Raw genomic sequence first — 51,185 nt, 5'->3', positions numbered from 1 at the left:
AGGAAACGATGGTCTTCTCGTAGCGGGTGGCCAAGCGGCGATACTGCTTCATGCGTCCGAAAAAGCGTTCGATTTTGTTGCGGTCGCGGTAGGCATTCTCGTCCAGGGGCAGCGGTTGGGTGCGGTTGGGGTGGCTGGGGATGACGGCTTGAATACCGCGTTGAGCGCAATAGGCGCGGGTTTGGTCGCTGTCGTAGGCCGTGTCGGCCACTACCTGGCCCACGTCGAGGCCGTCGAGCAGGGGCAGCGCCTGCGGGCTGTCGCCGGCCTGGCCGGGGGTGGCGAGCAGGCGCACCGCGTTGCCCAGCGACTCGACGCAGGCGTGAATTTTGGTGCTCATCCCGCCCCGGCTGCGGCCGAGGCACTCGGTCTGAGCGTCGCTTTTTTTTGGCCCGCCGCGTGCTGGTGCGCCCGCACGATGGTCGAGTCGAGCAGCACCCAGTCCAGCTCCGGCGCTTGGACGACCTGGAAAAGGCGGCGCCAGACGCCTTTTTCGGCCAGCCGGCGGAAGCGTTTGCGGGCCGTGTCGGACTTGCCGAAGCGTTCGGGCAGGTCGGCCCACGGGCAGCCGGTGCGCATTATCCACACCACAGCGTTGAAAAACAGCCGGTTATCGACGGCCGTCGCCCCGCCATCGGCGGCCTTGCCGGAGAGGTGCGGGGCAACCAGGGCCCAGGTAGCATCAGAAATTTCGTGACGGCGCATGCTGAAAAGTAAATAAGCAGTAAACATATAGCTGATTTCTTATTGTCCTCACGCCCTAGTGTTGGACTACCGCAACCGCTGCATTTCGGACGCTCCCCTCAAAACGTATACGCGGCTCTCGGAATAAGCCCGCAGCTACAACCCCGGCCCGAGATGCTCCACGCCGTCCACTTGGGGCCGGCCATTCAGCACTTCAGTTTGTTTGCGGATGCTTTCCAGATGAATGAGCTTGTAGAGCTCGGCCACGAATTTCTGGTTCACGTTGAGCTTGCCTGCCCACTCGGTACGGGTGTTGAAAATCTCCTGCCAGCGGTCGATTTGCAGGATTTTCACGTTATTTTCCTTCTTGTATTCGGCCAGCTCTTCTACTAAGGCCATGCGGCGGGCCAGGGCTTCCACAATTTCGCGGTCGGCCTCGTCCATCTTCTGGCGCAGCTCCTCGGCTTTGTTGAGGTACTCGGCGTTGTTGGAGGAGCGGTAGCGGTACTGCAGCTCGTTGAGGATTTCGCCCAGGCGCGCGGGCGTCACCTGCTGCTCGGCGTCGCTCAGGGCGTGGTCCGGGTCGGGGTGCGACTCGATGATGAGGCCATCGTAATCCAAATCCAGGGCTTTCTGGGCGATGGGCAGCAGCAAGTCGCGCCGGCCACCAATGTGGCTGGGGTCGCAGATGAGCGGAATGTGCGGGAAGCGCGTTTTCAGCTCAATGGGCAAAATCCAGGTTGGCGCGTTGCGGTAGCGGCTCGGCGCAAATGTGCTGAACCCGCGATGAATGGCCGCCAAATCGGTAATACCGGCCCGCTCCATGCGCTCCAGCGCGCCGGCCCACAGGGCCACATCGGGGTTTACGGGGTTTTTCACCATCACGGGCACGCCGGTACCGGCCAGGGCATCAGCCAGCTCCTGCACCGCAAACGGGTTCACGGTGGTGCGGGCGCCCACCCACAGCACGTCGATGCCGTGGCGCAGGGCTTCTTCTACGTGGCGCGGCGTGGCCACCTCAATGGCGGTGGGCAGGCCGGTTTCGGCCTTCACGCGCTGCAGCCAGGGCAGCGCAATGGCGCCCATACCCTCAAAAGAACCGGGCCGGGTACGGGGCTTCCAGATGCCAGCCCGAAATAAATCGATTTTCCCCAGCGCTTTCAGGCCGTGCGCGGTGGCCAGCACCTGTTCTTCGGTTTCGGCCGAGCACGGGCCGGCAATAAGCAGCGGCTGACCTTTTTTGGCCAACATTCTGGTAAAGAACGTATCAGTAGCTGGAAGCATTATATACTAAGCATCAAATGAGGGCGCCTTCCCGGCCCACGCCGAAAAGCTCGGCAAACGTAACTCGTTTCCCCGAAACGTTGTTTACCGGTTACCTTCGCCCGCTTTCCCGGCTTAGCACCATTCCCACCCTCCAGCTGCTCCTTATGTCGCCCGCTTCCCCCACTCAGGCTCCGCCCATTTCCTTCGAGGATACCCGCGTGGCCTTCGCCTCCAAGTCCGACGCCCAGCTGCGCAAAGTGTACGCGCTGTTCGCCGCCATGAACAACGGCACCCTGGTAAAAACCGGTAGCGGCCTCATGAAGGCGGCCCTAAAATGGAGCCTGCCCGGCACCAAATTCCTCATCAAGCATTCCATCTTCGAGCAGTTTTGCGGTGGCGAAACCATCGCCGAATGCCGCCCCGTCACCAATGAGCTGGGCAAATACAACATCGGCACCATCCTCGACTATTCGGTGGAAGGCGAAGGCAGCGACCGCAGCTACGACCACACCCGCGACGAAATCCTGGCCACCATCGACGAGGCGCACCGCTCTAAGCATATCCCTTTTTCGGTATTTAAGGTAACGGGTGTGGCCAACGTGGCCATTCTCGAAAAAATCCAGGCCGGAAAGGCCCTCACCCCCACCGAAGAAGCCGCCCACGCCCGCGCCGTGGCCCGCGTGGAGGCCCTGTGTGCCCGCGCCCACCAGCACGGCGTACGCCTCTTTGTAGATGCCGAAGAAAGCTGGTTCCAGCACACCATCGACCTGTTAGCCTACGACATGATGGCCAAATACAACCGCGAGACGGCCATTGTCTGGAATACCTATCAGCTCTACCGCCACGACCGCCTTGATGCCCTCAAAGCCGCCCACGATGCCGCAACCGAAGCCGGCTACTACATCGGCGCGAAGCTGGTGCGCGGGGCCTACATGGAAAAGGAAGCCCGCGTAGCCAAGCAGCGCGGCCAGGAAAACCCCATCAACCCCACCAAAAACGCCACCGACGCGCTCTACGATGAGTCGCTGCACTATTGCATCGACCATATTGACCGCATCAGCCTCTGTGCCGGCACGCACAACGAAGCCAGCTCGCTGCTGCTCACCCAGCTTATGCAGCAGGCCGGCCTAGCCTCCGGCGACCCCCGCGTGTGGTTTGCCCAGCTCTATGGCATGAGTGATAACCTTACCTACAACCTCGCCAATGGCGGCTACAACACCGCCAAATACCTGCCTTACGGCCCGGTAGCCGCCGTGATGCCCTACCTGCTGCGCCGGGCCGACGAAAACACCGCCATCGCCGGCCAAAGCAGTCGCGAATTCCTGCTCATTCAAAAGGAAATCCGGCGCCGTCAGAAGCGTTAGGCTTCAAGTAATTTATGGTTTGGCCAGAGCCTATAAAGGGTCAGAACGGCTATGCTGGACAACTACCTGGTGTGGTCGTTCATGATTTTACACTTGTCCTGAAAAAATAAATTATGCCGATTTGATGGCTATTAGCCAGGATTATCAGCCCGCCATCCAACGAGTGAAACCCAACGGAAGACTATTTCGGAACGATTCTGGCAAGGGGATTGCCAACGGGGCTTAAATTATCTGGCTAAGGCAGCGGTCACTTGCGGTACCTTCCCATTTAATTTCGCTAATTTTCAGCCCCTAAACTGGTTTTTGCTCACTTTTTACCCCGCCATGATTGCTCGCATCCGTACTTATTTGATTCGTTATTCCCGCCTGCAATCCGGCACAGTAAGCTACCTCACGCTGGTGCAGGAAGCCGAACTGGGATTGAATCTGGAAATTTCGCATGAAAAGTCCCGTTTGAATGAGATGCTTGCCGAAATCTCCGTCGCGGAGCACGAAGCGGGCCGCCCGCCCCTTAGCTGCTTGGTTAAAGTGCCGGGCTCGAAAGGCCAGGGCGACAATTTCTATAAGCTCTGTGAGAAGATGGGAATGGGCGAATGGCGCCCGCTGAAGCAGGATGAAGACTTTTTGAAGGACTTAATCAGTACGTGCCGGGAATTCTGGCGCGATGAAGCTAATTTCCAGAAATTCGCTTAAGCTTAAGTCAGTCAATCGCTGATTCTGGCCCTGCTAATGGGTTTTCACCCTTGGGCTTAGTACAGAAGTGAAAAGAAGTGGGATAACCGATGTGTAACCTCTGCCGCAGTGGTTCCGTTAAGGACACTAACCAGCCGCTAGGTTGGCTTATCCTTCCCACATTTCCACTTCTTTCCACATGAATACCAACGACCCAAACAACCCGCAGAATACTGGTACCGGCGCAGGCTCTAACTATGGCACCCAAAACACGGGTACCGGCATGGGCAACAGCACCGGTATGAGCAATGAAAGCACCAGCTACAACGCTGGTACGGGTGTTACCAATGCTGCTGATGGCGACGACTTCAGCGCAACTGCCAAAGGTGCCGCAATGGCTGGCACCGCTGGTGCCGTAGTAGGCCGCGCCATCGACGGTGTGCAAAACACTGCCGACCACGCGGCTCACGCCGTAACCGGTGACTCTTACGACTCGACGCCGAGCACTAACATGAGCGGCATGTTCCGCGACCGCGACAGCGCTGAACGCGCCTATGAGTCGCTCTCGTCGCGTGGCTATGGCAAAGACGATGTGAACTTGCTCATGTCGGACGAAACCCGCAAAACCCACTTTGGTGATAACACGCCTGATTCTGAACTTGGCGACAAAGCCATGGAAGGCGCTGGCGTAGGTTCGGCCATTGGTGGCACCGCCGGTGCTATTATTGGTGCCATTGCTGCCATTGGTACTTCGGTGGCACTGCCCGGCCTGGGCCTGATTATCGCTGGTCCTCTGGCTGCGGCGCTGGCCGGTGCCGGTGCCGGTGGCCTCACAGGCGGTCTGGTAGGTGCATTGGTAGGCTCGGGCATTCCCGAGGAGCATGCTGCTGAGTACGAAACCGGTATCAAAGATGGCGGTATCGTAATGGGCGTGAAACCCCGCAATGCAGAAGATGCCAAGTATTTTGAAGAGGAGTTCCGCCGCCACAACGGCGACAAGATTTACAAGTACTAATCTTACTCCCAGGCTTCGGTCTGATAATTTTGAGAAAGCCTTCCTCATTTGGGGAAGGCTTTTTTGTTGCAACTTCTAATCGCCCAAACTGGTCTGTATATAGTAATGATACCAGCGGCGGCCAAATTTGGGCACTTATTTCACCCGTCAAGGCGTTTTTGACGTAGGCAGATAGCCCTCGACAATTGCCTGCTGGTCTTTGTATATTTGATTTTCATACCTGCTTTATAATTCTTGCCAATGTCTTTTCCCCGCTTGAAAGTCGGGCTGTATGCCTTTTTGGTGGCAGCCGTATTTGTTCTGGCATCTTACCGCCTCATCCGTCGGGCCGACACGGCCGTGCCGAGCAAGGACCAGGTTCTGATAGGCACCATGCTGCAGGGCCTTACCCAGGCGCACTACCAGCCCGAGAAAATCGACGACAACTTCTCCAAGCGTGTTTTCGACCTTTACCTGAAAAACCTCGACTACCGCAAGCAGTTTCTGCTGGCCAGCGACGTGGCACAGCTGCGCCGCTACCAAACCGAGATTGATGACCAGGTAAGAAAGGGCTCCAGCGAATTCCTGGACCTTAGCACCAAGCTGATATTGGAACGGACCAAAGAAATGCAGGGCCTCTACCGCGAGATTCTGGCTCAGCCTTTCGACTTCACGGTTGAAGAGACATTCCAAACTGATTTTGAGAAGGCGGCTTTTCCAGCCAGCAAAGCGGCACAGCGCGAGATGTGGCGCAAGCTGCTGAAATACGAAACCCTCAGCCGGGTTTCGGAAATGATGGAAGCGCAGGAAAAGGCCAAGGAAACCAAGCCCAGCGCCGCCACAACCGCCCCCAGCGCCGCCAATCCCGAGGCCCCTACGGCAGCCGAGCCCGTGCGCACGCCCAGCCAGATGGAGGCCGAAGCCCGCAAGCGTGTTCTCAAGTACTACGACGACCAGTTTGCCGATATGAGCGAGAGCGAGTCTAACGAACGGCTGGCCATGTATGCCAACAGCATTGCGAACTCTTACGACCCCCACACCGAGTACTTTGCACCCAAAGCCAAGGAAGATTTCGATTACGAAATGACCGGGCGCTTTGAAGGCATTGGCGCTACACTGCGCGAAAAGGACGGCCTGATTTACGTGGACGACATCATGCCGGGCTCGGCTTCTTCCCGGCAGGGCGACCTAAAAAAGGGCGATGCCATCATTCGCGTGGCCCAGGGTTTGGCCGAGCCGGTGAGCATCGAGGGCTGGCGCTCGGCCAAAGCCGTGACGCTGATTCGGGGCAAAAAGGGCTCCGAAGTTCGCCTTACGGTGAAGCGGGCCGACGGAAGCACCAAGGTAATTCCCATCATCCGCGACGTAGTGGTAGTTGATGAGAAGTACGCGCAGTCCTCCATTATCACTGATAACGGGCAGAAAATCGGTTACCTGCGCTTACCCGGATTCTATGCTGACTTCAATGACAATGGCGGCCGCAGCTCATCGGACGATGTGAAGAAGGAATTAGCCAAGCTTAATGCCGAGGGCGTGAAGGGTGTGATAATGGACTTGCGCTTCAATGGCGGCGGCTCGCTCACGGATGCGGTATCTATGGCGGGGCTATTTATGGAAAGTGGCCCCATGGTGCAGGTGCGCGACGGCCAGGGCCGCACGCAGGTGTTAACCGACAACGACCCGCGCGTGCAGTACAGTGGCCCGCTGGTGGTGCTGGTGAATAAATACAGTGCTTCGGCTTCTGAGATTTTGGCCGCCGCCGTGCAGGACTACCGCCGCGGCATCGTGATGGGTTCGACCAGTACGTATGGCAAAGGCACAGTGCAGCTCATCTTCGACCTGGACGAGGCCCTGCCGGCCGAGCTGAACAGTGTGAAGCCCATCGGCTCGCTCAAACTCACCACCCAAAAGTTCTACCGGGTGAATGGGGGTTCGACGCAGTTTAAAGGTGTGGTATCAGACATTGTTGTTCCGGACTTATACTCGTACCTCGACCAGGGCGAAAAAGAGATGGATTACCCGCTCAAGTGGGACGAGATTCAGCCGGCTCGCTACCGCGCCTGGAATAACCCTCCGGCCATCGATATGCTCCGGGCAAAAAGCAAAGCCCGGGTAGCCAGCAATCCCAGCTTCAAGGTGATGGATGAGATGGTGAAGAGCATGCGGAAGCGCAAGGATGAAACTACGGTTTCGTTAAAGCTCAGCGCCTACCGCGCCGAACAGAAGGAAGCCAAAGTTATCTCGGACCGCTACGAAGCGGCCCAAAAAACGGCAACGGCCCTCTTGTTCTCGCCCCTGGCTGCCGACGTGCGGGCCGTGGGCGGCGACACCGTGAAGGTGAATCGCGCCTCGCGCTACACCAATAGCCTCAAAAAAGACGTCACTATCGGCGAAGCCGTGGCCGTGATTCAGGATGAGATGAAATAAGCTACTTGGCGCTTCCGGTTGGTTGCCAACTGGTTTGCCTCTTTGCTTAAGAGTGCTTTCTATTAGCCCCCGTTCCTCTTGGTGCGGGGGCTTTTTTTGGCATATTTTTAGTATGTTAACCTGATTAGCAAACAACCTCTTTCAATTTAAGGATAAAAACATCATTTACAGTGTCATAATCAACTGATTATCAACAATAAAATTATTAGCATTAATTGACAATAAATTTAGCAAACGGGCAACTAATTCACTGCCTTAAGCTGTTTAACTAGCATGACGACTACAGCCGAAACCCGCATCATCCCGCTCATTCCGCTGGTGGAAGCCACCGGGGAGGAGCAGCAGCAGAAACTAGCCGATGAAACCTGGCGCAAATCCATTCCGGCGCAGGTTTTCCTCAACTATTTCTTTGCCATCAACTACCATATTCAGGAGAACGACGACGTGCTCGGCGGCCTTCAGAACCTGCCGTTTTTCCGCAGCCACAACGCGGAGCTGAACGACGCCGATGTGGCGGCGCTCACCAAGCTGCTGCACACCAGTTGGAGCACGGAGTACGCGTTGCGCGCCACCGCCGAGCTGGGCGACGACAACTTTTTGCGCAATGCCCTACATTGGACGTTCCCGCAGGCTTTCCACGCCATTCACTCAAGTTTGCAGGCGTTTCTGTATACCACGGGGGTGCGTAGCAACAACAATCAGCTAATTCGCCGTGAGGTGGGACGGCTGGTGGTGAAGAATGCCTACCCGCGCCCGGTGTCGTTCTACGCCGCCGGGGCCTACGGCGACTTCAGCATTCACCGCCTGCCGCTGGCCGGCTACAAGGCCGGGCTGCACATTGCCAGCAAGGAGATTGATGCCCAGGCCCAGGTGGGCCAGTTCCTGCGCACCACGCGCAAGATGAAGGCGCAGTGGACCCGCGCGCAGGTGCAAACCAACCCCAACACGGCCATTCGCAGCCAGAAAACCGGCCGCCCGCTGGACAAGTGGACGGCCAGCCACTGGCAGCAAATTACCTGGCGCCTGGGTTACACCACCATCTTCGACCTGCTGGGCCGCCTGCGCATCTCGCAGACCAGCCGCGAGATTGAGCGCTACGTGGAGGCCGACATCGACTTCCGCCTGTTCCACACCTCCTTGCTCAATATTGTGAGCTACCTCAACGGGGTGCACGAGACTTACGTGGCCAAGGCCCTCGGCCTGGAGCGCTACCGCCAGTTGGTGGCCGAGCTGCCCGCGCACCTGCAAGCCGGCTTTGTGGAGGACCGCCTGCGCACCCGCGTGGAGCCGGTGCTGGCGCCCACGCCGCCGAGCGCCCCGGCCATCGCTACCGAGGCCCCGCAGTACCGCATGGCCGCCTAGAACCACAGGATTTGACCACAGATTTAACGGATTCGGATTGAACGGATTATTTGTGGTTGTGAGCTAGGTCGAAATCCGGTAAGTTTTTATGGAAAGCCGCTCCGATTTCGGAGCGGCTTTTTCGTGCCGTACTTTTGCGCACCGCCTCGCACAAGTGGCGCCCCACCCGTTGCGACCCGCCAGTTAGCATCATCACTGACAGGAAGATGGCCCGGCAACCACAAAAATCTGTTTCATCCGTTAAAATCCGTTAAATCTGTGGTCCATTTAAGCGAACAGGAGATACTCCGCCGCAACAAGCTCGAAGAACTGGAAAAACTGGGCATTGAAGCCTATCCGTCGGAACTGTACGACGTGACGTTTTACGCCAAGGAAATTCACGACAACTACCACGTTGAGCTTAATAATTTCCAGGAGGTATGCCTGGCCGGGCGGCTAATGTCGTCGCGGGTGATGGGCAAGGCCTCGTTTGCCGAACTGATGGATACTTCGGGCCGTATTCAGCTGTATGTGAACCGCGACGAAATTTGCCCCGGCGAGGACAAGACGCTGTACAACGTGGTGTTCAAGAAGCTGCTGGATTTAGGCGACTTCATTGGTGTGAAAGGCCGCGTGTTTAAAACGCAGGTGGGCGAAACGTCCATTCACGTAACGGAACTGAAACTGCTGGCCAAGGCCCTGCGCCCCCTGCCCGTGGTGAAAACCCAGAAAGACGAAGCCACCGGCGAAGTAGTGACCTACGACGCTTTCACCGACCCCGAGCAGCGCTACCGCCAGCGCTACGTGGACCTGGTGGTGAACCCCAGCGTGCGCGATACCTTCATCAAGCGCACCCAGCTGGTGCAGTCGATGCGGAATTTCCTCAATGAGAAAGGCTACCTGGAGGTGGAAACGCCCATTCTGCAGCCGCTGTACGGCGGCGCGGCGGCGCGCCCCTTTACCACGCACCACAACACGCTGGACATGACGCTGTACCTGCGCATTGCCAACGAGCTGTACCTGAAGCGCCTCATTGTGGGCGGCTTCGACGGCGTGTACGAATTCAGCAAGGACTTCCGCAACGAGGGCATGTCGCGCTTTCACAACCCGGAATTCACCCAGATGGAGCTTTACGTAGCTTACAAGGACTACGCCTGGATGATGGACCTGGTGGAAGAAATGGTGGAACGCGTGGCGTTGGCCCTGCACGGCCAAACCGAAGTGCAGGTAGGCGACAACCTCATCAACTTCCAACGCCCGTGGCAGCGCTACACCATGTTCGAGGCCATTGAAAAGTACACCGGCAAGGCCATTGGCGAGATGGACGAGGCGCAGCTGCGCGAAACCGCGCACGAGCTGCACGTGCACCTGGACCCCAGCATGGGCAAGGCCAAAATCATCGACGAAATATTCGGCGAGCATGTCGAAGGCAAGCTCATTCAGCCCACCTTCATCACCGATTACCCGGTAGAAATGTCGCCGCTGGCCAAGAAGCACCGCGACCGTCCGGGCATGGTAGAGCGGTTCGAAGCCATCTGCAACGGCAAGGAAATCTGCAACGCTTTCTCGGAGCTCAACGACCCCATCGACCAGCGCAAGCGTTTTGAGGACCAACTGGAGCTGGGCAAGCGCGGCGACACCGAGGCAATGGTACTTGACGAGGACTTCCTGCGCGCGCTGGAATACGGCATGCCGCCCACTGCCGGCCTGGGCATCGGCATCGACCGCCTGAGCATGATTATGACCAACTCCCACTCCATTCAGGACGTGCTGTTTTTCCCGCAGATGAAGCCGGAAAACGTGCAGAAGGAAAAGCAGGATAAGGCGTAATTTTCTACCAGTACGCCGGCAGTTCCTAAAATCGAAAAGCCCCACACGAAATATCGTGCGGGGCTTTTCTTTTACAACCGTCTTACCCTTCAAACCGCTGTTTTTACCAGAAGCTTGCGATGGACACGTCTGATTTTACTACTGAGTTGTTTGACCAATTTCAATAGAGGCTCCTACGGTCGGCAATTTTACTAATAATACGTTTCGGCCTTCTTTCAAGGCGGTTATGTCAGTTTTTACGGGGCCGACAGCTTCAGGTTGCGCGACGGGCAAAAATGCCAAAATTATGTTTCGCTTCGGCTTGGTGCTAAGGGCGGGGCTGGTGGCGGGTTTCGTCGCCGAAACCGTCATAGTCGTGGTCGGCATTGACGTCGTGAGCGGTGGAAATACTGCCTCCCAACCCTTGTAGGAGGCGGTCGGCGGCTTGTTTTTCTTCGCTCACCGCATCTTCTGCATTGGCCTGGCTGGCGGCTTCGCCCTGCACTTTGGCCAACGTATCTTTCAGAAGCTTACTAAGGTCGCCACCCCATTTGGTAGCGGAGTCCCGCAGTTGGGAGCGGGTTTGGTCGCCGGTTTCGGGAGCCAGCAGCAGGCCGGCTACAATGCCAGCGGTAGCGCCGGCCAGGAGGGAGAGAATGACTTTGCCTTTATCGTCTTTCATGGCACATAGAAAAATGTGGTTGTTTGCAGTTGAGTAGCTAACGGAATATACTGGAAGTTGTTAGCCTCCGATGAATAAACCAGAATTTTCAAACCGCTAATCGTCGGTTTTAGCACGGCTGAGTTCCAACAAAAAAGCCCCACACCTTGCGGCATGGAGCTTTTTGGTAATCAGCAGAAGGCCGATTTACATGTCGTTCAGCATTTTCGTTACTTCCGACTTGCCTTTGCCCAGCTTGCCCTGCAAGCGGCCCACCAACTCGTCGCCCTGGCCTTCAGCGTAGGTCAGGTCGTCATCGGTGAGCTGCGCGTACTGCTGCTTCAGCTTGCCTTTGATGTCGTTCCATTCGCCTTTCAGGTTAAGCGTGCTGCCAGCACCGGTCAGGCCGAGGTCTTCGAGCTTGCCGGCGTATTCTTTGAATTTGGCTTCGAGGTCCGTACCGAGCTTCGAGGCTTGCTCGCCAAGCTGGCCGCTGTATTTGGTGGCAGCGCCTTTCCAATTTTCGCGGGTGGCCGAACCTTTATCGGGGGCCAAAAGCATACCGGCAATGATGCCAGCGCCGGCACCGGCGATAGCAGCTAGGAGAATTTTACCGGCGTTGTTGTCTTCGTTGTATGACATGATAATAGGTAATGAAGGGTGAATGAGGGTGAAAGAGTTGCTAGAGGAAGCGCTGGGCTAAATTCAAAATTCAAGAATAGAATTTGTGGATTCGTTCCGCGTTTGGTCTGGCTGACTATACGAAGGGCAGGGTCAGGGGTTGAGCTTAGCGGTAAATTTTCCGGTGCGGGCCGGAATGCCGCGCCGGCTGCCGGGGTGCCGGGCCACTAATTGGGGCGGGTGGCGTAGCTTCGTCGCTTTGCTGTTGAGGCCATGAAACCGTTCCCCATCTTGTTTGCGGCCTTAGTGCTGATTTCGGCATGCCAGCGCCAGGCACCGGCCATCACTGCGGTGCCGGCAGTGGCCGATTGCATCGATGCCAGCAAAGTGCGCGCCGACGCCATGTGCACCATGCAGTACGACCCGGTGTGCGGCTGCGACGGCAAGACCTACTCTAACGACTGCGTGGCCACCAACTCTGGCGTGCGCACCTTCACTAAAGGTCCCTGCCCCGAGGTCAGTCCCAAATAAACCAGTTCTACATGAGCGCCAAAGCCCGTTACCGCGAATTTTGCCGTACCGCGCCCGACGTGCCGGTGTTTGCGCAGGCGTGGTATCTGGATGCCTGCGCCAGCGGCGGCAACTGGGATGTGGTGCTGGCTATTGAAGAAGACCAGATAGCCGCCGCACTGCCCTACTTTTTCAGGCACAAAGGGCCGTTTCGGTACGTAACCATGCCGCCGTTTGTGAAGATGCTGGGGCCGTATGTGCTACCCGAATTCCGTGGGGTGTTGAAGAAGGAACACATACTGTTGGAAGCGCTGATTAAGCAGCTGCCGCCTTTTGCCGCGTTCAAGCAAAATTTCTACCCCACCGCAACCAACTGGCTGCCCTTTTACTGGCAGCACTACCGCCAAACCACTTACTATACTTACCGCCTGCACGGCCTGCAGCAACTGGCGCGGGTGGAAGCAGGCCTCAACCGCAACATTCGCCGCAACATTCAGAAGGCGCAGCAGCAGGTACGGGTAGTGGCTGATTTTCCGGCCGAGCAGTTTTACAAGCTCAACAAACTGAGTTTTGACCGTCAGGGAATACCCATGCCCTACTCCTGGGCGCAGTTTGAGCGGCACGACGCGGCACTGACCGCCAATGGCGCCCGCCAGATGTTTTTCGCGGTAGATGCGCAGAACCAGATTCATTCGGCCGCCTACCTGATTTGGGACCGTCAAGCCGCCTATTATCACCTCTCGGGCGACGACCCGGCCCTGCGCGAGAGCGGGGCGGGCATTTTGCTTGTTTGGGAGGCCATTCGCTACGCCAGCGAGGTTTTGGGGCTCGATTGCTTCGACTTTGAAGGCAGTATGCTGCCGGCCGTGGAGCGCATCCGGGTGCAGTTTGGCGCGGTGCAGACGCCTTATTTCTTTGTATGGAAATACAATTCGCGCGCTTTTGAGTTCCTGGAAAAGCTGAAGCCCTAGCCGAGCAACTCCCCTCCTTACTAAGGAGGGGACGCTGGCGCGAAGCGGCAGCTGGGGTGGTTGGGGCGTTGGACAGTGTTGGGTTAGCGCATGGCAGTCAGAAAACAAACCAACAATTAATCCTTACTATTTACGCACCTCTTGTTTTGGCCTCTTTCAACGCCACAACCACCCCCGTTCGAGCCGTTGGCTCGAACATCCCCTCCTTAGCTTCGCTGACCTTCGGTTGGCAAGGAGGGGAGTTTTTTCCTCACCACATTTAAGTCCTGATTCCCATGCCTGAAAAACGCTACGTCCTCAATCCCTCCCCTTTCATTGTGCCCACTACCGATGGCAAGCTCATTGAAGAGCATGTGGGCGGGGCCAGCACCGGTACCTCGGCCTACAGCCTGGCCCACATGGTGGCGCCGCCCCACTGGAGCGAGCCGCACCAGACGCCCAGCTTCGACGAATTCACTATTGTGGTGCGGGGCCGCAAGCAGTTTGAGATTGATGGGGACGTGGTGGAGCTGCAGGCCGGGCAGGCGCTGCTGATAAAAGGCGGGGCGCGGGTGCGGTACTCCAACCCGTTTGAGGAAGAATGCGAGTATTGGTCGATTTGCGTGCCCGCTTTCAGCCCCGATACTGTGAACAGGGAAGACGACTAACAACCACTTGCCGCACGCATTCCCCACTTAATCAACACTTTTAGCTTCATGGACCAGCGCATCATCAACCTCTTCGACGAGTACACCCACGCCCCGCTCACCCGCAAGGAGTTTCTGGACCGGCTGGGCAAGCTGGCCGGCGGCACCGCCCTGGCCTTGGCGGCGCTGGCGGTGCTAGAACCGGGCTACGCCCAGGCGGCTACCATTGTGCCCGAAAACGACGAGCTGGCGGCCGAAGAAGTGAACTGGATTGGCGACGGTGCGGCCATGCGCGGCTACCTGGTGCATCCCAAGGGCCGCAAAAAGCGCGGGGCCGTGGTAGTTATTCACGAAAACCGGGGCCTCACGCCGCACATCAAGGACGTGACGCGGCGCGTGGCGCAGGCCGGCTACCTGGCCCTGGGCGTGGATGCGCTCTCGCCCTTCGGCGGCACGCCGGCCGACGAGGACAAGGGCCGCGAGCTTATCGGCCAACTCGACAAAGCCAAAAACCTGAACAACTACCTCCGGGCGCTGGACTACCTGCGCGCCCGGCCCGACTGCAACGGCCGCACCGGCGCCGTGGGCTTTTGCTGGGGCGGGGCCATGGCCAACCAGCTGGCCGTGCACGCCCCCAAGCTGGATGCCGCCGTGGCCTACTACGGCTCGCAGCCCAAATCCGAAGACGTGCCCAGCATAAAAGCGGCCCTGCTGCTGCACTACGGTGGCCTCGACGAGCGGGTGAACGCCGGCATTCCGGCCTACGAAGCCGCATTGAAAGCCGCCGCCACCAAATACGAGCTTTTTGTGTACGAAGGCGCCAACCACGCTTTCAACAACGACACCTCGCCCGCCCGCTACAACGCCGAAGTGGCCAAGCTGGCCTGGGACCGGACGCTGCGTCTTTTCAAGGAAAAATTAGGGTAAGCCGGGCAACGATGCGGCGGGGAGTGGCATCTTTGCAGCATCTACCCGGTACTTATGTCAAGTAAGAAACTCCCCGTTTTGCTTGCCGCGCTGTTGCTCAAAGCCACGAGTAGCCTGGCCCAGAGCACGCCCGCTCCCGCCCGCCGCCCTGCTCCCGACCCTGATTACCAGGAAGTGAGCGTGCCGGTGCCGCGGGCAGTTTCGCTGATTACGGACGTGGCCTCGGTGCTCTTTTCCCGCGACGACAGCAAAAGCAAAGTGCAGGCCCTGATGGAGCGCCGCCGCATCCGGTCCGAAAAGCAGGACCAGAGTGTCACCCTCACCGTCCCGAACAATAAATTCACCCGTTCGCTGGGGCTGGTCGATTGAATGGCTCAGTTGCCAGAACAGCTATTAGTGGGTACTACTTTGTGTTTCAAACGCTGTTTAACCGTTCATACTTCGGTAGTACGACTTCTGAATACTTAACATGACCTTCCTTGTCGGACAACTCTTGGAGTAGTGGCGGTTTTTACCTATAATTGCTTGGTCCTCAAATCGTGGTATTTTGGCGGGGCACTAGGCTCTAGTTTGGAGTTTACGATACTCATCCCCTCGACGCATTTCCTAAACATTGAATCGTGGATGAGTTTCGTAAACTCGTCCAGCCCTCTAGTTGCCCATTTCCACCAGATATCGGGCATCTACTCGTGGTTCGCTGAAAGGAGGGTAAGTTTACTCCTGGCGCATAACACAACTATTATGGCCCTTTCGCGTGCTTCTGCCCATCAGCCGATGACCGTTCTTCACGTACCCGAGCAACACCGCGAACTCTGGAACCAAGCAGGGCTCCCCCTTCGGGCACTCGTATGGGTGCTAAAGCGCGTGTTGCCGCAGGCCAACCTGGATTACGATGCCCACGACGAACAACTCGCGTACTGGTTGGTGGAAGTGAACGACCAGGGGCAGGCGAAGCGGGAAATAGGGTTCAGTTCCCAAAACAAGCCCCTTGTGTTCGCGCCCACCGACCGCAACTACGGGGTGTGGACGGACTCTGACCGCGTCTTTGTGGTCGAGCAATTCGAGGCGCGAAACGATTTCCCCTTTGACGCTACGTGGAACAAGCTTTACGAGCAAAATCGGCAGGGCACACGTTTACTTTAACGGTGATTTAAATAGGTCGCCAAGCTATTTCACATGCTGCAAACGGTCGTTAACAGCACGTTAATCTTAGGCCATGACTTTCCTGACCTAAATCTGTGTCCTGAAACATGCAAAAAGGCCCGGCCGAGCAATGCTCAACCGGGCCTTTTTGCAGCTACTCCTTTTCCTTATTGCGCCGGCCTAACGGGCGTGGGCAGCGGTTTGCGGGGCAGTTTTTGGTCGCGCATGGCGGCGTTGTACACGAAGGAGGCTACTACTACCGAGGCCTGCTTGAGGTCGTCGGCAATGAGGCGGTCGTAGGTGTCCTGGTTGGTGTGGTGGGTTTGGGGGAAGTAGTCGAGGCCGTCCTGAATGAACTGGAAGCCGGGCAGGCCCACGGCGTCGAAGGCGATGTGGTCGGTGCTGCCGGTGTTGCGCGGCGTAACGGTGGTGGCGCCCAGGTCGGCCAGGGGCTTGAGCCACTCGGCGAAGATGGGCGCGATGGCCTCGTTGCCCTGGTCGTAGATGCCGCGGATTTTGCCGCCGCCGTTGTCCAGGTTAAAGTAGGCGCTGAGCTTCTCGTGGGCCGGCAGCAGCTTCATGGTAGCGGGGTCGCCAAAGTTGTTTTTCACGTAGTTGCGCGAGCCGTGCAGGCCCTGCTCCTCCTCGCCCCAGAGCGCAATGCGGATGGTGCGGCGCGGCTTCAGGCCGGTGGCCTTAAGGATGCGAACGGCCTCCATCATCACGGCCACGCCGGCGGCGTTGTCGGTGGCACCGGTGGCGGCGTGCCAGGAGTCGATGTGGCCGCCGAGCATCACCACCTCGCTTTTCAGCTTGCGGTCGGTGCCCGGAATTTCGGCTACCACGTTGTAGCCCTTCAAATCCTGGGCCTGAAAGCGGGTTTTGGTTTCCATTTCCACTTCCACCGGAATGCCGGCCTCCACGAGGCGAATCAGGCGCAGCTGGTCCTCGGGCGCCATCTCCATTTCGGGCAGCACCGGCTTGGCATCGGCGGCGTAGGGCGCGCCGTTGGTGGTGTTGAAAGTGCCGTAGATGCCCCCACGGGCGCTGAGCACGGCCGCGGCGCCTTCGCTCAGCAGCATATCGGCGGTTTTGGTGCGCAGGGCGGCCTGGGCGCGACGGGTGGCCAGGGCGGCGTCATCGGGGGTGTTGGCGGCGGGCCGGGGCGCGGCGGGTTCGGCCATTTTCGCCAGCTCCTCGTCGGTGTAGCGCTTCAGGTCGGGGCCGTCGGCAGGCTTGGGCGGGTTAGCCACGCTCAGAACCACGATTTTGCCGCGCAGCTGGCCTTTGTACTGGTCGAGGTCGGCTTCGGTGGTGGCGGCTTTCAGCACCACTACCGGCAGGCGCAGGGCACCGGGCGTGCCGGGCGTCCAGGCTTTGGGCGCGCCTACCATGGCGTGGTAGTAGGGCGCCGTCATGGCCACGTAGGACTTCTCAATGTCCCAGCCCCGGCCAAAATCGCCCCAGGGCTCGATGGTGGCGTTGGCCAGGCCGTACTGGGTGAGCTGCTTTTGGGCCCATTCGTTGGCGCGCTTGAGGCCGTCGGAATTGGCCAGGCGCGGGCCGCTCACGTCGGTGAGGTAGAAGGCGGTTTCCATCACCCTGGAGCGGTTCAGCCCTTCGTCGCGGATTTTAGCGAGGGCCGTGGCGTCGATTTTCTCAGCCGTTTGGGCTACGACAGGAGCCGCGCAGGCCAGGAATCCGGCCAGGGAGTGAAGCACAAGTTTGTTCATGGCAAGTAATGAGCAGGTGAAATTCAGGCGTCGAAGATAAGCACGGGGCTCAGCGCCTGAAAAACGCCGATGGCGGTTGAGAGGCCAGTGGTCAAATGTATGTTTGTAGCGTTATTTTGAATTTTCTGAAATAACGCTACATCCTTTTCCGCAGCCCATGCCCCGCCGACGTATTTCCACCGACACGCCTATTGGTAGCGTGCGCCGCTATTTTGGCCTCAGCCAGGAGGAGCTGGCCATGTTTTTGGATTCGGGCCGGGCCATTATCAGCCACATTGAGGCCGGCCGCCGCGACCTTACCCTCGCCCTTAGCCTGCGACTACTGCCGCTGCTCAAGCACCTGCCCGCCCCGCCCCTGCTCCCGCCCGACCACGAGCCGCTGCCTGCCACCGCGCCCGCTCCGGAAGCCGCCCCGCTGGAATTCCGCCGCAAAGTGTGCCTGCACAGAGCCCAAGGCCTGCGCCTCCAACTCCTCAAGCTCACGGCGCGGGCCGTGTACGCCAGCCGCTGGCAACAGGCCCTGCCCACCATCCTCACCGACCTGGCCGCCCGCGCCACCACCCCGGAGGAGACCGATATGAACGAGGCCATCGGCCGATGGCTGCCCGCCCTCACCCGCCGCTTCAAGCCCAGCCACGCCGCCCAATACCACCTGCTCCGCCTGCAAGCCGAAGCCTACGAAACCGAAGCCGCGGCGCTGGCGGAGCTGCTGGCCGGCTTGCCCCACGAAAGGAAAGGCTAGCGGATTTCCCCGGCGTATAAATCAGCTACCGGAAAAATCAGGTCGTAATCGTTCCAGTTCACGTTGCCGTTCACGATTTCAAATTCCCCAAACCGGGCTTCATTCAGATACGCCTTGATAGCCGGATGTGCGGCCCGACGCAGAAAAGGCCCGAAATCAACCGTCTGCCGGGTACCGTTGCTGAACATGAGGGCCAGCGTATGCGGGCCGACCAGTTCAGCGGCCACCACGACCATAGTTTCGGCAGGCACTTCAGCCACGGCGGTTTCGGTAATTCTCATGATAGTTTGCGGGTAATGGTTTCGGCGCGAATGCTCCGGTGATAGACGAAATAATCAACCCATTTCTGGACGATTTCAGCCGCGTAAACATCCACCAACTTTTTGAAGTTCTGCAAATCCTTGCCGGTCAACGGGCGGCTACCTTTCACTTCGGCGATGCGAATTTCGATTATCTCACCTTCCGCTAAGATGAATTCCGCCTTGCTTTCCCGCCCGTCGCACTGGCCGTGGACGTGAATCGGCTTATGTTCGTTGGAGTAGAAAAAGATGATAAGGCCGAGGTATTCGTAGAGCTTGGGCATAGTAGTTGGGCTTAGCGCAAAGTACGCGCTTGTGGCTAAAACCACCTCCTGCGCCTACAAGCCGAAGTCTATGAAACCGAAGCGGCGGCGCTGGCGGAGCTGCTGGCGCGAGTTTAGCGCAGCGTAACTCATGGTGATTATGTGCATTTAGCATGGTAGATGCATCTTACGACAGCAACTTCTTCCCAATCCATTTATCAAGCATGAAAAAGCTACTTCTGTTCTTATTACTTATCGTTTACAGTCAGGCTACTTTGGCCTGTGACTGCATAATATCTCCCGTCAAACAGCAGATAAAATCTACGCCTTATCTGCTCACGGGAAAGGTAATTGAGATACTAGATGGCAATGCCAAAGGAGGCAGGGATTACCACGTTTTTCTGCGCAGCATGGGCATTCAGGATACTATTTCTCGTGGCTACTCAATAAGATTTCTTATCCAAGAGGATTTTAAAGGCAAGTATAAGGCTGGTAGTATTATTGAAATACATTCTACTTATTCTAACTGCGATATATTATTTGACATAGACAAAAACTACGTTTTATTTCTTCACAAAGAGCAGGATTATCTTTTTCCTACCTACTGCTCTTACTCTGATATATTGGATGGAAGCCCCGCGTCCAACGACTTGATGAAGGCCATTCATGGGGAACTCAAAACCCGGCACAAGCGCTAAAAACAACCCCATCCCCGCCCCGCTCGTCTAACCGGCTCCACCCAACGCCCCGATTAGATGAGCCTCTGGTGGATTATTAAACGCCTGCTGCCGTTTGTGCGGCCCTACCGCCCGATTGTGATTGCCACGCTGCTGCTCACGCTGGTGGGCTCGCTGGCCGCGCAGGTCAACCCGTTCGTGCTGCACTACACCGTGGATACGGTGCAGAGCCTGCTCGACCGCAACCTGGGCCTGAGCGCCGACTGGAATATGCTGGCCTAGGTGAGCGGCATTTTGCTGGGCAAGGAAATCCTCAGCACCTTCATCACCTTCGGGCAGAAATACTTCGGCGAGAAAATCCGCATCAATATTTCCAGCGTGTTGTCGCTCACGGCGGTGAACAAGATTCTGAGCTACGAGCTGGGGTTTTTCTCCGACGAGGGCAACCAGACCGGCAAGCTCCAGACCCGATGCCCAGCAGCTGAGCGGCGGCCAGCAGCAGCGCATCGCCATCGCCCGGCTCTTCCTCAAAAACCCGCCCATCATCTTCCTCGACGAGCCCACCGCCAGCCTCGACGCCATCGCCACCGAGCAAATCAAGAACTCGCTAGATGCCATCAAGCAGGGCCGCACGGTGGTCATCATCTCCCACAGCCTCGCCCAAATCGTGGGTTCGGACTGCATCTACGTCATGAAAAAAGGCCAGACGGTGGAACACGGCTCCCACGACCAGCTCTACGACATGCGCGGCACCTACCGCGAGATTTTCGACGCCTCAGCCCGCAGCTTAAATATCGAGAAGCTGGCCATGGCCGACGACGGGGACGAGGGCTGGATACAGCGTTGTGAGATAATTCCATATTTCAGAAACAAGCGTACCTTTTGCCAAGGAGTTGAATTGTTTGTTTATTCTGAAATGGAAAAAGCAGAAAAACCTAAGCCGCTGAAGTGTCCATGTTGCGGCGAATTACGGCCTGAATCTGAATGCTGTGTATTCATAAGTCAGATTGCCCACGATGTGCCGAACAAATATTATGGCACCTTGGATGGGGATATAATTGGTAACCTGTATTGGCTTGATGCGCAAAAGGGTAAAGTTGACTGGGCTTGTGATAATTGCTTGAAGCAATATCAAGCCCTGCGAGGCAAAACGAAGCGACAATTATTCTGCGGTACCGCACCTCATTTTGCCTACTTTGATAAACGAACAATTTGCCGAGACTGCGGCATGTCCTTCATTTTTTCAAAGGAACAGCAAGTTCATTATTATGAGAAATTGGTATTTTGGGTACAAGCGGAGCGGGTCCGCTGCGATTTGTGTCAGTCGTTGAAGAAAACGCGGAACCAGCTTTCTCATTTATTAGCGAATCCTGATTATAATAATTTAGAACAGGTAAAAGAAGTAATTGCCATTCGAATTGTCTTAAAACAGTATCGACAAGCCAAGCATTTTTTAGCAGTTGCGAAGAGAAATCAGGTTACAGAGAGCATCTCATACTTGATATTTGAATTGTTAAAAAAGCAGATTGCGGAAGCAGAATTAACAGATAACTCTGCTGAGCGGTAGTTGCTATGAGCAAAGACCAACAACCCTCGACCTCACCCACGTCGACACCAAAGCCGCTTTTCACCACACGATGAAACGCGAGCTACACTTCCCCGATTTGTACGGCGTGAGCTGGGACGCTTTCTAGGATGCCATCACCGGCTTGGTGGAAATGCCGGATTGCGTGGTCTTGCAGCATTGGGAGCGGTTCGCCCAGGCCTGCTTCTGCGCCAATTCCTGGCCGACTACGCGCAGGAGAAACCGGAGAAGCAATTGCTGCTCGCCCAGTTGGCCATTGGGCGCCGGACGGGTCATGCCAGCCCGGTTTCGGCTTTTTTGGCGGGAGCGGTGTGGTGGAGATAGGGCCACCGGGCACCCGACATACTTTCTCCATCATTCTTTCGAAGAAAACGTTGCTCGCCACCAACGCATTGCCTTGCCCTCGCTCCGCCCACCGGCCCCAGGCATGCGCCGAAAAGCTTGGCCCGCGTATACCTGACCCGCTGACGCGCGCCGCTGGCCTCGACTCAGCTTTCGCCTGCTTATGCACCTTTTCGTTTATTCTCCTCTGAGCGCCGCTGCCCGCACTTACCTGCTGCAACAGCTGCCCGCCGACGTAGCAGCCACCTTCGCGGCCGACCTTAACCGCGAGCAAGTCCCCGCCGCCCTCCAGGCAGCCGAGGTGCTGCTGGGCAACCCGCCACCGGCCCTGCTCAGCGGTCCGCTGCCCAATTTGCGCTTCTGGCAGATTGATTCCTCCGGTTTTGAACGCTACCGCGACGTGCGCCTGAACGCAGCCGTGGCCAATATGGGCGACTTTTTTGCCTGGCCCTGCGCCGAAACCATGCTGGCGGGCATGCTGGCGCTCTACCGCCACCTACCCGAGCTGGCAGTGCTGCAAACCGAAAAAAAGTGGGTGGGCGGAGCTTTTGTGCGCAACCGCTCCCGGCTGCTGCGGGGCCGGCGGGTTGTTATTCTGGGGGCGGGCGCCATTGCGCTGGCCCTGCGGCAGCAGCTCAGCGGCTTCGAGTGCCCGGTGCAGCTGCTGGCGCGCACCGCCGCGCAGGCCCATCTGCACTCCCGGGAAGCCCTCAAGGCCGCGCTGCCCGAAACCGACATCGTGATAAACTGCCTGCCCGGTAGTGCCGACGGCTTTTTCTCGGTCGACCTCATCGCCGCCATGCGCCCTGGCAGCGTGTATGCCAGCGTGGGCCGCGGCAACACCACCGACGAGCCCGCCCTCATCGCCGCGCTGCAAAGCGGCCACCTCGGCGGCGCCGTGCTCGACGTCACTGCCACCGAGCCCCTCCCCGCCAACCACCCGCTCTGGGCCCTGCCCAACGTGCTGCTCACCCAGCACACCGGCGGCAGCCAGCTATTTGAGGATGAGGGCAAGGTTGATGTGCTGCTGCGCAACCTGGAGTTGCTCCGCAACGGCCAGCCGCTGGAAAATCTGGTGGAGCTGAGCCGGGGCTACTGAGGACTTACGCATTCAGCCGCTGGAGCGCGTCTCCGACGCGTTGCCAACTGGTTTCGCGTCTCTGACGCGCGTATCTAACGCAAGGACTTACGTCAACCGCTGGCGCGCGTCTCCGACGCGTTGCCCACTGGTTTCGAGTCTCCGACGCGCGGGGCCAACGAAGACGGGGCGAACGGCGGCGTTTGGAAACGCCAAACCAGAAAGTCACGCGTCAGAGACGCGCGCCAGCGGCTGACTCCGTCAGCTCTTCTTTTTAACTTGCCAACTATCATCAATGCAAAAAGCCTGACCATCCGGCCAGGCTTTTTTTCGATTATGGGCCGCGCTTATTACTCCGAAACGCCGGCTGCTTTGGTCATCACGTCCACAATTTCGGCCGAGATGCCGGTGGTGCTGAAGCCGCCGTCGTGCATGAGGTTTTGCATGGTCACGTAGCGCGTGAGGTCCGAAAACAGCGAGATGCAATAGTCGGCACAAGCCTCGGCGGGCGCATTACCCAGCGGCGACATCATATCGGCAAAGTTATAGAAGGCGTCGAAGCCGGTGATGCCGGTGCCGGCCGTGGTTTTGGTCGGCGACTGCGACACGGTATTCACGCGCACTTTTTTGAGCTTGCCGAAGCGCTGGCCGTAGCTGCGGGCAATGCTTTCGAGCATGGCCTTGGCCTGCGTCATGTCGGTGTAGTCGAGGAAGGCACGCTGGGCCGCGATGTAGCTCAGGGCCACAATGCTGCCCCATTCGTTCATGGCGTCCTGCTTCTCGGCCACGGCCATCATCTTATGAAACGACATGGCCGACACGTCAATCGTCTGCTGGAAGAATTTGTAATCCAGCTCGCCGTAGTGCTTCTTTTTGCGGATGTTGGCGCTCATGCCAATGCTGTGCAGCACGAAGTCAATCTTACCGCCCAGCTTTTCCTGCGCTCCCGAAAACAGCGCCTCCAGCTCTTCGGTCGAAGTCGCGTCGGCCGGGATAATGGGCGCGTTGCACTCCTCGCTCAGCTTGTTGATTTCGCCCATGCGCATGGCCAGCGGCGCGTTGGTGAGCACGAAGCGGGCGCCCTCGGCGTGGGCGCGCTGGGCCACTTTCCAAGCTATGGAGTGTTCGTTGAGCGCACCGGAAATGATGCCGACTTTGCCGGCGAGGAGGTTGGAGGACATAGGTTTCTAGGGTAAGGGGGGGTGTGCGGGTAGGAGGGTATGAGGTTCGAGTAGTTATCGAATCCGACGCAAGTTAGCCATTCCTTCCTACCCTCATACCCCCATACACTCCTACCCTGAAACTGCCCTAGCTCACCACTTCCCCGCGCAGTGCCAGCAGCTCGCGGGCGCTCTGGTAGGCGTTTTCGCTGGGCTTGGCGCCCGCAATCATATGCGCTATTTCCTTAATGCGGTCGTCCGCGCTGAGCTCGCGGATGCTGCTCACGGTGCGGTCGGCGCGGTCTTCCTTGTACACGAAATAGTGCACGTCGCCGGCCGCCGCCATTTGCGGTAGGTGCGAGATGGCAATTAATTGGTGCTTGCGCGCCATCTGCTGCATCATGCGGCCCACTTTCACGGCAATCTCCCCGGAAATACCAGTATCAATCTCATCGAATACGATGGTGGGCAGGGCCGTTTTGTCGGCTAGCATGTACTTGATGCACAGCATGAGGCGCGAGAATTCTCCGCCCGAAGCGGCTTTGCTTAGCGTCTGGGGTTGGGCGCCTTTGTTGGCGGTGAAGAGGATATTCACCACGTCGGTGCCACTGGTAGCGGGCGGGCCAATGCTGTGCTGCACCACAATGCGGGCGTGCGGCATGCCGAGGTCGGCCAGCAGCAGGCCCAGCTGCTTCTCAAAGGTGGGGAATGACTTGCGGCGGCTGTCCGAGAGCTTGGTGGCCTGCTTGGTTACGGCAGCCAGCGCCGCATCCGAATCCTTGCGCAGCCGGTTAATTTCCTTGTCCAAGCTCAGCACGGAGCTCACTTTCTGGCGCAGGCCGTCGCGCACGCTAATGAGTGACTGAAGGTCGCGGGCCTGGTGCTTGCGCTGCAGCGTATAGAGCACGTTGAGGCGCTCCTGTAGCTCTTCGGCGCGGGCGGGGTCGCCTTCGGTACGGCGCTCGGCGGTCTCCACCTCGTCGGCAATGTCGTGCAGCTCAATCAGGCAGCTTTCCAGGCGCTCGCGCAGTTCCCGGAAGTTGTCGGCGTAGCTGGCCACCTGCCCCAGCAGCGTCGAGGCGTCCTTCATGCTGCCAGTAGCGCACGACTCGCTGTCGCGCAGCCCGTGCAGGGCCTGGCTCAGCTTGTATTTTATTTCCTCAGCGTGCTCCAGCTGCTTCACTTCCTGCTCCAGCGCGTCCTGGTCTTCGGTATCAAGGCGCGCGTCTTCCAGCTCGTTCAGCAGGAAGCTATTGTAGTCCAGCTCCTTGCTGGCCTGCGCGGCCTGGCTTTCCAGGGTTTGCAGGTCGGCTTCCAGCTTACGGTACTGCCGGAAAGCGTTGCTGTAGTGCGTGCGCTGCGGCACCAGCCCGGCGTACAAATCCAGCAGGTTGAGCTGAAATACGGCATCGCCCAGCAGCAGCGTGTCGTGCTGCGAATGAATGTCCATCAGATTGGCGCCGATTTTCCGCAACGCGTCCAGCGTTACGGGCGTGTCGTTCACGAAAGCCCGCGACTTGCCGTTGGGACTGATTTCGCGCCGCAATATGCACTGCACGTCGTAGTCCAAATCCTCGGCCTCGAAAATATCCTGCAGCTGATAGTTGGCAATATTAAACTGCCCTTCAATCACACACTTGCGCTCGGTATCGAACAGCATGCGCGAGTCGGCGCGGTTGCCCAGCAACAGCCCAATGGCGCCGAGCATGATGGATTTGCCGGCCCCGGTTTCCCCCGTAATTATATTCAAAAGCGGCGATGGCCGCAGCTCCAGCTGCTCAATCAGCGCGTAATTCTTAATGCGTAAATCGACTAACATAAATCACTGATTTTCGTTGATTAATTGTGATTTCATTGATTATTCCCCTTCGAAATCACAATTAGTTAGTTTGCGATTGTTTTTTTTATGAATAACTATTATCTACAGCGTCGTCAATTACATAATATACCGAATATTAGAACAGCGAAATCATGATTAATTAACGATTAAGGACCGTTCGGTATTTGGCCGAGTTGCCGGGGTCTACTTCCGTGAGCATGGTTACGAGCTGCTGCTTGAGCTGCTGGTCGGGGCTGGTGCGGAAAATATTGGCAATTTCATCGGCTTTCGCATCGAAAAAGGCGCGGGTAAACAGGGTACCGGGCCGCGTCACGGCTGCTTTTTGGATGCCGGTGAGGGCCGTCATTACCGAAGTGCGGGCTTCTTCCGGCTTCTCAATAAATACGTCCAAGCCCTGACGGTAATACTCGTACAAGCCGGTGCGGAAGGACTCGAATTGCGGGTCGGTGATGTTGTCGAGGAGAAAATGCCGCTCCCGCGACCCGCCGCCGCGCCAGCCTTCGTCCTGCTCGTTGGTGCTGGTTTGGTTAGCCGAATAGTTGACTACGTTACGGGCCAACTCGTAATAAGGCGTGCCGCCCAGCCGGCCAAACGTGTCGCGGTCGATGCCAATAACCATGTAGGCATAGTAGCCCAACAGCGACGACAAGTTGGAAACGAAGCTGTTGGGCGAAAAATCCAGCGGGGCCTGCGGCGAGTAGTTGAAATTAAAATTGCGGTCTACCACGCTGATGACGTTAGTTTCGTAACCGGTGCCGTACACCGGGCGCGTCGAAATCAGCCGCATGGTGGTGTTGTAAGTGCCGTTTTGAGGAATGCCCGTGATGGCAATGAAAACGCGCAGTCGAATCCGCTCCTCGGGTCGGTAGGTGCCGTCGGTCCAGGGGCGATTGTTGAGAAAGGTGCGGATGTCATTCTGCATCTGCGTGACGATGGTGGGGTCGGTGATGGTGACGTTTTGGGTGGTCACCTGCACGTCGGCCAGCAGTTCTTGGGCACGGGTCGTTAGGGCCGCCGCCATAAACAGCACCAAAAAGGGCAGCAACGCGAGAAGTTTTCGCATCATAAGGTTGGGTTCAGGTAGCGCAGCACCAGGCTGACCAGCCCACGGGCCACATCGGCCTTGGACTGCAACTCAAAATTAACGATTTGGCCGGCGGCGTCCGCCACGGTCACTTTATTGGTGTCGTGGCCGAAACCCGCGCCCGCATCGCGCAGAGAATTCAGCACGATGAGGTCGAAGTTCTTGCGGCGCAGCTTGTCCTGGGCGTGGGCCAGCTCGTTCGTAGTCTCCAACGCAAAACCGACGGCAAATTGTTCAGGCCGTTTGCGCTGGCCCAGCGTGGCGGCAATGTCCACGTTTTTCACCAGCTCCAGGGTGAGCGTATCGCCCGATTTTTTGATTTTATCAACCGCCACCGTGGCCGGCCGGTAATCGGCCACGGCCGCGGCAAATACCCACACATCGGCTTCATCTGCTACGGCCGACGCGGCTGCGAACATCTCGGCCGCCGTTTCCACGCGCACCGTGCGGATGTGCAGGCTGGCCGGGTCGGGCAGGGCACTGGGGCCGCTTATGAGCGTCACCTGCGCTCCGGTTGCCGCAAAAGCTTCGGCCAGCGCGTAGCCCATCTTGCCAGTCGAGCGGTTGCCGAGGAAGCGAACGGGGTCCAGCGGTTCGTAGGTGGGGCCGGCAGTGAGGAGGACGTGCAAGTTTTGTCTACTTAAAGTTTGTCGGTTCAACCAAAATAAGCGTCAACTTTGAACAAGCATGCGAAACGGCCGCGCTCACCCGGCGGTAATATCAGCAAAATAACGCGCCAGTCCAGCCACAATTTCCTCGGGTTCCAGCATGCGGCCGGGCCCGCTCAGGCCGCTGGCCAGCTCGCCACTGGGCGAATCAAATACGTGGTTCCCGAAGGAGCGCAGCCGGGCCAGATTCTGCGTCACGGCGGGGTGGGCGAACATGTCCACGTCCATGGCCGGAGCCAGAAACACCGGGCACCGGGCCGACAAGTACACAGCACACAGCAAATTGGGACACAGACCATTGGCCAGCTGGCCGAGCGTATTGGCACTGGCCGGCGCAATTACCAGCGCATCGGCCCAGAGGCCCAATTCCACGTGGTTGTGCCATTCGCCGGCGGCGGCGTCCCGCAAAAAGCTCGTCAGCACGGGCTTTTTCGAGAGCGTGCCGAGCGTCAGCGGCGTCACGAACGCGGCGGCGGCTTCGGTGAGAATGACTTGTACCTCGGCGCCGGCTTTGATGAGCAGGCGCGTGAGCGGGGCGGCTTTGTAGGCCGCAATACTGGCGCTGACGCCCAGCACGATGCGGCGGCCGGTCAGGGAAGAAGGTGCGGGTTGCGGGTTGCTGATTTCAGGCATCGCTGGTTCAAATCAAAAAAACGTCATGCTCCATCTGGCGTCCGCTTGCCGAAGCATCTCGCATGCAATAGTAAGTAAATTACTGGTGCGGCAGAGATGCTTCGGCAAGCGGACGCCAGATGGAGCATGACGTCCTGCTGTAAGCCAACGCTGACCTTGGAACAGGCTGACCCTAGAACAGCTCGCGGGGCACCGGCACTTCCTCCGGAGCGGGCGTGGTGTACTGGATTTTGCCTTGCAGAAATTCCTCAATAGCCAGGCTGGTGGGCTTGGGCATGCGCTCATACTGCTTGGAAACCTCGATTTGCTCGCGGTTTTCGAATACTTCTTCGAGGTTGTCAACAGTAGAGGCGAACTCGGCCAGACGGTCGTTCAGCTCTTCCTTCAACTTTATCGACAACTGGTTGGCGCGCTTGGAAATCACGGAGATGGCCTCGTACACGTTGCCATTGTCGCCGGTAATATCGGCCACATTGCGCGTGATAATGGAGCTCGACGGGGTGTTGGGATTGGCTTTCATGGGCTGATATTAATTACAAATTAGTTAGATGCCGACGCCGGAACGTCTTTCAGCTTAACAAGCTGGGCCTGGCTGATGTCGTACATCGCCAGCGCTTCTTTCAGGCTTTTGCTTTGTGGATAGGTATCCAGAAACTGCTGGTAGAAGCTAACCGCCTCCAGAAACCGCTCCCGCTGCTTGGATTCAACGCTTTCCTGCGCCCAGGCATACTGGGCGCTCAAACGCAGAAAAGCCGCTTGTTCGGCATAAATCGTAGCCGGGTATTGCTGCTGAAAATTGGTAAAGGCTACCACTGCAGCTTGGTTGTAGCGAAGCTTGTAGTAGAGCTTGGCGCTTTCGAACGCTTTGTTTTCCAGCTTCTTCTGCAACTCCTGCGACATATTTTCCGTCTCCGGCTTGAACTTGCTTTCGGGGTAACGGTTCAAAAAATCCTGAATAGATTCCAGAGCCGAAACCGTGTTGGTCTGGTCCAGCTCAAAACCGGGCGAGTCGAGAAACAGCGAGCGGGCGTTCAAATAAGCGGCTTCCTCCGAGTACTCCGAGTTGGGGTACGTTTCGTTGAACTGCTTGAAGTAGAAGGCACTCAGCACGTAATTGCGCTGCTTGAAATTGGTATTGGCAAAATAGAACTGCGCCTTTTCGGCCTCGGGCCGGCCTTTCAGCAGCGGAATCAGCTCTTCGAGCAGCGTACCGGCCCGGAAAAAGTCGCCCTTTTCGTAGTACGCCACGGCGGCTTCGTATTTTTTATTAACGTCGGGGCTTTTCAGCAAACGCTGGTAGCTGCTGGCACAGGAGCCCAGAATGAGCGTACTAACGAGCAGAAACAGAACCGTGAGGCGGGAAATCGGCATATGGGGTGCAAAGGTAACGATTTGAGCCGGCGAAGGCAAATGAACGCGGCTTCGGGCAGCGCGGCCGGCAGTAAGAGTGCCGGCCAGTCGGGAAAGGTTGCAGCTACGGCCTCCGTGCGGGCGCCGCTGCGGGTTGGCTGGCGGCTCGCCCCGTAGCGGCCGGTTTAGCAGGTTGCGCGGCGGGCTTGGCCGGTGCTTTCTGCTTGACGGGCGCCTTGGACTTGGGCTTGGCGATGGGCTTGGCTTTTTTCTTGGCAACCGGTGTTTTTTTTGGCCGGTCGTCGAACTGCTTGCCCAACACCTGGCGGCGGGTGGGCCGTTCCTTGACGCGCCAGTTGAAGCCTTTGAGGCGCTCATCGTCGGGCTTGAACTCGTGCGGCGGAATGAATTTGGCCTCCGGATTGGTGAGGACCGATATTTTATTCAGCTTATTGGCCATAAACAGCAGCCGCATGTTGGCCGACAGCACCCGGTTCAGGCCGGTGGTAGCAGTGTCGTTGTCGAGGGCGTAAAAGATGCTTTCTGCGTTGCCCAACACATCTACGCGCCGCATCTTGTTGTCGCGGAAATAGGCCATCATGTTGCGGCCCTTGGTCTGGTTGAAGTTCAGCAGCGTGTCCTGGCTCACGGCAAAGGCATTGGCATACAGACGCATCTCGTCCACGCGCCCGCGCTTCGAGCGAATCTGCATGGAGTCGGCGGTGAGCTGGTTTTTGCCCTGCCACAGCACCGGGTCGCGGTTGAGGTAGATGATGCTGTCCTGCCGGTCGTAGGTCAGCGAATCGGCGATGCCCTGCAGGTCGCCCCGAAAAATCTGCACTTTCGGGTAAGCGTACAGTACGGTGCGGGTCGTGGTTTGGCCGGGGCGGGCTTCCACGCTTATCAGCGTATCGGCGGCCATATACAAGGTGTCCTTGTCGCTGATGTTGCGCACCACCGGCCGGCCCCCGTAGAGTTTGGTGCGGCCCAGGCCCCGCCAGTAGCGGCCCACATCGCCGCGCAGGGTCAGGTTGTCTTTCTTCGAAATGAGACTGACATGGCCGCGGGCCACGCCGTACTGCTTCACCTCGTCGTACACCAGATTGTCGCCGCCCAGCAGGTAGTTGGGCGTGTCGATTTTGGCGTTTTTCTTGAAGTTGGAAACCCGGGTAATGGTGTTGTAGTTGCCGCCTTCAGCGTACAAATTGCCGTCTTTGCCCTTGATGCGGGTGGGCCCGTCGAAGTAGGCAACTTTCGTAACCGTGTTGTAGCGCAGCAAGTCATTATTCAGCTCCGAATCGGGCGTAACGAGGTGCACGTTGTTGGTGAACACGAATACTTTGGTGTTGGTATCGTAGAATCCATGCTGGCTGTCGAGGGTGTTTTGGGGGTCAGTAAGGTGGCCGGTTTCGGTGTAGGAGGCCGTTTTGCGGTTGAGGTCGTACACTAGGCTGGGCGTGGTGAGGGTCATGCGGGGGTCGCGCATCACCACGTTGCCCACCATGCGGGCGGTGCGCAGGTCGCCGTCGTAAAAGCCCTTATCGCCGGTAATGGTCATGGTGTCGCCCTGCACCACGCGCACGTTGCTGAAAGCTTCTACCTGGTTACGGTCGAGGTATTGGTAGGCCGAATCACAGTAGAGAAACGTATCGTCCTGCTGAAAGCTGACATTGCCCAACAGCTTGCGAATTTTGGTGCCGCTAAAGTCGCCGCCCACCAGCGTAGCCGCCGTCAGCAGCTTGATGGGCGCGCCTTTGGTGGCCGGGGCGGGGCGTTGCGCCTGACCCAGCAGCGGCAGCAACAGTACCAACAGAAGAAAAAAGACGCGGGAGAAGGACATTCGGAAGCCAAAGGTACGGACGGGCCCCGCGCTAACGGCCATCTTTGCGGGATAGTGCACGGGGGTACCCCACGGCAGGCTTGCCCAATACGTTTTTGTTATGCTCGATATCGTTCGCCGCTTCATTGAGGAGCACGCCCTGTTTTCCCTTGAAAAAGACCCCGTTCTGGTGGCCGTGAGCGGCGGCCTCGATTCGGTGGTGCTGCTGGATGTGCTGCACCGGCTGGGCGCGCAGGTGGCGGTGGCGCACTGCCATTTCGGCCTGCGCGGCGAAGATGCCGACGCCGACGAGCAGTTTGTGCGCAAGCTGGCCAAGCAGTACGGCCTCCCCTACTTCGCCGAGTTTTTCCAGACCAAGGAATTTGCCACCCAGGAAGGCATCTCGACCCAGATGGCGGCCCGCCTGCTGCGCTACCGCTGGTTCGAGCAGGTGCGCCAGACGCAGGATTTGGCCTGCATTGCCACGGCCCACCACCAGCGCGACCAGGCCGAAACCATGCTCCTGAACCTCGTGCACGGCACCGGACTGGCCGGTTTGCACGGCATTCAGGTGAAAAACGGCCGGGTGGTGCGCCCACTTATGGGCCTGGGCCGCGACGACCTGCAGGACTACCTGGTGGAACGCGGCCTGCGCTGGCGCGAAGACGACAGCAACGACAGCCCCGTGTATCAGCGCAACCTGCTGCGCATTGAGGTGCTGCCCGTGCTGCGCGAAATCAACCCCAACCTCGACCAGACCCTGCACGGCACCGCCGAGCGCGTGGGCGGGGCCGAGGAAATTGTGCGCCGCTACGTGGCCGACACCGCCGCCCAGGCCCGCCGCGACGACGCCGAAGTGACTTACCTCAACATCGCCACGCTGCAAAAAACCGCCGCCACCGCGCTGGTGCTGCACGAAATGCTGCGCCCCTTCGGCTTTGCCTGGCCGGTGGTGAAGGACATTGTGGCGGCCTTCCCCGGCGAGTCGGGCCGGCGCTTCGACTCGCCCACGCACCGCTTGGTGAAGGACCGGGAAAACCTGGTTATCACCCCACGGCGGCTCACGCAGTTCGGCACTTTCCAGCTGGCGGCGGGCCAAACCGACCTGCTGGCCGACGGCATGCGCCTGAAAGCCGAGCTGCACGAAGACGCCAAACACTTCATCATTCCCCGCTCGAAAAGCACCGCCGCGCTCGATGCCGACAAGATTAAATTCCCGCTCACGCTGCGCAGGTGGCAGGAAGGCGACTGGTTTATGCCGCTGGGCATGAAAGGCAAAAAGCTACTCAGCGACTTCCTCATCGACCAGAAAGTGCCCCTCAACCTCAAAGACGACGTGCGCGTGCTGACCTCGTCCGACGGCAAAATCTGCTGGGTAGTGGGCTGGCGCGTGGACGACCGGTTTAAGGTGGAAGCTACGTCTGAGCGGGTGCTGACCGTGCAGCGGCTGTAGCAAGATGGATGCAAATCCGAACCACCAGATTAGCGGTAGTCACGATGTGCGCGTTACTTTTGCGCCAGTATTCCCAAACCCAACACCTTCTCCTATGAAAGTTACCGTAGTCGGAGCCGGCAACGTGGGCGCAACCTGCGCCGATGTGCTCGCCACCCGTGAAATTGCCAACGAAGTTGTGCTGCTCGATATCAAAGAAGGCGTGGCCGAAGGCAAAGCCCTGGATATCTGGCAGAAAGCGCCAATTATCGGCTACGACACGCGCACGGTAGGCGTGACCAACGACTATGCCCGCACCGCCGATTCCGACGTGGTGGTCATTACGTCGGGCCTGCCCCGCAAGCCCGGCATGAGCCGCGACGACCTGATTTCGGTGAACTCCGGCATCGTGAAGTCGGTAACCGAGCAAGTGGTGAAATACTCGCCCAATGCCATCATCATCATCGTGAGCAACCCGCTCGACGTGATGACCTACCAGGCACACCTCACTTCGAAGCTGCCCCGCGAAAAGGTATTCGGCATGGCCGGTATCCTCGACACGGCCCGCTACCGCGCCTTCCTGGCCGAGGCCCTGAACGTGAGCCCCAAAGACATTCAGGCGGTGCTGATGGGTGGCCACGGCGACACCATGGTGCCCCTGCCCCGCTACACCACCGTGGGCGGCATTCCCGTCACCGAGCTCATCGGCAAGGCTGAGCTTGACGCCATCGTGGACCGCACCAAGAACGGCGGCGGCGAGCTGGTGAAGCTCATGGGTACCTCGGCGTGGTACGCGCCCGGCGCGGCGGCGGCCCAAATGGTGGAAGCCATCGTGCGCGACCAGCGCCGCGTGTTCCCCGTGTGCCTGGAGCTGCAGGGCGAGTACGGAATCAATGGCGTGTACCTCGGTGCCCCGGTTATCCTGGGCAAAAACGGCGTGGAGCGCGTGATTGAATTGCAGCTCAACGACGAAGAAAAGGCCATGCTCGAAACCTCACGCGGCCACGTGAAAGAAGTAATGGACGCCCTGGACAAAATGGGCCAGCCCGCGTAACGGCATTTTCAGCCTAATAAAAAAACGGCCGGCCTTTTCAAGGTTCGGCCGTTTTTCTTGGGCCAAAGGCTCTGAATCAATCCTTAATTTGCAGGCTCCGCGAGCCCTTCGCCCACTTGTGAGCATGAGAAAAGAGATTGCCAATTCCTTCGACAAGGTATTTTTGACCATCGAGCTGGATAGGGCCAACAATTGGATATACACCGACTGGGTGGGCGTGCTGCCCACCGAAAAAGTAATTGAGGGCGGCCGGGCCACCCTCGATTTTCTGCGTGAAAACCCCTGCCCAAACCTGCTCAACGACAACCGCAAAGTGGTGGGCTCCTGGAGCGGGGCCAACGACTGGATTGCGGAAAACTGGATGCCGCAGGCCCTGGCCCTGGGCCTGAAACGCTTCGCGCACATCGTCTCGCCCGGTATTTTTGGACAGGCTTCGGCTTCCGAGATGATTACCCGCGTGGGCACGCACTTCGAGATGCGGCTGTTTGAAGACGTGGAACTAGCCAAATCCTGGCTATTAGAAGATTAAGTCCTCCCGGCGCTTGCTATTGCTGGCTGGCCCGGAACAGCTTCTGCTTTTCGTCTTTGGAAAGGCTTTCGTAGCCGGAGCGCGAAATCTTGTCCAGAATCGTGTCGATTTCATCCTGCAGGGGCTGGTTGGCAACGGCAGGTTTTTTGCCGCCACTGGCCGAGGTAGCGGCTACGGGTTCGGCGCGGCGGGTGCTGCTCACGCGCATGGCGGGCGGCCGGTTGAAAAGTCGGGTGACGAAGTTGCCCACGGCCTGCACCGGCCGGCCCAGGTCGCGCCCGGCCTGCAACTGCTTGATGAAGATAAAGCCCACCAGCGCGCCACCCAGGTGGGTTATTTCGCCGCCAGCGTTGTCGCCGTTCACCCCGGCCAGGGAAATAAGCACCACCACGGCCGCAATCCATTTAATCTTGACCGGGCCGATGAGTATCAGCGAAAAAGTATAATCGGGCAGTAGCGTAGCCGCCGCCACGATGATGGCCGTGACGGCCGCCGAAGCGCCGATAACCGGCGAGCCCAGCGCGGGCTGAAACACCGGCAGCAAGTTGTAGCTGAGCAGAAAAACGGCCGCCCCGGCCAGCGCCCCCAACACGTAGATGCTTACGAGGCGGCGGTCGCCGAGGTATTCGCGCAGCAGTTGCCCAAACCAGTACAGATTCAGCAAGTTGAACAGGATGTGGAAAAATCCCTGGTGGGTGAAGGCGTAGGTCAGGACCGTCCAGGGGTGGCGCAGCAGTACGGGCAGGGCCGATGAGAGCTCAAACTGCTTCATCACGGGCGGGTAGTAGCTGCTGGCGCTGCTCACCGTGAGCACGGCGCGCAGCACGATGAGGCCCGCAAACACCAGCACATTCAGCAAAATGAGCTGCATGAGGGCATTATCTCGGCGACCAAACGCGGTGCGGATATCTTGAACGATGCTCATGGCACGAAATAAACGAGGGTGACGAATTCAGCTTTTGGCGGATAACGCTGGCTGTTTCTTTAATAAAAACGCTCCCGGCCGCCTTCCCAGTACTTCACCAGCAGGAAGCCGAAGAGCAGGCCGCCCAGGTGCGCGAAGTGGGCCACGTTGTCGCCGGGTGTGCGGTGCACGCCGGCATACAGCTCGTAGGCCGCGTAGAAGAACACAAAATACTTCGCCTTGATGGGAAAGGGAATAAACAGCAGAAACAGCTCGGTGTTGGGGAATAAATAGGCGAAGGCGAAGAGCAGGCCAAAAAGTGCCCCGGAAGCGCCCAACATCCCCGATTTGTAGCTGGCCTCCACCACGGCGTCGAGCGTGGCATTGGCCGAGCTGATGTATTCGGCATTGTTGGGGTTTTTGGTCATTTCGCGGCCCACTTGCTCGGCGCCCTGCTGGTCGGGCATATTTTCGCGGAAAAACTCCACGAAGTTGGCCCCGCTGGGCTCGCGCCGGAACTCCTGCCGGGCTACTTCCAGCTTGTTCACCTCGTAGTAGCGCACCCCTTCGTAGAGCACGCTGGCCCCAATGCCGCAGACAAGCCAGAACACTAGGAAGCGCTGCTGCCCCCAGCGCTGCTCCAGCAGCGGACCAAAAGAAATCAAGCCGAACATATTGAACAGCAAATGCATCCAGCTGCCGTGCAGAAAAATAGCCGTAGCAAACTGCCACGGATAGAAATAGGGCGAGCCAATGGGATAGAGACTGCCTAACTGGGTGAGCAAGGGCAGAAAATAGGTCTGCGCCGCGAAGAAAAAGATGTTGGCAAAAAGCAGGGTCCGAACAGTCGGGGTCAGATTAAACATGCAGCAAAGTAAAGCCCCAACCGGAGGCCGCGCCGCCGCGCGGGACTGGCAAGGGGTGAAATGGCGAGCGAAATGAAAAAGCCCCGCCCGTAAAAGACGCGGGAGCCGAAGAAGGTTACTTACGGAAAAAATCGGCCAGCTGCTGCCCGTCCAGCAGCACCAGAGTTTTGCGGCCGTCGGGGGTGTAGCCGGGGGTTTGGCAGGCGAAAAGGCGGTCGGCCAGGGCGCTGAGCTCGGCCTCGGGCAGGCGGGTGGCGGCCGTGCCGGCGGCCACGCGGCGGGCCAGGGCGCGGGCCAGGCTTTCGCGCTGGTCGAGCTTGAGCGGGCCGGCCGTGGTGCGGAACTGCTCAATCAGGCTTTCGAGCAGCTCCTTCTCGTCCTGGGCGGGCATGCCGGCCGGAATGGCCTCCACGGCAATGGTGTTGGGCCCGAATTCCACGAAAATGAAGCCCAGCGCGTGCAGCGGCTCGGTGAGCTCGCGGAGCACGGCAAAATCGGCGGGGTTGAAAGTGACCGTGCGCGGAAATAGCAGCGTTTGCGACGTGCCCACGGCGCGGCCCAGCTCCTGCCGGTATTGCTCGTAGAGAATGCGCTCGCGGGCCGCTTCCTGGTCAATCAGCAGCACGCCCGACTTCACCGGCACCAGCACGAAGCGCTGCTGCACCTGGAGCGCCCGACTCTCCCGCTCGCGGGCGGCCACCGGCGGGGTAGCCGGCCCATCAGGTAGCGTCAGGCCCAGCCCCAACGGCACCGCGTCGGCATCAACCAGCGCCGCTTCGTCGGGAGACAGGTTTTCGAAGCTGCGCATGGTGGCGCTGTCCAGCGTGGGTTGGGTTTTCACGGGCTGGCCCAGCTCGCGGTAAAAGGCTTCGAGCTCGCGGCGGGCCTGCTCGGTGGGGCGCGGCGGCAGCTGGCGCTCGTAGCCGTCGCGGCGGGTATCGGGGCTGAAATTAGCGAAACCGGAAGGGCCGGCCGGTAGCCGGGCAGCATTCGCGGCGGCAGCCAAGGCGTCGGGCCGGTAGCCGTCGCTGCTGGCGGCGCGGGCGGCGGCACTGGCGGCGGGCAGGTGGTCGTCGGCCTCGGTGGGCACCGCGCCAGTGCCTTTGCCGGTGCGCAGCGGACGAATGGGCGCGAAGTTTACGTCGCCCTCAAAGTCCAGCGAGGGCGCAATGTTGTGCAGGCCGAGGCTCTGTTTCACGGCGGCGCGCACCACAGCGTACACGGTTTTTTCGTCTTCGAACTTGATTTCCGTCTTGGTGGGGTGCACGTTGATATCAATGGCTTTGGGGTCGAGCTCCAGAAACAGCACGTAGAACGGGTGGGTGTCGCGGGCCAGCAGGCCTTCGTAGGCCGCCAGCACGGCGTGGTTCAGGTAGGCCGAGCGAATGAAGCGGTTGTTGACGAAGAAAAACTGGTCGCCCCGGCTTTTCTTACTCGACTCCGGCTTGCCCACAAAGCCCTTCACCGAAATGGAATGCGTCACCTCCTCGCAGGCCGCGAGCTGCTCCTTGTAGCCATTGCCGAGCAGCGCCACAATGCGCTGACTGAGCTTGCCGGCCGGCAAGGCAAAAACCTCCAAATCGTTCTGATACAGCGAAAAAGCCGTCTGCGGATTGGCCAGCGCCACGTGCTGAAACTCGTCGAGAATGTGCCGCATTTCCACGGCATTGCTCTTGAGGAAGTTACGGCGCGCAGGCACGTTGAAAAACAAGTTTTTGACGGCGATGCTCGTACCGTCGGGGCAGGCGGTGGGCTGCTGGCTGGTTACCTGCGAGCCTTCCACCAGCAGCAGCGTACCGGTGTCGTGCTCGCGCTGCTTGGTACGAATCTCGACCTGGGCCACGGCCGCGATGCTGGCCAGCGCCTCGCCCCGAAAGCCTAACGTGCGGATGCGAAACAGGTCTTCGGTAGAGCGGATTTTGCTGGTGGCGTGGCGTTCCAGGCTCATGCGGGCATCGGTGGGGCTCATGCCGGCGCCGTTGTCCACTACCTGCACCAGCTGCTTGCCGGCCTCTTTCACAATGAGCTGCACCTGCGTGGCGCCGGCATCGACGGCGTTTTCCAGCAGCTCCTTCACCACGGAGGCGGGACGCTGCACCACCTCGCCGGCCGCAATCTGGTTGGCGAGGTATTCGGGGAGCAGGTGAATAATATCGGGCATGGCGGAAGATGGACGCTGCCTGCGCCCGCAAAAACCGGACGACAGCAGGAGAAGCTAACCAGCGCGCGAACAAGCGGAAACGCGACCGGCAATAATCAAAAATCGGCCGCGTTACAAACCCGGCACCGGGTTTTCTGCGTACCTTTGCGGCTAAATACCACCCTCTTCAGCACGATGTTTTACGGCATTGGCCGTGACTATTTCGTGACGAAGATGATTGGGTCTGGAACCTCCAAACCCCACCAGCAGGTTCCGCTGCTAACCACGACAAAAGTACGGCCTTTGCGGCCCGTTTGCCTCTTGAATCAACCCACCACCCCCACGGGGCTGATGCGCATCCCTCTCCAGCTGGCCTTTGTGGTCATGCTGCTGGCTACGGGCCTGCTGCTATCTTTTTCCGAAAATCCCAAGCTGCCCGGCGACCCGTTGCCCACCTCCCCCGCCGAAACGGCCTGGGTCGATAGCGTATTCAACTCGCTCACGCCCGAACAGCGGCTGGGCCAGCTGTTTATGGTGGCCGCTTATTCCAATAAGGACCGCGCCCACGGCAACCGCATCGAGCAGCTGGTGCGCAACCAAAACATTGGCGGCGTGATGTTTTTGCAGGGTGGCCCCAAGCGCCAGGCCCTGATGACCAACCGCTTGCAGGCCGCCGCCAAAGTGCCGCTGCTCATTGCCATGGACGCCGAATGGGGCCTGGACATGCGCCTGGACTCCTCGGCCCACTTCGCCAAGCAGATGACGCTGGGCGCAATGGACGACCCCCAGTACGTGTACCAGATGGGCCGCGAAATTGCGCGCAAGATGCGGGCCCTGGGCGTGCACATCAGCTTTGCCCCGGTGATAGACGTGAACTCCAACCCCGGCAACCCCGTGATTGGCAACCGCTCGTTTGGCGAAGACCAGAACCAGGTGGCCCGGCTGGGCGTACAGTACGTGAAGGGCTTGCAGGAAAATGGTGTGATGGCCGTGGCCAAGCACTTTCCCGGCCACGGCGATACTGACACCGACTCGCACGTAGCGCTGCCGGTTATCAATACCGACCTGGCCCGGCTGAGTGCGGTGGATTTGGTTCCGTTTCAGCAGTCGTTTGAAGCGGGGGTGATGGGCGTGATGGTGGCCCACCTCTACATGCCGCTTTTCGACACAACCGACGCTAAAACCACTACCCTCTCGCGGGCCCTGGTCACGGACCTGTTGAAGACCAAAATGGGTTTTAAGGGCCTGACCTTCACCGACGCACTCAACATGCGGAGTGTGAGCAAGCTGTATAAGGACGGCGAGCTGGACGCCATGGCTCTGGCGGCTGGCAACGACGTGCTATTGTTTTCGGAAGATGTGCCCTCGGCCCTGCTGCGCATTCGGGAGGCCGTGGCGGCGGGCAAGCTCAATCAGGAAGATTTGGATTTCCGCGTACGGAAGATTTTGCGGGCCAAGCACTGGGCAGGCCTGGCCAAACAACAACCCGTCCGGCTGGCCGTGCTGCGCGACAGCCTCAACCAGGCGTCGTCGAAAGTGCTGGCCCAGAATATTTTTGAGCACGCCATCACCGTGGTAAAAAACGACGACAACCTGCTGCCCTTCAAGCGTCTCGACACGCTGCGCATTGCCGCCATCACCATTGGCACCCAGGCCGAAGGGCCGTATGCCACTATCTTCAATAAGTACCATCCCGGCCCGGTGTACGCGGTGCCCAACCGCTACGCCGACGACAGCACCTTTACCCGCATTGCCAGCCGCCTGAGCGGCTACAACGTGGTGGTGGTGAGCCTGCACGGCATGAACAATACGCCCAGCCACAGCTACGGCATGGGCGACGGGGCCTTGCGCTTCCTCAAGCAGCTGCAGGCCAAGCCCAAACTGAAGACGGTGGTAGTGGCCATGGGCAACGCCTACGGCCTGAAGTTTCTGGAAGGGGCCAGCACGTTGGTCTGTGGCTACGAGGACCATTACGCGGCCCAGCTGGTGGTGCCGCAGGTGCTGTTTGGAGCGCTGCCAGCGCGCGGCAAATTGCCCGTCACGGTGTCGCCCACGCTCAAAGCGGGCACCGGAATCGCGACGCCTGACCTTAAGCGCCTGCGCTATGCCACCCCCGAAAGCCAGGGCCTGAGCTCGCAGGTGCTGGCGCAGATTGATAACATTGCCCTCGAAAGCCAGACCTACGCCGCCGCGCCGGGCTGCCAGGTGCTGGTGGCCCGCAACGGCACCGTGGTATTTGACCAGAGCTATGGCTACGCGACCTACGACCAGACGCAACCGATTACCAACAGCACACTCTATGACCTGGCCTCCATCACGAAAGTGGCCGGCACCCTGCAGGCGGTAATGTACCTCAAGGACCAGGGCAAACTCAACCTCGACGACAAAGTGGCCGCTTACCTGCCCGAGCTGACGCGCACCAACAAGCGCGACATGACCGTGCGCGACGTGCTGATGCACCAGGCCGGCCTGAAAGTGGGCATTCCCACCTGGGAGCGCACCATCACGAGCAGCGGCCTGAAACCGACATTTTACGCCAGCATCAAGTCCGACGATTTCCCCAACGAAGTGGTGCCCGGCGAGTACAGCACCAAGGCCGCCGATGACTCGGTGTGGGCCTGGACCATGCGCTCCAGCTTGCTGCCCAAGGTGAAAGGCCGGTACCCCACCGAGTATTCCGACCTCAGCTTTATTGTGATGAAGCGCCTGTGCGAGAAGATTCTGAAACAGCCCATCGACAACTTTTTGCAGAACAATTTTTACCATCCACTGGGCTTGGGCAGCATGACCTATAATCCGCTGCTGCGCTTCCCCAAAAGCTGCATTGCGCCCACCGAAAACGACACCTACTACCGCCGCGAGCAGCTCCAGGGCAGCGTGCACGACCAAACGGCGGCCCTGGTGGGCGGCGTAGGCGGCCACGCCGGCCTGTTCGCCACTGCCAACGACCTGGCCGTGCTGATGCAGATGAACCTGCAGAATGGTGCTTACGGCGGCACCCGCTACTTCCAGAACCCGGTAGTGACCGAGTTTGCCCGAACCGTGCCCGGCGGCCGGCGCGGCCTGGGCTGGGACCACGGCGACCCCAGCAAGCCCACCGGCCCTACCAGCAACCTCTCGCCGGCCAGCACCTTTGGCCACACCGGCTTCACGGGTACCTGCGTGTGGATGGACCCCGAAAACGAGATTCTCTACGTCTTCCTCTCCAACCGCGTGTACCCCGATGCCGGCAACAACAAGCTGCGCCAGTACAACATTCGCACCCGCATTCACGACGTAATTTATAAGTCGCTGGCAGCGGGCCCGGCGAAAAAATAAACGTGCCGCGCAACCGGGAGACCGGGCCGGTGGTCAGGGTGGTATCAACTCACTTATTGGTGCTTTTCGATGCCGCGCTTCACGCTATTACTTCTGATTACGCTGCTCGGTGCGGCCACGGCTTCGGCCCAGACTACCTACCGGCTGGGCTTGCGCGGCGGCCCGAACTGGGCCACATCCACGGTTGGCGAATCGCAGCTTTCACCTAGTTCCCCGTATAATTATTCAGCCAGCAAGTCGGCAATTTATCGGGGGCAGATTGGGGCCGTGCTGGAAATGGCGCGGGGCCGTTTTGCGTTGCAGCCGGCCCTGATGTTTTCGCAAAAGGGCGAGCGGGTGGAAAGCTTCACTTCCATCAGCGGTTTCGCGGGCGTCAGCAGTTCGGAAACCTCGGCCACCAACCGCTCCAACTGGCTGGAGCTGCCCGTGAACCTGGTGTATACGCTACACGGCGTGCAGCTTTTTGCCGGGCCGTACGTGGCGCTGGCCGTGGGCGGGCGGCAGCGGGGCACGCTGCTGCAGTCTTCACCCTATGCCCGGTTTGCGCCCCTGCACTACGATGAGAAAGTAGAATACCAGGATGAGAAACTAAGCCGCCGCCTCGACGCCGGCTTCAATGCGGGCCTGGGCTACCGACGGGGGCCATTGCAGCTGCAGCTGGGCTACGGCTTGGGGCTGCGCAAACTACAGTCGGTTCCTTTTTCGATGATTTCCTACTCATCGTACTACATTCCGACTTACGCCGACGAAAAAGCTTACAACCGCGTGGTACAGCTTACGGGCACGTATTTTTTGGACCTGTAGCGCCAAAAGCGCCATTGTAAGATTGCGGGCCGGGATATTAACAATTCGGAATAATGCCGGTTACGCAGAACGCGACGCTCCTTTTCGCGTTAGCTCCTCTATGAATATCGGCATCGTTTGTTATCCCACCTTTGGCGGCTCCGGCGTGGTGGCCACGGAACTGGGCAAGGCCCTAGCCCAGCGTGGCCACCGCGTGCATTTTATCACCTACAGCCAGCCGGTGCGGCTAGACTTTTTCAACGAAAACCTCTTCTACCACGAGGTGTACGTTCCGGCCTATCCACTCTTCCAGTTTCCGCCCTACGAGCTGGCCCTGACCAGCAAAATGGTGGATATCGTGCAGAACGAAAAGCTCGACGTGCTGCACGTGCACTACGCCATTCCGCACGCCTCGGCGGCGTTTATGGCCAAGCAGATTCTGCGGGCCCGCGGCATCCAGATTCCGGTAGTTACCACCTTGCACGGCACCGATATTACGCTGGTGGGCAAAGACCCCAATTTCGAACCCGTGGTCACGTTCAGCATCAACCAGAGCGATGCCGTGACGTCGGTATCGGCGGATTTGCGGCGCGAAACCTACGAGTATTTCGCGGTCGAGAAAGATATCACCGTCATCCCCAACTTCATCGACCTGCATCGCTTTAAAAAGCAGGAAAAGAGCCATTTCCGGGCCGCTATTGCACCTGAAGGCGAGAAGCTGCTCGTGCATACCAGCAACTTCCGCGCTGTGAAGCGCGTGGAAGACGTGCTGCGTATTTTCTGTGGCGTGCGGAAGGAAATCCCGGCCAAGTTGCTGCTAGTGGGCGATGGCCCCGACCGCAGCCGCATGGAAAAGCTGGCCCGCGACCTCGACTGCCACCGCGACCTGCGCTTTTTGGGCAAGCTCGAAGCCGTAGAAGAGGTATTGAGCGTGGGCGACCTGTTTCTGATGCCTTCCGAAAACGAAAGCTTCGGCCTCGCTGCGCTGGAAGCCATGGCCTGCGAAGTGCCCGTGGTGAGCACCAACGCCGGCGGCATTCCCGAGCTGAACGTGCACGGCGTAACCGGCACCATCAGCGAAATCGGCGATGTGGCCGACATGGTCAAGAATGCCCTCTACATCTTGGACGACGAAAACCTCCCACGCTTCAAAGCTGCTGCCCGCGCCCGCGCCGAGGAATTTGCCGTGGAAAAGATTGTGCCGCTCTACGAGGAGTGCTACCAACGCGCCATTGAGGCTGTGAGCGTGGCGGTGTAGCAAGGGTTAGTTGAAGGGTTGAACTCCCCTCCTTACCAAGGAGGGGATATTTTCGCGCCAGCGAAAATCGGGGTGGTTGCGGGCGTTGAGCGGCAGGCGGCCAGTACATTCAGGCGTTGTCCGACGGGCGCAACCACCCCAATTTCAGCTTCGCTGAAATGTCCCCTCCTTAGTAAGGAGGGGAGTTTTTCACTTCAACCAACCCTCGCTTAGAACAAGCCGGCGGCCTCGTTTTTCACCACGGCCAATGCTTGCGCGGTGGGCTCGGCTCCGTCCGTCATCAGGCCTTCCAGAATGCGCTTGGCCAGTTCGGTGCCGCGGGCCTGGCTGGGGTTTTGGATGCCGTGGAAGGCGCGGTTCACCATCGTCAGCACGTTTTCTTTGGCTTCTTTCACCAGCGTCCAGGCATCGCCGGAAATATAGAGCTGCTGGGAAAGGTTGTGCTCGTACTCGGCGCGGATTTCCTGCTGGAGCAAGCGATGGAAGTCGGGCGCCGACTGGCCGGCGCTGCTCAGCCGCACGAGGATGTTGTTCGGCGAGATACGCTCCAGCAGCATCACCACCCGCTCGTAGGCCTGCAGGCGCAGCGGCAGGGTGGTTTTGTGGCTCTCCAGCCGCAGCTCAATCAGCCGGCGCTGCTGCTCTTTCTCCAAAAACTGCTTGAAGAGCAGATAAATGGCGCCGGCCACGATGAGGGCGGGCAGAATGATTTTCAGGAGGTCGAATAAATAGGTAGTGGAATCCATAAATGGGGAAGCTTTAGCTTGCCGTAGTGGCAATAGTGGCAATAATCGGGCGAAATACGGCAAGCTAAAGCTTACCGCACAGGCTGCAAACTTACGCCGTGAACCACCGCCCCCCAACTGCTGTTTCTTCGCTGATGCCGTGCTGCGGGCCACTCCGGCGCCCGCCGTATCTTTGTTGTCCACCTCGCTCTAAATCATCTTTTATTATGGCTTCCGTTGCCACCCTCGCCCCCATTACCCTCACCGACCGCGCCGTGGTTGAGGTGAAAAATATCATTCAGGAGAAGAACGTGCCCGCCGATTACGGCCTGCGCATTGGCGTGCAGGGCGGCGGCTGCTCGGGCATGAGCTACCTGCTCGGCTTCGACAAAGCCAAGGATGCCGACGAAACCTACGACCTCGACGGCCTGAAACTCATCATGGATAAGAAGCACGCCATGTACGTGCTGGGTATGGAAGTTGACTTCCAGGACGGCCTCAATGCCCGCGGCTTCGTCTTCAACAACCCCCAGGCCAAAAGCACCTGCGGCTGCGGCTCGTCGTTCTCCGCCTAACTGCTGACTGACCCGGCACAGAATCCTCGGAATCTGCCGTTTCATAATCAACTTAAAGCCTCTGCCCTTCGGCGGAGGCTTTTTGCATTAGGCGGCTGCTCGCATCATTTTGCTCACCTCCAGGTAGCGCGCCCGCACTTCCTGCTTTTCGTAGTCGAAGGACAGCATCTCGTCGGCTTGCTCGCGTACCCGGTCGGCCTGCTGCTGCAAAATAGCCAGCCGGTCGTGGTCGCTGGTGCGACGGGCCGCGGTTTCAATAGCGGTGAGCAGACGCAGCAGCACCGCCACGTTGGATTCCGCACTGCGCCGAATCTGGTCAAACGCCAGGCCCGCGTACGTGGCAAAGGTCGTGACTTTGGCCACCACCCGTACCCGGCCATCCTCGGCCCGGAGCGGCTCATTGAGCTTACGGTCGGCCAGCAGGCTGAGCAGGGCGCCCAGCTGGTCGACGCAAAACACGGCCGTAGTAGTATCGTTGATGCCCGGCGACAATGCTTTAAGGGCAATATCGACCAGCTGGCGGAAGCCAAAACCCAGGTCCTGGTCGATGGTACGCAGGTCGCCAATGCTGTAAGTGTTGCACAGCCGCTGGCGGGTTTCTTCGTCGGGGGCGGCGAAAGGCTGGCCGTCGTAGCGGGCCACCCAAACCAGCGGGGCTTCCTGAGCCACAAAGCTGCCAATGCCCCGTTCCATGCGCACCACGCCGTTGATTTCGCAGGCAAAAGCCAGCAGGCCGTCGTTGTTAACATCCTGCACGTAGCCGCTACGCGGGGCCAGAATGGCGCGCCACTGGTGGTCGGTTTCGCGCCAGTCGGTGGCCTCGGCGGCAGTGGCTTCGTGGCCCATCTGCTTCGGAAACAGGTTTTCCAAAGCGTTCTGGGTTTCGGCCGCAGCCCTGGCAATAATGGTGGACGCTTGAATGGAGGACGCGATGTGGTGAATGAAAAAGATGAGCACCCCGATGCTCACCAGGGCCAGCACCAGCCCGCCCGCCACCGCCAGCGAGGGAATAAACCGGCCTTCGTCGCCGCCCCGAATAGTGCGCAATACAATCAGGCAATACACGAAAATGCTCACGAAGAAGCCCAGCACCAGCTGGTTGGCGCGGTCGCCCATGAAGTTGCGCAGCACCCGCGGGGTGTACTGGCTCGATACCTGGGCCAGCGTGGCCAGCGTGAGCGAAAAAATGAGGCCCGCTACCGTAATCATGGAGCCGGCAATGGCCGTGAGCATGCCCCTGGCGCCGTCGGCCCCGGCCCCAAACAGCATGGGGTAGTCCTGTAGCCACTTGTGCTCGATGTAGTCGTCCAGCATCACCAGCCCGTAGGCCAGCACGAGGGCGGTGGTCACCATCAGGGTGGGCACAAACCACAGGCTGGCGTTGAGATTGGACCAGGCGAGGCGGATTCTATTCATCTAAGGGCTTGTAACAACTCGGGTTGATAAGCGTTGCGAGCTACTTCTAGCCCGGTAATTTCTACGGAAAAACGCAACGGTTGGGCATTACCGGTTGCCAGCACCGTTTTCCGGTGTTAGTTGTCCGGGCATGTTAGCGACGTGCTGCAGGGCCGAACCTGGCCCTTGGGGAGCACTTTTCAGGACGTTGAGCGTGCCATCAGTTTCCAGGATTACGGCGGCCACTTCTTCCAGCGAGGCAATGCCGCGGGCCCGCAACCCAGCCAGAATTTCGCCTTCCGTCATCCGTTCAGCCTTCATCACCTGGTGCAGGTAGTGCCCCTGGTACACCAGCAAGGCTGGTTCGGCCTTCACCAGTTGGCTCACCCACTTGTAGCGCACAGCCAGCCAGGTAATGACAAACTGCAGGCTGATAAGCAGGATGAAGGCCACCAGGCCATCGAGCAGCGGCACACTTTTATTGAGCAGCACCGAGGCCAGGATGGAGCCCATAGCCACCGTAACGACAAAGTCGAAGGCGTTCATCTTCGACAAAGTACGTTTGCCCGATACCCGCAGCAGCAAAATCAGGCTGGCGTAAGCCAGCGTCCCAATAACGACGGTGCGTCCCACGCTGGTCCAGCTGGAAAAGAAAAAATGTTCCATAGTATATAAAGCGCAGCGGCGGCCATGGGGCCAGCCTTCAAAAATCAGCCCTGCCCCAGCTAGCCCGGCTCGCGCGCGAGGCTGCCACGGCAGTGCGCCCTTGGATTTCTGTTTACGGGAGCCGGGGCATCCGGTTTAGCACCGATTCTGGCTGGCTCAGTGCATCCCTTCAACGCCTCAGCGGCTTGGTTTGCCGGTTACAAAATCAATCTTGGCGGGCAGTCTATCGGGCGGCGGGCGTGGGCCCCGCGCCCGGCTGCGGCTCATAGTGCCCATCCCAGGCCTTACTTTGGGAGCTGAAGCGAAGAACTCCGTCCTTCATCTCGTCCTCTCTTATGCTAAAATTTTCCCTCTCCCTACTGCTTGTTTTTGCCGGCGCCGCGGCCCACGGGCAGGCTTTTAAGCCAACCGAGCTAGCGGCCTGGAAGCAGCAGGCCCAGCAGGTTTCCATTACCCGCGACACCTACGGCGTACCCCACATCTACGGCAAAACCGATGCTGACGCGGTGTTCGGGCTGCTTTACACGCAGTGCGAGGACGATTTTGACCGCGTGGAAATGAACTACCTCGACGCCATCGGCCGGCTGGCGGAGGTGGAGGGCGAGGCCGCACTGGCCCACGACCTGCGCGCCCGGCTCTTCATGGATAGCAGCCAGGCCATTACCATCTACAAAAAAACGCCGCCGGAGATGAAGAAGCTGCTGGACGCCTTCGCGGCCGGCACCAACTACTACCTCGCTACTCACCCCACCGTGAAGCCCCGGCTGCTGCGCCGCTTCCAGCCCTGGATGCCGCTAATGTTCAGCGAAGGCAGCATTGGCGGCAATATCAGCGTGGTGAGCATTGAGCGACTGAAGGCGTTTTACAGCCAGAAGAAGTCCAGCTCGTGGCTTAATACTGATTTTGAGAAGCGGGAACGGGAGCCGGTGGGCTCCAATGGTTTCGCCATCGCGCCGGGCAAAACCGCTAGCGGCAATGCGCTGCTGCTCATCAACCCGCACACCTCGTTCTACTTCCGCTCCGAAGTGCAGATGGTGAGCCAACAGGGCCTGAATGCGTACGGCGCCGTGACCTGGGGCCAGTTTTTCGTGTACCAGGGATTCAATGAGAACTGCGGCTGGATGCACACCTCCAGCCAGGCCGACTCGATGGACGAGTACCTCGAAACGATTGAGAAAAAAGACGGCAAATTCTTCTACAAATACGGCGGCAAGCTGCGGCCCGTGAAAACCGAAAAAGTGTCGCTGCCCTACCGCGACGGCAGCAAAATCCTGCGCCGCGCCTACACCTTGTATCGCACCCACCACGGCCCCATCGTGGGCCAGAAATCGGAAAACGAATGGGTGGCCGTGCGCATGATGAACGAGCCGCTGGCGGCTTTGCAGCAGTCGTACCTGCGCACCAAGGCCACCGGCTACGCCAGCTTTCAGGAAGTAATGAAGCTGAACGGCAACGCTTCCAACAACACGGTTTTTGCCGACAGCAAGGGCAGCATTGCCTATTGGCACGGCAATTTTATGCCCAAGCGCGACGCTAAATTTGACTGGAGCCAGCCGGTGGACGGCAGCAACCCGGCCACCGAATGGAAGGGTTTTCACGGTGTGAGCGAGCTGGTGCAGGTGCACAACCCGGCCAGCGGCTTCATCCAGAACTGCAACTCGACGCCGTTTACGGCGGCGGGCGCCAGCAGCCCGGTGGCGGCCAAATTCCCCAGCTACATGGCGCCCGACGCCGAAAACTACCGCGGCCTCAACGCCGTGCGCGTGCTCAGCGCCAAATCCGTGTTCACCCTCGATACCCTGGTAGCCGCCGCCAACGACCCGCACCTGACGGCTTTCGACGATATGCTGCCGCCGCTGCTCACGGCCTACCAGCCCACTTCGGCCGAAAGAGCCGCCGCGCCCGCCACGGCCGAAGCCATCGAAATCCTCCGCGCCTGGAACCACAACTACAGCCAAACCTCGGTGGCCCAGACGGTAGCCATCTACTGGGCCGAGCGGCTGCTGGCCAAAGCCCGCGCCCGTGTGCCCGCCGCCCAACCGCAGCAGGACTACATCAGCTTCACCAAGTTTGCCCTGGCCAACACCAGCCCCCAGGAAAAGCTAGCCGCGCTGGCCGAAGCCCAGGACGACCTGACCCGCGCCTTTGGCACCTGGAAAACACCTTGGGGCGACATCAACCGCTTCCAGCGCCTGACCGGAAACATCCAGGAAACCTACGACGACCAAAAGCCCAGTCTGCCGGTTGCCTTCACCTCCTCGTCGTGGGGCTCGCTGGCGGCTTTTGGGGCGCGCGCCTACCCCGGCACCAAAAAACGCTACGGCACCGTGGGCAACAGCTTCGTGGCCGTGGTCGAGTTCGGGCCGCGCATCAAGGCGCGCTCGGTGGTGACGGGCGGGCAGAGCAGCCGCCCCGGCACGCCCCACTTCACCGACCAGGCCGCGTTATACACGAATGGCGGTTTCAAGGAAGTGCGCTTTTATCCAGAGGACGTGAAAGCCAACGCCGAAAAAACGTACCGGCCGGGCCAGCCGTAAACGTTAAACTCGTTCTCGAATAAGCAGAAATAAAAATAACGGTCATGCAGAGCGTAGCGAAGCATCTCGCTCGCACCGTCGCACTGACTCAACGGTGCGAGCGAGATGCTTCGCTGCGCTCTGCATGACTCGTCGACGACCTTCCAAACGGCTTCACCAAACAACCATATTATGGACATCAAATACTTATCGGACGACAAAGGAAAAATCACCGGGGTTTTCATCTCGATTGAGGACTGGGAGCAGCTGCAGAAGACCTATAAAATCGACCTGAAAGCCGCGGCCGATTCCGGAGCCCGGCTCCAGCAGTCGCTAACGGAAGCGTTGAAGAAGGTGAAACCTGAAGAAAACGACGGCCAATAGCCTTCCCGCGTACAAGCCGTTTGCCCCGGCGCGTCGTGCTGGCCCTTGCCTTTCCCCGATGCCACTATGACTGACCCTTCCGATACCGGCGAAAAGCTGAACACCGCCAAGCAGATTGAGCCTGAAAACGTGGGCGCTATCAACCGCGAGCAGCTTACGCCCGCTGCTGCCGCCGCGCCCCAGGGGCACGACGTGCCCGGCCACGACCATGCGCCCGCCCTGCCCAAGCAGTCGTCGACAACGCATGACGGCCACTCGCATGACGGCCACTCGCACGGCGAGCCTTCGGCCAACCCGTATCTGTGGCCCGGCGTGAGCCTGGTGTTGCTGCTGGTGGGTCTGGCGCTGGACTATTTTTCGGCCGAAGTGCCCTTTTTTACGGGTGTGGTGCGGCTGCTGTGGTACGGGGTGGCGTTTTTGCTCGTGGGCTGGAAGGTGGTTCGCTCGGCCGTGCTGAGTATTCCATCGGGCAATGTTTTCAACGAGTTTTTGCTGATGAGTCTGGCCACCGTGGGCGCGTTTGCCATTGGCGAATACCCGGAGGGCGTGGCCGTGATGCTGTTCTACACCATCGGCGAGCTGTTTCAGGACGCGGCCGTGAACCGGGCCAAGCGCAGCATTCGGGCGCTACTCGAAATTCAGGCCACCGAAGTAACCGTGGTGCGCGCCGGCCAAACCCTGGTACTAGAACCCAGCCAGGTGCAGCTCGGCGACGTGATTGAGGTGAAGCCCGGTGGCCAGGTGCCGCTCGACGGCACCCTGAATACGGCCCCAGCCAGCTTCAATACCGCTGCCCTCACCGGCGAAGCAGCCCCGCAAACCAAGCAGCCGGGCGAAGCCGTGCTGGCCGGCATGATTAACCTTACCCAGCTGGTGCAGCTCACCGTCACGGCCACCTACCAGGATACCAGGCTGGCCCGGATTCTGGCGATGGTGCAGGACGCCGTGGGCCGCAAGGCCAAAACGCAGCAGTTCATCACGCGCTTCGCCAAAATATACACCCCGATTGTGGTGGCGCTGGCCGTGCTGGTTATCGCGGTGCCGTACTTCGTGGTCGATGACTACGTATTTCGCACCTGGCTTTACCGGGCGCTGGTGTTCCTGGTTATTTCGTGTCCCTGCGCATTGGTAGTGAGCATTCCGCTGGGCTACTTCGGCGGTATTGGGGCGGCGTCGCGGGTCGGCATCCTGTTCAAGAGAGTTGTTGTAGCGGTTTATCAATGAGTTAAGCAGAAATTCCACAAACCTGCACACACTTCCAGCGCCACATCGAACTGTTCCAGGTTGTGCATCCGCAAACGGTCTGATAAAATACGATACCTTTTTAGACCCCCGATGCTGTGTTCCACTA

General features: G+C 59.1%; 50 protein-coding genes and 2 pseudogenes. 29 read left to right on the top strand and 23 right to left on the bottom strand.

Annotation, left to right across the window (positions count from 1 at the left end; all coding sequences use genetic code 11):
* Nucleotides 1-705: pseudogene (locus GM79_RS25110) on the bottom strand (IS5 family transposase); the annotation flags it as partial.
* A 135-nt stretch (nucleotides 706-840) separates the two neighbouring features.
* Nucleotides 841-1,935, bottom strand: a complete 1,095-nt coding sequence (locus tag GM79_RS18760; protein WP_235184110.1) for a chorismate mutase — start codon at nucleotides 1,933-1,935, stop codon at nucleotides 841-843.
* A gap of 179 nt (nucleotides 1,936-2,114) precedes the next feature.
* Between GM79_RS18760 and GM79_RS18755 the strand changes: the two genes are divergently transcribed.
* From GM79_RS18755 to lysS, 6 genes are all read left to right on the top strand, one after another.
* Entirely contained in the window at nucleotides 2,115-3,314 is a 1,200-nt protein-coding gene (locus GM79_RS18755) for a proline dehydrogenase family protein (RefSeq protein WP_035567038.1), read from the top strand.
* A gap of 324 nt (nucleotides 3,315-3,638) precedes the next feature.
* The gene (locus GM79_RS18750; protein WP_035567037.1) at nucleotides 3,639-4,007 is read left to right on the top strand and encodes a hypothetical protein; all 369 of its coding nucleotides are present in this window, start codon (nucleotides 3,639-3,641) and stop codon (nucleotides 4,005-4,007) included.
* 178 nt (nucleotides 4,008-4,185) lie between these two features.
* A complete protein-coding gene (locus tag GM79_RS26370) occupies nucleotides 4,186-5,001 on the top strand; it encodes a hypothetical protein (protein ID WP_316930137.1) in 816 nt (271 codons plus the stop codon).
* A gap of 240 nt (nucleotides 5,002-5,241) precedes the next feature.
* Nucleotides 5,242-7,407 carry a carboxy terminal-processing peptidase gene (locus GM79_RS18740; RefSeq protein WP_035567021.1) on the top strand — a complete coding sequence of 722 codons (2,166 nt, stop codon included), beginning with the start codon at nucleotides 5,242-5,244 and terminating at the stop codon, nucleotides 7,405-7,407.
* Between the two features lie 273 nt (nucleotides 7,408-7,680).
* Entirely contained in the window at nucleotides 7,681-8,769 is a 1,089-nt protein-coding gene (locus GM79_RS18735; protein ID WP_235184109.1) for a hypothetical protein, read from the top strand.
* Nucleotides 8,770-9,027: 258 nt separating this feature from the next.
* Nucleotides 9,028-10,578 carry a lysine--tRNA ligase gene (lysS, locus tag GM79_RS18730; protein ID WP_035567020.1) on the top strand — a complete coding sequence of 517 codons (1,551 nt, stop codon included), beginning with the start codon at nucleotides 9,028-9,030 and terminating at the stop codon, nucleotides 10,576-10,578.
* Nucleotides 10,579-10,885: 307 nt separating this feature from the next.
* Here the strand turns inward: lysS and GM79_RS23335 are convergent, their stop codons facing one another.
* Nucleotides 10,886-11,239, bottom strand: a complete 354-nt coding sequence (locus GM79_RS23335; protein WP_051719065.1) for a YtxH domain-containing protein — start codon at nucleotides 11,237-11,239, stop codon at nucleotides 10,886-10,888.
* Between the two features lie 186 nt (nucleotides 11,240-11,425).
* Nucleotides 11,426-11,860: a CsbD family protein gene (locus tag GM79_RS26365; protein ID WP_072008662.1), complete on the bottom strand. Its 435-nt coding sequence runs from the start codon at nucleotides 11,858-11,860 to the stop codon at nucleotides 11,426-11,428.
* Between the two features lie 252 nt (nucleotides 11,861-12,112).
* Here GM79_RS26365 and GM79_RS18715 point away from each other — a divergent pair, with 252 nt between their 5' ends.
* The 6 genes from GM79_RS18715 (at nucleotide 12,113) to GM79_RS18690 (ending at nucleotide 16,016) form a co-directional block, all read left to right on the top strand.
* A complete protein-coding gene (locus GM79_RS18715) occupies nucleotides 12,113-12,370 on the top strand; it encodes a Kazal-type serine protease inhibitor domain-containing protein (protein WP_035567019.1) in 258 nt (85 codons plus the stop codon).
* A gap of 11 nt (nucleotides 12,371-12,381) precedes the next feature.
* Nucleotides 12,382-13,320: a GNAT family N-acetyltransferase gene (locus GM79_RS18710; RefSeq protein WP_035567018.1), complete on the top strand. Its 939-nt coding sequence runs from the start codon at nucleotides 12,382-12,384 to the stop codon at nucleotides 13,318-13,320.
* Nucleotides 13,321-13,595: 275 nt separating this feature from the next.
* Nucleotides 13,596-13,967 carry a cupin domain-containing protein gene (locus GM79_RS18705; protein ID WP_035567017.1) on the top strand — a complete coding sequence of 124 codons (372 nt, stop codon included), beginning with the start codon at nucleotides 13,596-13,598 and terminating at the stop codon, nucleotides 13,965-13,967.
* A gap of 48 nt (nucleotides 13,968-14,015) precedes the next feature.
* Nucleotides 14,016-14,873, top strand: a complete 858-nt coding sequence (locus GM79_RS18700) for a dienelactone hydrolase family protein (protein WP_035567016.1) — start codon at nucleotides 14,016-14,018, stop codon at nucleotides 14,871-14,873.
* A 54-nt stretch (nucleotides 14,874-14,927) separates the two neighbouring features.
* Entirely contained in the window at nucleotides 14,928-15,242 is a 315-nt protein-coding gene (locus tag GM79_RS18695) for a hypothetical protein (RefSeq protein ID WP_152560083.1), read from the top strand.
* Between the two features lie 372 nt (nucleotides 15,243-15,614).
* On the top strand, nucleotides 15,615-16,016 hold the full coding sequence (locus GM79_RS18690; RefSeq protein ID WP_152560082.1) for a hypothetical protein: 402 nt from the start codon (nucleotides 15,615-15,617) through the stop codon (nucleotides 16,014-16,016).
* A gap of 167 nt (nucleotides 16,017-16,183) precedes the next feature.
* Here the strand turns inward: GM79_RS18690 and GM79_RS18685 are convergent, their stop codons facing one another.
* Nucleotides 16,184-17,749 (bottom strand): M28 family metallopeptidase, encoded by a 1,566-nt coding sequence (locus GM79_RS18685; RefSeq protein WP_035567012.1) that lies wholly within the window; start codon nucleotides 17,747-17,749, stop codon nucleotides 16,184-16,186.
* 157 nt (nucleotides 17,750-17,906) lie between these two features.
* Between GM79_RS18685 and GM79_RS18680 the strand changes: the two genes are divergently transcribed.
* Nucleotides 17,907-18,491 carry a helix-turn-helix domain-containing protein gene (locus GM79_RS18680; RefSeq protein WP_035567010.1) on the top strand — a complete coding sequence of 195 codons (585 nt, stop codon included), beginning with the start codon at nucleotides 17,907-17,909 and terminating at the stop codon, nucleotides 18,489-18,491.
* Here GM79_RS18680 and GM79_RS18675 read toward each other — a convergent pair.
* Complete coding sequence (locus GM79_RS18675) at nucleotides 18,488-18,772, bottom strand: DUF2442 domain-containing protein (RefSeq protein ID WP_051719064.1); 285 nt, start codon at nucleotides 18,770-18,772, stop codon at nucleotides 18,488-18,490. The two genes, GM79_RS18680 and GM79_RS18675, sit on opposite strands and share 4 nt — an antisense overlap.
* The gene (locus GM79_RS18670) at nucleotides 18,769-19,074 is read right to left on the bottom strand and encodes a DUF4160 domain-containing protein (RefSeq protein WP_035567009.1); all 306 of its coding nucleotides are present in this window, start codon (nucleotides 19,072-19,074) and stop codon (nucleotides 18,769-18,771) included. Before GM79_RS18670 ends, GM79_RS18675 begins: the two co-directional genes overlap by 4 nt.
* A 203-nt stretch (nucleotides 19,075-19,277) precedes the next feature.
* Between GM79_RS18670 and GM79_RS18665 the strand changes: the two genes are divergently transcribed.
* Both GM79_RS18665 and GM79_RS26180 read left to right on the top strand, forming a co-directional pair.
* Nucleotides 19,278-19,751: a hypothetical protein gene (locus GM79_RS18665; RefSeq protein WP_035567008.1), complete on the top strand. Its 474-nt coding sequence runs from the start codon at nucleotides 19,278-19,280 to the stop codon at nucleotides 19,749-19,751.
* 57 nt (nucleotides 19,752-19,808) lie between these two features.
* The gene (locus GM79_RS26180; RefSeq protein WP_035567007.1) at nucleotides 19,809-20,012 is read left to right on the top strand and encodes a hypothetical protein; all 204 of its coding nucleotides are present in this window, start codon (nucleotides 19,809-19,811) and stop codon (nucleotides 20,010-20,012) included.
* Here GM79_RS26180 and GM79_RS26285 read toward each other — a convergent pair.
* Complete coding sequence (locus GM79_RS26285; protein WP_262489479.1) at nucleotides 20,009-20,134, bottom strand: hypothetical protein; 126 nt, start codon at nucleotides 20,132-20,134, stop codon at nucleotides 20,009-20,011. The genes GM79_RS26180 and GM79_RS26285 overlap by 4 nt on opposite strands.
* Nucleotides 20,135-20,199: 65 nt before the next feature.
* Here GM79_RS26285 and GM79_RS26595 point away from each other — a divergent pair.
* The 3 genes and pseudogenes from GM79_RS26595 to GM79_RS26590 form a co-directional block, all read left to right on the top strand.
* Nucleotides 20,200-20,286, top strand: a pseudogene (locus tag GM79_RS26595) (ATP-binding cassette domain-containing protein); the annotation flags it as partial.
* A gap of 135 nt (nucleotides 20,287-20,421) precedes the next feature.
* Nucleotides 20,422-21,297 (top strand): zinc-ribbon domain containing protein, encoded by an 876-nt coding sequence (locus tag GM79_RS26170; RefSeq protein ID WP_152560081.1) that lies wholly within the window; start codon nucleotides 20,422-20,424, stop codon nucleotides 21,295-21,297.
* A complete protein-coding gene (locus GM79_RS26590) occupies nucleotides 21,278-21,424 on the top strand; it encodes a barstar family protein (RefSeq protein WP_081867871.1) in 147 nt (48 codons plus the stop codon). Before GM79_RS26170 ends, GM79_RS26590 begins: the two co-directional genes overlap by 20 nt.
* Here GM79_RS26590 and GM79_RS25615 read toward each other — a convergent pair.
* Complete coding sequence (locus GM79_RS25615) at nucleotides 21,421-21,591, bottom strand: hypothetical protein (RefSeq protein WP_161787219.1); 171 nt, start codon at nucleotides 21,589-21,591, stop codon at nucleotides 21,421-21,423. The two genes, GM79_RS26590 and GM79_RS25615, sit on opposite strands and share 4 nt — an antisense overlap.
* Before the next feature lie 229 nt (nucleotides 21,592-21,820).
* Between GM79_RS25615 and GM79_RS18650 the strand changes: the two genes are divergently transcribed.
* Nucleotides 21,821-22,756: an NAD(P)-dependent oxidoreductase gene (locus tag GM79_RS18650; RefSeq protein WP_035567005.1), complete on the top strand. Its 936-nt coding sequence runs from the start codon at nucleotides 21,821-21,823 to the stop codon at nucleotides 22,754-22,756.
* Between the two features lie 329 nt (nucleotides 22,757-23,085).
* On the opposite strand, the gene GM79_RS18645 is transcribed toward GM79_RS18650, so the two are convergent.
* From GM79_RS18645 to GM79_RS18610, 8 genes are all read right to left on the bottom strand, one after another.
* Nucleotides 23,086-23,916, bottom strand: a complete 831-nt coding sequence (locus tag GM79_RS18645; protein ID WP_035567003.1) for an enoyl-ACP reductase — start codon at nucleotides 23,914-23,916, stop codon at nucleotides 23,086-23,088.
* A gap of 127 nt (nucleotides 23,917-24,043) precedes the next feature.
* Nucleotides 24,044-25,714 (bottom strand): DNA repair protein RecN, encoded by a 1,671-nt coding sequence (recN, locus tag GM79_RS18640; protein WP_035567002.1) that lies wholly within the window; start codon nucleotides 25,712-25,714, stop codon nucleotides 24,044-24,046.
* Nucleotides 25,715-25,874: 160 nt separating this feature from the next.
* Complete coding sequence (locus GM79_RS18635) at nucleotides 25,875-26,801, bottom strand: DUF4835 family protein (protein WP_081867870.1); 927 nt, start codon at nucleotides 26,799-26,801, stop codon at nucleotides 25,875-25,877.
* Nucleotides 26,798-27,448, bottom strand: a complete 651-nt coding sequence (locus tag GM79_RS26360) for a phosphopantothenoylcysteine decarboxylase (RefSeq protein WP_035567000.1) — start codon at nucleotides 27,446-27,448, stop codon at nucleotides 26,798-26,800. Before GM79_RS26360 ends, GM79_RS18635 begins: the two co-directional genes overlap by 4 nt.
* 75 nt (nucleotides 27,449-27,523) lie before the next feature.
* The gene (locus GM79_RS26355) at nucleotides 27,524-28,120 is read right to left on the bottom strand and encodes a flavoprotein (RefSeq protein ID WP_035566999.1); all 597 of its coding nucleotides are present in this window, start codon (nucleotides 28,118-28,120) and stop codon (nucleotides 27,524-27,526) included.
* A 172-nt stretch (nucleotides 28,121-28,292) separates the two neighbouring features.
* A complete protein-coding gene (locus tag GM79_RS18620) occupies nucleotides 28,293-28,640 on the bottom strand; it encodes a DNA-directed RNA polymerase subunit omega (protein ID WP_035566998.1) in 348 nt (115 codons plus the stop codon).
* 20 nt (nucleotides 28,641-28,660) lie between these two features.
* Nucleotides 28,661-29,491: an outer membrane protein assembly factor BamD gene (locus tag GM79_RS18615; protein WP_035566997.1), complete on the bottom strand. Its 831-nt coding sequence runs from the start codon at nucleotides 29,489-29,491 to the stop codon at nucleotides 28,661-28,663.
* A 103-nt stretch (nucleotides 29,492-29,594) separates the two neighbouring features.
* Nucleotides 29,595-31,310, bottom strand: coding sequence for an OstA-like protein (locus GM79_RS18610; RefSeq protein WP_051719062.1), 1,716 nt, complete (start codon nucleotides 31,308-31,310; stop codon nucleotides 29,595-29,597).
* Between the two features lie 100 nt (nucleotides 31,311-31,410).
* Between GM79_RS18610 and tilS the strand changes: the two genes are divergently transcribed.
* The 3 genes from tilS to GM79_RS18595 all read left to right on the top strand — a co-directional run bounded on the left by tilS (nucleotide 31,411) and on the right by GM79_RS18595 (nucleotide 34,304).
* Entirely contained in the window at nucleotides 31,411-32,742 is a 1,332-nt protein-coding gene (gene tilS / locus GM79_RS18605; RefSeq protein ID WP_035566996.1) for a tRNA lysidine(34) synthetase TilS, read from the top strand.
* 94 nt (nucleotides 32,743-32,836) lie between these two features.
* The gene (gene mdh, locus GM79_RS18600; protein WP_035566995.1) at nucleotides 32,837-33,775 is read left to right on the top strand and encodes a malate dehydrogenase; all 939 of its coding nucleotides are present in this window, start codon (nucleotides 32,837-32,839) and stop codon (nucleotides 33,773-33,775) included.
* A gap of 124 nt (nucleotides 33,776-33,899) precedes the next feature.
* The gene (locus GM79_RS18595; protein WP_035566994.1) at nucleotides 33,900-34,304 is read left to right on the top strand and encodes a hypothetical protein; all 405 of its coding nucleotides are present in this window, start codon (nucleotides 33,900-33,902) and stop codon (nucleotides 34,302-34,304) included.
* A gap of 16 nt (nucleotides 34,305-34,320) precedes the next feature.
* Here GM79_RS18595 and GM79_RS18590 read toward each other — a convergent pair whose 3' ends face one another.
* The 3 genes from GM79_RS18590 to mutL all read right to left on the bottom strand — a co-directional run bounded on the left by GM79_RS18590 (nucleotide 34,321) and on the right by mutL (nucleotide 38,235).
* Nucleotides 34,321-35,229: a rhomboid family intramembrane serine protease gene (locus tag GM79_RS18590; RefSeq protein WP_035566993.1), complete on the bottom strand. Its 909-nt coding sequence runs from the start codon at nucleotides 35,227-35,229 to the stop codon at nucleotides 34,321-34,323.
* A 59-nt stretch (nucleotides 35,230-35,288) separates the two neighbouring features.
* A complete protein-coding gene (locus tag GM79_RS18585) occupies nucleotides 35,289-36,074 on the bottom strand; it encodes a rhomboid family intramembrane serine protease (protein WP_035566992.1) in 786 nt (261 codons plus the stop codon).
* A gap of 115 nt (nucleotides 36,075-36,189) precedes the next feature.
* The gene (gene mutL, locus GM79_RS18580; RefSeq protein WP_035566991.1) at nucleotides 36,190-38,235 is read right to left on the bottom strand and encodes a DNA mismatch repair endonuclease MutL; all 2,046 of its coding nucleotides are present in this window, start codon (nucleotides 38,233-38,235) and stop codon (nucleotides 36,190-36,192) included.
* Between the two features lie 300 nt (nucleotides 38,236-38,535).
* Here mutL and GM79_RS18575 point away from each other — a divergent pair, with 300 nt between their 5' ends.
* The 3 genes from GM79_RS18575 (at nucleotide 38,536) to bshA (ending at nucleotide 43,573) form a co-directional block, all read left to right on the top strand.
* Nucleotides 38,536-41,532, top strand: a complete 2,997-nt coding sequence (locus tag GM79_RS18575; RefSeq protein ID WP_235184108.1) for a glycoside hydrolase family 3 N-terminal domain-containing protein — start codon at nucleotides 38,536-38,538, stop codon at nucleotides 41,530-41,532.
* 69 nt (nucleotides 41,533-41,601) lie between these two features.
* Nucleotides 41,602-42,336, top strand: a complete 735-nt coding sequence (locus GM79_RS18570; RefSeq protein WP_035566990.1) for an outer membrane beta-barrel protein — start codon at nucleotides 41,602-41,604, stop codon at nucleotides 42,334-42,336.
* Nucleotides 42,337-42,436: 100 nt separating this feature from the next.
* On the top strand, nucleotides 42,437-43,573 hold the full coding sequence (gene bshA, locus GM79_RS18565) for an N-acetyl-alpha-D-glucosaminyl L-malate synthase BshA (protein ID WP_035566988.1): 1,137 nt from the start codon (nucleotides 42,437-42,439) through the stop codon (nucleotides 43,571-43,573).
* Between the two features lie 209 nt (nucleotides 43,574-43,782).
* Here the strand turns inward: bshA and GM79_RS18560 are convergent, their stop codons facing one another.
* Nucleotides 43,783-44,319 (bottom strand): hypothetical protein, encoded by a 537-nt coding sequence (locus GM79_RS18560; protein WP_035566986.1) that lies wholly within the window; start codon nucleotides 44,317-44,319, stop codon nucleotides 43,783-43,785.
* A gap of 206 nt (nucleotides 44,320-44,525) precedes the next feature.
* Here GM79_RS18560 and GM79_RS18555 point away from each other — a divergent pair, with 206 nt between their 5' ends.
* A complete protein-coding gene (locus GM79_RS18555) occupies nucleotides 44,526-44,873 on the top strand; it encodes a HesB/IscA family protein (protein ID WP_035566984.1) in 348 nt (115 codons plus the stop codon).
* A gap of 87 nt (nucleotides 44,874-44,960) precedes the next feature.
* On the opposite strand, the gene GM79_RS18550 is transcribed toward GM79_RS18555, so the two are convergent.
* On the bottom strand, nucleotides 44,961-46,289 hold the full coding sequence (locus tag GM79_RS18550) for a DUF2254 domain-containing protein (protein WP_035566983.1): 1,329 nt from the start codon (nucleotides 46,287-46,289) through the stop codon (nucleotides 44,961-44,963).
* 87 nt (nucleotides 46,290-46,376) lie between these two features.
* Nucleotides 46,377-46,934, bottom strand: a complete 558-nt coding sequence (locus GM79_RS18545; RefSeq protein ID WP_035566981.1) for a DUF421 domain-containing protein — start codon at nucleotides 46,932-46,934, stop codon at nucleotides 46,377-46,379.
* A gap of 335 nt (nucleotides 46,935-47,269) precedes the next feature.
* On the opposite strand from GM79_RS18545, the gene GM79_RS18540 reads away from it, so the two are divergent.
* From GM79_RS18540 to GM79_RS18530, 3 genes are all read left to right on the top strand, one after another.
* A complete protein-coding gene (locus GM79_RS18540) occupies nucleotides 47,270-49,471 on the top strand; it encodes a penicillin acylase family protein (RefSeq protein ID WP_035566979.1) in 2,202 nt (733 codons plus the stop codon).
* Nucleotides 49,472-49,642: 171 nt separating this feature from the next.
* On the top strand, nucleotides 49,643-49,834 hold the full coding sequence (locus tag GM79_RS18535; RefSeq protein ID WP_035566977.1) for a hypothetical protein: 192 nt from the start codon (nucleotides 49,643-49,645) through the stop codon (nucleotides 49,832-49,834).
* A 66-nt stretch (nucleotides 49,835-49,900) separates the two neighbouring features.
* A complete protein-coding gene (locus tag GM79_RS18530) occupies nucleotides 49,901-51,058 on the top strand; it encodes an HAD-IC family P-type ATPase (protein WP_081867869.1) in 1,158 nt (385 codons plus the stop codon).
* Nucleotides 51,059-51,185 lie beyond the last annotated feature (127 nt).

The organism is Hymenobacter sp. IS2118 (assembly GCF_000715495.1).
GTDB lineage: Bacteria > Bacteroidota > Bacteroidia > Cytophagales > Hymenobacteraceae > Hymenobacter.
Note: the sequence above shows the minus strand (reverse complement) of the source record. Positions and strands in the feature narration are given on the sequence as shown.

Excerpts from the sequence above, each read along its gene's own strand:
- GM79_RS18760 (WP_235184110.1), bottom strand. The coding sequence starts at position 1,935 with ATGTTGGCCAAAAAAGGTCAGCCGCTGCTTATTGCCGGCCCGTGCTCG.
- GM79_RS18755 (WP_035567038.1), top strand. The coding sequence starts at position 2,115 with ATGTCGCCCGCTTCCCCCACTCAGGCTCCGCCCATTTCCTTCGAGGAT.
- GM79_RS18750 (WP_035567037.1), top strand. The coding sequence starts at position 3,639 with ATGATTGCTCGCATCCGTACTTATTTGATTCGTTATTCCCGCCTGCAA.
- GM79_RS26370 (WP_316930137.1), top strand. The coding sequence starts at position 4,186 with ATGAATACCAACGACCCAAACAACCCGCAGAATACTGGTACCGGCGCA.
- GM79_RS18740 (WP_035567021.1), top strand. The coding sequence starts at position 5,242 with ATGTCTTTTCCCCGCTTGAAAGTCGGGCTGTATGCCTTTTTGGTGGCA.
- GM79_RS18735 (WP_235184109.1), top strand. The coding sequence starts at position 7,681 with ATGACGACTACAGCCGAAACCCGCATCATCCCGCTCATTCCGCTGGTG.
- GM79_RS23335 (WP_051719065.1), bottom strand. The coding sequence starts at position 11,239 with ATGAAAGACGATAAAGGCAAAGTCATTCTCTCCCTCCTGGCCGGCGCT.
- GM79_RS26365 (WP_072008662.1), bottom strand. The coding sequence starts at position 11,860 with ATGTCATACAACGAAGACAACAACGCCGGTAAAATTCTCCTAGCTGCT.
- GM79_RS18715 (WP_035567019.1), top strand. The coding sequence starts at position 12,113 with ATGAAACCGTTCCCCATCTTGTTTGCGGCCTTAGTGCTGATTTCGGCA.
- GM79_RS18710 (WP_035567018.1), top strand. The coding sequence starts at position 12,382 with ATGAGCGCCAAAGCCCGTTACCGCGAATTTTGCCGTACCGCGCCCGAC.
- GM79_RS18705 (WP_035567017.1), top strand. The coding sequence starts at position 13,596 with ATGCCTGAAAAACGCTACGTCCTCAATCCCTCCCCTTTCATTGTGCCC.
- GM79_RS18700 (WP_035567016.1), top strand. The coding sequence starts at position 14,016 with ATGGACCAGCGCATCATCAACCTCTTCGACGAGTACACCCACGCCCCG.
- GM79_RS18695 (WP_152560083.1), top strand. The coding sequence starts at position 14,928 with ATGTCAAGTAAGAAACTCCCCGTTTTGCTTGCCGCGCTGTTGCTCAAA.
- GM79_RS18690 (WP_152560082.1), top strand. The coding sequence starts at position 15,615 with ATGGCCCTTTCGCGTGCTTCTGCCCATCAGCCGATGACCGTTCTTCAC.
- GM79_RS18685 (WP_035567012.1), bottom strand. The coding sequence starts at position 17,749 with ATGAACAAACTTGTGCTTCACTCCCTGGCCGGATTCCTGGCCTGCGCG.
- GM79_RS18680 (WP_035567010.1), top strand. The coding sequence starts at position 17,907 with ATGCCCCGCCGACGTATTTCCACCGACACGCCTATTGGTAGCGTGCGC.
- GM79_RS18675 (WP_051719064.1), bottom strand. The coding sequence starts at position 18,772 with ATGAGAATTACCGAAACCGCCGTGGCTGAAGTGCCTGCCGAAACTATG.
- GM79_RS18670 (WP_035567009.1), bottom strand. The coding sequence starts at position 19,074 with ATGCCCAAGCTCTACGAATACCTCGGCCTTATCATCTTTTTCTACTCC.
- GM79_RS18665 (WP_035567008.1), top strand. The coding sequence starts at position 19,278 with ATGAAAAAGCTACTTCTGTTCTTATTACTTATCGTTTACAGTCAGGCT.
- GM79_RS26180 (WP_035567007.1), top strand. The coding sequence starts at position 19,809 with ATGAGCCTCTGGTGGATTATTAAACGCCTGCTGCCGTTTGTGCGGCCC.
- GM79_RS26170 (WP_152560081.1), top strand. The coding sequence starts at position 20,422 with ATGAAAAAAGGCCAGACGGTGGAACACGGCTCCCACGACCAGCTCTAC.
- GM79_RS25615 (WP_161787219.1), bottom strand. The coding sequence starts at position 21,591 with ATGACCCGTCCGGCGCCCAATGGCCAACTGGGCGAGCAGCAATTGCTT.
- GM79_RS18650 (WP_035567005.1), top strand. The coding sequence starts at position 21,821 with ATGCACCTTTTCGTTTATTCTCCTCTGAGCGCCGCTGCCCGCACTTAC.
- GM79_RS18645 (WP_035567003.1), bottom strand. The coding sequence starts at position 23,916 with ATGTCCTCCAACCTCCTCGCCGGCAAAGTCGGCATCATTTCCGGTGCG.
- recN (WP_035567002.1), bottom strand. The coding sequence starts at position 25,714 with ATGTTAGTCGATTTACGCATTAAGAATTACGCGCTGATTGAGCAGCTG.
- GM79_RS18635 (WP_081867870.1), bottom strand. The coding sequence starts at position 26,801 with ATGATGCGAAAACTTCTCGCGTTGCTGCCCTTTTTGGTGCTGTTTATG.
- GM79_RS26355 (WP_035566999.1), bottom strand. The coding sequence starts at position 28,120 with ATGCCTGAAATCAGCAACCCGCAACCCGCACCTTCTTCCCTGACCGGC.
- GM79_RS18620 (WP_035566998.1), bottom strand. The coding sequence starts at position 28,640 with ATGAAAGCCAATCCCAACACCCCGTCGAGCTCCATTATCACGCGCAAT.
- GM79_RS18615 (WP_035566997.1), bottom strand. The coding sequence starts at position 29,491 with ATGCCGATTTCCCGCCTCACGGTTCTGTTTCTGCTCGTTAGTACGCTC.
- GM79_RS18610 (WP_051719062.1), bottom strand. The coding sequence starts at position 31,310 with ATGTCCTTCTCCCGCGTCTTTTTTCTTCTGTTGGTACTGTTGCTGCCG.
- tilS (WP_035566996.1), top strand. The coding sequence starts at position 31,411 with ATGCTCGATATCGTTCGCCGCTTCATTGAGGAGCACGCCCTGTTTTCC.
- mdh (WP_035566995.1), top strand. The coding sequence starts at position 32,837 with ATGAAAGTTACCGTAGTCGGAGCCGGCAACGTGGGCGCAACCTGCGCC.
- GM79_RS18595 (WP_035566994.1), top strand. The coding sequence starts at position 33,900 with ATGAGAAAAGAGATTGCCAATTCCTTCGACAAGGTATTTTTGACCATC.
- GM79_RS18590 (WP_035566993.1), bottom strand. The coding sequence starts at position 35,229 with ATGAGCATCGTTCAAGATATCCGCACCGCGTTTGGTCGCCGAGATAAT.
- GM79_RS18585 (WP_035566992.1), bottom strand. The coding sequence starts at position 36,074 with ATGTTTAATCTGACCCCGACTGTTCGGACCCTGCTTTTTGCCAACATC.
- mutL (WP_035566991.1), bottom strand. The coding sequence starts at position 38,235 with ATGCCCGATATTATTCACCTGCTCCCCGAATACCTCGCCAACCAGATT.
- GM79_RS18570 (WP_035566990.1), top strand. The coding sequence starts at position 41,602 with ATGCCGCGCTTCACGCTATTACTTCTGATTACGCTGCTCGGTGCGGCC.
- bshA (WP_035566988.1), top strand. The coding sequence starts at position 42,437 with ATGAATATCGGCATCGTTTGTTATCCCACCTTTGGCGGCTCCGGCGTG.
- GM79_RS18560 (WP_035566986.1), bottom strand. The coding sequence starts at position 44,319 with ATGGATTCCACTACCTATTTATTCGACCTCCTGAAAATCATTCTGCCC.
- GM79_RS18555 (WP_035566984.1), top strand. The coding sequence starts at position 44,526 with ATGGCTTCCGTTGCCACCCTCGCCCCCATTACCCTCACCGACCGCGCC.
- GM79_RS18550 (WP_035566983.1), bottom strand. The coding sequence starts at position 46,289 with ATGAATAGAATCCGCCTCGCCTGGTCCAATCTCAACGCCAGCCTGTGG.
- GM79_RS18545 (WP_035566981.1), bottom strand. The coding sequence starts at position 46,934 with ATGGAACATTTTTTCTTTTCCAGCTGGACCAGCGTGGGACGCACCGTC.
- GM79_RS18540 (WP_035566979.1), top strand. The coding sequence starts at position 47,270 with ATGCTAAAATTTTCCCTCTCCCTACTGCTTGTTTTTGCCGGCGCCGCG.
- GM79_RS18535 (WP_035566977.1), top strand. The coding sequence starts at position 49,643 with ATGGACATCAAATACTTATCGGACGACAAAGGAAAAATCACCGGGGTT.
- GM79_RS18530 (WP_081867869.1), top strand. The coding sequence starts at position 49,901 with ATGACTGACCCTTCCGATACCGGCGAAAAGCTGAACACCGCCAAGCAG.